A 54,086-nucleotide genomic window follows, 5' to 3' on the forward strand; every position below is an offset into this window, starting at 1 on the left:
TTTACAGACGACCGGGGTTAAGCGTTCGCGTCCCTCGGTGAAAGTGAAACGGCCCCGCCGGGCCGATATTTTACATTCTCTGATACAGAATAGCACTCGTATGTCATGCGGACACACGACAGTGGGGGTACCGCAGTCGACCCGATCCGGAGGGGATACGGATGGCTGAACCGCTCTCGACCGACGACCTCGCAGTGACGACCAGCGACGACGGCCTCGTGGTCCGGGCGACCATCGACCGCCCGGACCAGCGCAACGCCCTGGGCGAAACCGTCATCCACGGCCTGCGCGACGTGCTCGACGCCGCCGACGAGGGCGAGCAACGGGTGGTCGTCATCCGCGGCGCGGAGGGAACCTTCTGCTCCGGCGGGGACATGACGGAGTTCCCAATCGGCCAGGGGACACAGGCCTACCGGGAGAACTTCGGCTCGCTCGCCGGACTGATCGAGAAGATGCACGCGACGGACGCGCTCACCGTCGCGGCCGTCGAGGGGTACTGTCTCGCCGGCGGTCTCGGGCTGGCCAGCGCCTGTGAATTCGTCCTCGCCAGCGCCGACGCCGAGTTCGGGACGCCCGAGGTCGAGGTCGGTCTCTTTCCGGCCCAGGCGATGGCTCCAATCGCCCGTGCGGGCAGCGAGAAGGCGGTGCTCGATCTGCTCTTTACCGGCAAGCGGATCGACGCCGAGCGAGCCAGAGAGATCGGACTCGTGACCGACGTGGTTCCGGCCGCGGCCCTCGACGAGGAACTCGACGACCTGGTCGACACGCTCGCGGCGAACTCGCCCGTCCTGATCGCGATGGGCAAGGAGGCGTACTACGAGCACCGAGACATGGGATTCGGGGAGGCGCTGGCCTACCTCAAGGAGATGATCACACTGATCGCGATGAGCGACGAGACGGAGGAGGGGATCGACGCCTTCCTGACCGACAGCGAACCGGACTGGCGGGGGCGGTAAGATGTCGATCTACGAGCGACAGGACTCCACGAAGGGAAACGACCCCGAGAAAGTCGTCATCTCGGCGGCGCTGACCGGCGCGTTGACGACCCGCGACCAGTGCGGGGCGATTCCGTATACCCCCGAGGAGATTGCCGAGGAGGCCGCCGCGGCGCGGGAGGCCGGTGCTGCCGTCGCCCACATCCACGCCCGGACGCCCGACGGCTCTCCGACCTTCGAGACGGAAACGTACCAGCAGATCCACGACGAGGTACGCGAGCAGACCGACATCGTCGTCAACTTCTCGACCGGTGCGGTCGGGACGCCGGTCGAGCAACGACTCGAATACGTCGAAGAGGTTGAGCCGGAGATTGCGGCGCTGAACATGGGGTCGATGAACTACGCGAAGTACTCCGAAGACCGCGAGGATTTCGTCTTCGATATGGTCTTCGACAACCCCTTCTCGGAGATCACGACCCTCCTGGAGGGGATGAACGACGCCGGCGTCACCCCCGAACTGGAGTGTTTCGACACCGGACACATCGGCAACACCCGCCCGCTGCTGCGGGAAGGGGTGCTCGACCGACCGTTCCACGTCAGTCTCATCATGGGCGTACTCGGCGGGATTCCGGCGACCGTCGAGAACCTCGCCCACCAGGTCCGGCAACTGCCCGAGGACTCGACGTGGCAGGTAATCGGTATCAGCCGCGACCAGTGGCCGCTCGTCAGCGCCGCCCTGTCGATGGGCGGCAACGTCCGCGTGGGACTGGAGGACAATTTCTACCTGCCCGACGGCGAGATGGCCGAGAGCAACGCCGATCTGGTCGCGGCGGCGGCGGAGATGGCACGACAGGTCGACCGCGAGCCCGCAACGCCGGAGGAGGCACGCGAGATTCTGGGGGTCGACGATGACGGGTGAGGGCACCGACCGGTTCCCAGAGACGCCGCCCAGCACCGACATCTTCACAGAGGATTTGCTCGCCGGCGAGACGGCGCTAATCACCGGCGGCGGCACCGGCATCGGCGAACAGATCGCGCTGGCGTTTGCCGATCACGGCGCGGACGTGGCGATTGCCAGCCGATCGATGGACCACCTCGAACCGACCGCCGACGCCATCGAGCAGCGCGGCGTCGACGCCTGCGCGACGACTGTCGACGTGCGGGATCCGGACCGCGTCGCAGAGATGGTCGACACCGTCGAGGCGGAACTCGGCCCCGTCTCAGTGTTGCTCAACAACGCCGGGGCGAACTTCCTCACGCCCTCCGAACAGCTCTCGACCAACGGCTGGCGCTCCGTCGTGGGCACGATTCTCGACGGCACTGCCTACTGCACGTTCGAGGTCGGCGAGCGGATGATCGACCGCGGCGGCGGCGTCATCCTCTCGATGGGCGCGACCAACTCCGTCCGCGGCGCGCCCTACTACGCCCACTCCGGGGCCGGCAAAGCCGGCGTCCACAACCTGATGCAGTCGGTCGCGGCGGAGTGGGCGCGGTACGGGATCCGGGCCAACACCATCGCGCCGGGCGTCATCAGGACGGATGGCGTGATGGAGGTGATGGACGAGGCCACCGCCGACCAACTCGTCGAGGAGGACCTCGCGGCGGATCGACTCGGAACACCGGCGGACTGCGTGCCGATGGCGGTCTTTCTCGCCAGCCCGGCGGCCGCCTACGTAACGGGATCGTACTTCGTCGTCGACGGCGGGCAGTTGCTCTCGCCGGTGCCGGGCTAACCTCTATTTTTTGGTTCGGAAAGATTTAAATTTGTTTGATTTCACTTCAAATCACATGGGGTCCGATGAGCGGATCGAACCGACGCGAGAGTCGACAGGCGTCGTCGTCGAACGGGGCGTCGCGCAGTTCATCGACGGGCTCGTGATCCTCGCTATCGCGGTTGCGCTGGGGGTGGCCCTCCGAATTCAGTCCCAGGCCGCGGCGTTGATCGTGACTGCCGTACTCGTGTTCACCTACAACACGACTCTGGAAGGGTTCTTGAACGGACAGACGCTCGGAAAACGCCTCGTGGACATCCGGGTGGTCGACCGAAGCGGCGCTCCGCCTTCCCCCGCGCAAGCGGCGGCCCGAAACGTCCCAGGACTGATCCCAGTCGCAGGGATTGTCCTGCTCGTCGCGGCGCTGGTCGCCATCGCCTCGACCGATCGACGGCAGCGAGTCTTCGATACGGCCGCCGACACGTTCGTCGTCGGGACCAACTCCCGCCGCCGGGCGTCTTCGTCCTAACCCGCCCGTATCGCACCGTACGGACAGCCGGGTCGATAGTCGGCTCCGAAATGCCCTTGACGGCTCCCGTCGTATCACGGCTGTGGAGTTCATCGCAGACCGGAGCCGGAACCCCTTCGACATGGATCCACCCTGTGAGCGGTTCGTCCCCGGCTACGGCGTCACAGACGCCGACTTCCACGTCATCGGCGACCATCCGGGCGTCCACGGCGGCCTCGCGACGGGCATCCCCTTCACCGACATGCCGTGGTCCGAGCGGTTCTTCGACGCGCTCCGCGAGGGAGGTCTCCTGCCGGCCGCCGACGGCGACGGCCGGTTCGACTCCGTCCAGACGTACTTCTCGTATCTGCACATGTGCGAGTTGGACGGCGAACGTCCCGACGACGCCTCGTACGCCGATCTCGAACCGTACTTCGACGCCGAACTCCGTGCGATCACCGCACACGTCCTGCTTCCGGTCGGCAAACGGGCGACAGCACACGTCTTCCGGGAGTACACCGCCATCGACGCCGCGACCGTCGAGACGGCTGACCTGCACGCGACGGAACAACACGGTTCTGGGTGGCTGATCGTCCCGATCAAGGAGCCGGCGACGTGGACCGACGAGGACGAGCGAGCGCTCGTCGATCGGCTCCGGGGTCTGCTCGCGTCGGATTACAGGCAGATCTCGGATCTCGGTCGGTTCCAGCCCGACGGAGATCCGTACTTCGTCCGCTGAGTATGTCCCACATTCTCGCTCCCCGAATCACGCAGACGGACCGGAGCAGACGGCTCGCGGCGGCGATTGCGCTGGCCGCCTGGGCCGCCCTCTGCGTGTCTCTGCTCCGCTCGCTGCTGCCGGCGGACGGCGACCTCCTGTGGGAACTGGTGGTGTTCAGCGGCTTTTTCACCTACTGGACGAACGCCGCAGTCGCGCTCGCCGTGACGCTCCCGCTTCTGGCCCCCGAATCGAAGCCGGGACGGTTCTTCCGCCGGGCGAGCGTCGTCACCGGCGTCGCGGTGAGCATCACGCTGGTCGCCGTCGTCTACGAACTGCTGTTGCGGAGCGGGTGGGGGCCGCTCGGAATCGATCTTCTGCTCGATCTCCTGTTGCACTACCTGATTCCGGCCGCATTCGTGGCGTACTGGTGGCTGGTAACGCCGGTCGGCCGGCTCTCCTGGCGCGGGCCGCTGTCGTGGCTGGCTTACCCCGCCGGATACGCCGGGTTCGTCCTCGTCCGCGGGGCACTCACCGGCACCTATCCGTATCCCTTTCTGGATGTCGGAGCGCGCGGCTATCTGACGGTCCTCTCGAACGTCGGTGCGATCGGGGTGGCTTTTCTCCTTCTCGGCTCAGTGTTCGTCGGTCTCGGGCGACTGACCGGGCGCTGAGTCGGCCGTCGGGGCGATATCGTCGGCCGTGGTCTCCGCTGGCTCGTCGATGTACGCCTCCTTCCAGCCCCCCCGGAGCAGCCACGGCACCGCGACCGCGGCGCCGATGATGTTGCCGACGGCCATCCCGATCCAGATGCCGGTCTCGTCCCAGCCGAGTCCGAACACGAGCAGACAGACGGTCCCGACCCGGCCCACCCACAGCGTGATGATCGAGATGACCATTGCGGTCTTCGTGTTGCCGGCCCCTCGGAACGCCCCGAGGATGACCTGCGTGACCCCGATAAAGGCGAACTCGACCGAGCGGGTCCGGACGTACTCCACGCCGCTGGCCACCGTCGCGGGGGCGTCGGGCACGTCTCCGAGGAAGACGCCGACGATCGGTTCGGTGGCGACGACGGCGACGACGGCGACCACCAGCATGACGCCGGCGGCCGTCGTGACGGCGAGATAGATCGACCGGGTCGCCCTGTCGGGGCGGTTCGCCCCGAGGTTCTGTCCGACCATCGTGTCGATTGCCCGGCCGAGACCCATCGCCGGCAGAAACACCAGCGAGACGATCCGGTTACCCAGCCCGTAGGCGGCGACGACCGCGGGTGAGAAGCCGACGACGATGGCGACGAGCGTGATCTGCGCCAGCGCGTTCATGGAGTTTTCGACCATGCTCGGGACGCCGAGCCTGACGATATCCTCGATGAACCCGAGGTTCGGCCGCAGGTGCGCGAGCCGCACTGTGGGTCCGATTCCCGTCCAGAACAGCAGATAGAGCCCGATCGCACTCGCGGCACCGCGGGCGATGATCGTCGCCAGCGCCGCCCCCTCGATGCCGAACCCGGTGAAGCCGGTCGCCGCGAACAGCGCCGATTCGACTCCGCCGAGCGCGACGAGGCCCAACAGCGGGTTCCCCTGGAATCCGAAGATGAGGAAGGGGTTGATGAGGACGTTCGCGACGACGGAGAGCACCATCACGTACATCGGCGTTCGGGTGTCGCCGTAGCCGCGCAGGATCGCCGTGAAGACGAAAAAGCCGAACAGGAAGGGGATGCCGAGGAAGAACACCTCCATGTAATCGGCCGCCAGCGGGATGATCCGGTCGCTGGTCTCCTGTGCCGACGGGAGCAGTTCCAGCCCCGGCCTCGTCAGGAGGTAGCCGACGGCGGCGATGACCACCGAGAGGGCGCTGACGAAGGAGACGGTCTGTCCGGCGACCAGCCCGGCGGACCGCTCTCCCCCCGCGCCCGTGTACTGGGCGACGAGGATCGCACCCGCGGTGGTGAAACCGGCAGCGATGGAGATCAGCAGGAAAATGAGCGGAAAGGCGAGGCTGATCGCAGCGACGGCGTCCGCAGAGAGCCGACCGAGATACAGCGTGTCGACGACGTTGTAGGTGACCTGCAACAGTTGGATGATGACGACCGGCCAGGCGAGGTGAAACAGCGGGCGCAGGAGACTCCCCTCCGTGATCGACTCCCGGCGTTCGTCCGCGTCGTCGGCCTCGGACCGCTGTTCGTCCGTCTCGGAGGGCGGGCCGTTGGCCTCGGTCGACTCGTCGCTCACTACAGCCCCCCTCGGCCGGGAGGAACCTCAACGTTCTGATCCGTCGAATCGCTACGCTCAAACGGCTCGGGACACGCAACTCGTGTATGATCAGGCTCGTCTGGGGAACCGGCCACGCCGCGACCGGCAAGGCCTCCTTCGACGCGGCGCTCGCCGACGCCGGTCTCCACCAGTACAACCTCCGGACGCTCTCCTCGGTCATCCCCGCCGGGGCCTCCCTGGAACTCGCCGAGACCGCGCCGGATCTCGGTCCGACCGGCAACGCGCTCGACGTCGTCCTGGCGCGACAGACGAGTCCGCCGGGTGCCCGCGCCGCGGCCGGATTGGCGTGGGTCCGCGGCGAGGACGGTGCGGGGATCTTCTACGAAGCCGCCGATACCGACCCCGAGACGGTAGGCGAACTGCTCCGTGTCGGCATCGAGCGGGGCTGTTACATCCGGGACCTGGACTACGGCGGCGTCGAGACGAAAATCGTGACGGCGGACTCCGCCCCGGACGAGTACACGACCGCCGTCGTCGTCGCGGCCTACGGCGACAGCGAGCCGCTGCTGTGAGCTACTCGACGCGCTCGACGCGGTGGCGGACCACGTCGGTGTCGTCGTCCCACTCGAAGTCGCCGCCGTGTGCGCGGACCATCCGCTGCTTGTAGGCGTCCAGATCCTCCGACCCCTCGCGGCGGGCGTCCTCGTCGGTCATATCGCCCAACTTCCGCTCGGTCACGTCGACGACCTCGAACGTGTCGCCGTCGAGTTCGAAGGTATCGCCCTCGTCGGCGTACTGCTGGCCGCGGTGGATCTGCGTCATCTCGCCGGCCGCGACCGCTTCGAGCGTCTTCTCGTTCGGGAACAGGGACTCGGGATCGATCGTTGCCATCTCGTCCTGTCGTTGGACTGTGGACACAAGAAAGCATCCGCTGTCGCCGCTTCACCCCGTCTCGGTCGCGGCAAACCACACAATTTAGTACGCCCAGTCTCGTGGTGGCCTGTATGGACATCTCCTACGACGACAAACTGGCGGTGCTCGGCCTCGTCGCCGGCGGCTACGTCTTGGTCACGGTCATCGGGACGCTTCTCGGCCAACCCTGGGCGACGGCGGCGGAGGGCATCGTCGGCCTCGTTCAGGTTGTCGGCATCCTGCTTTCTATCCTCGTCGCGGCGATTCTGGTTCTCGTCACCCAGGATTACGATGTCGGCGAACTGCTCTCGCTCGGCTAACGGTCCTCGTCGATCGGCAACTCCGGCTCGTATCCGACCGCCTCGATCATCGCATCGAGCACTTCTTCGACGTTCTCTCCGGTCGTGACACTCATCGTGTACTCCGCCTCCGCCGGCGGGTCGCCGTCGAACCGGTCCCGCTTGTTCGCGACGGTAATCACCGGCACGTCGAACCGCGCGACGATGTCGGCGCGCAGGTCAAGTTGCACGTCCAGCGGGTAGCCGCAGTCGCCGCTGGGATCGAGCACGACCATGACGGCGTCACCGGCGTGTTCGAGCGCGCTGACCGCCTGCGATTCGGAGTCGTTGCGCTCCTCTGGGGGTCGGTCGAGCAGCCCCGGCGTGTCGATCAGTTGATACCGGATGTGGTTCGCTTCGACGTGGCCGACCTGGATGTCTGTCGTCGTAAACGGATACGAGGCCTCCTCGTTGCTCGCCCGGGTCACCTCGTTGACGAAAGAGGACTTGCCGACGTTCGGGTAGCCGGCGACGACGATGGTCGGTTCGTCCGGGCGGATATCGGGGAGTCCCCGCAACTGCTCGCGGGCGTCGGCAACGGCGAGGAGGTCGTCTTCGACCTCCTCGACCACGTCGGCAATCCGGGCAAACGCCTGTTTGCGGAACTTCGTCGCCGTCTCCAGATCACCAGACAGCCGGGGTTCGTACTCGTATCTGATCTCGGTGGCCTTGTTGCTCGCCCAACTCAGCTCGTTGAGGTGCTGGCGCAGGGCGTCGGCGTCGACGATCGCGTCTGCAAGCTCGTAGTAGAACGGATCGAGACGATCGAAATCCGGCCAGTCGGTCACGACGTTTTCGAGGTTGTCGGAGACGATGTTCGCCGCCGTCAGCAACATCGACTGCTGGGCGTCGGTGCCGGCTTTCGCTCGGCCCGCCCGGGCGGCCCGGGAAAACGCCTTGTCCAGGAGCTCGTCGCTCCGGGGCGTCGTCGGCAGATTCTCGAATGGGTGGCTCATTGTCCGTCTCTACCGGGTGCGGACTGAAAAGACCGTCTGTTCCGCGGACTCGCCGTTTCAACTGTCGGTGTCGGCGCCGTGGATTGTCATAGGCGGTACCTAACTGGTTTGTTGTTTATCGTCTGTCGAACACTAACTAGTTATCCTGAGCGCTACTATGGCCGGGTCTCGTAGTAGCGTTCGATATGACTGGTGAGGAGTCTGCGAGTGTTCTCATTGTCGACGACGAGCGACCGTTGCTCGAATCGTATGCGGCGATGCTCGAACGATCCTACGAGGTGCAGACGGCCGCGACGGGTGCGGAAGCGCTCGAAGCCGTCGACGAACAGACGGACGTCGTCCTGCTCGACCGCCGCATGCAGGAGTACGAGGGCGAGGAACTGCTCGCACGGATCCGCGACCGTGGCCTCGACTGTCAGGTCGTGTTCTGCTCTGCCGTCGTTCCGGACGTGGAGATTCTCTCCGTCGAACCGGACGGCTATCTCCACAAGCCGGTCGGGACCGACGAACTGATCGAGACCGTCGAACGGCAACTCGAACAGGCCGACGAGCCCGAATCGGTCCGGGAGTATCTCCGTCTCGAAGGCCTCAAATCCACCCTCGAGGAGGCACAACCGCTGTCCCGGCTGCAGTCGACGGCGGCCTATCAGGACCTGCTCGACCGCGTCGAGCGAAAGAAACAGTGTCTCGATAACTCACACCACTCCGCGCCGGCCGCGTAACCGTTCTCAGCGCCGGTCCGCGAGTTCCTCCCGGAGATCGGCCAATTCCATGTCGTGTATCGAGAGCACGACCAGCAGGTGATAGACGATATCGGCGGCCTCGTGGGCCATCTCCTCGGTGTCCTCGTCTTTGGCCGCGAGCAGGAACTCCGTCGTCTCCTCGCCGAGCTTCTCCAGCGCGGCGTTTTGCCCCTTCTCGTGGGTGAACAGCGAGGCGGTGTAGGAGTCTTCCGGGAGTCGTTCCTTGCGGTCTTCGATCACGTCGAACAGTTCGTCGAGAATCTCCTCCGTGGAGTCGCTCATACCGTCATCTTGACGCCGACGGGTTTCAGCGCGTCGGAACTGAGACCGATCAGGCCCCGGCGAGCACTGTCTCGAAGAAGGCGAGGTCGTGGATCCGGGAGTCGTCGGTCAGTTCGGGGTGAAAGGAGAGTCCGACGACTGGCCCCTGTCTGACCGCGACGGGGTCGTCCTCCCACTCCGCGAGCACCTCGACATCGTCGCCGACGCTGTCGATGACGGGCGCGCGGATGAAGACGGCGGGAAACGGCTCGTCGAGTCCCGTCACCGAAAGCGGTGCCTCGAAACTGTCCCGCTGTCGGCCGAAGGCGTTTCGCTCGACGGTCACGTCGAGCAGATCTAACGTGTCGACGCGGTCGTCGTTGGCGTCGGTACTGACGAGGATCAGCCCCGCGCAGGTGGCGAGAATCGGTTTGCCGGCCTCGGCGTGGGCGGTGATCTCCTCGGCGATCCCTTCCCGGTGGACGAGCCGCGAAATCGTCGTCGACTCCCCGCCCGGAAGCAGGAGCACGTCACACTCGGGGACAGTCCCGGACTGGCGGATCTCGACGACTTCCGCGTCCTCGCCGTGGGCGTCTGCGGCCCGGCGGATCGCCGCCGCGTGTTCGCTCACGTCGCCTTGTACTGCCACGACACCCGCTCGTACCGTCATACGCCATCGTAGGGGACTCCCGAGAAAAAGCCGTTCGGTCCCGTGCGCGCGCAGCGTCAGGGTTAACACTCCGGGACACGCTACGATAGCGTATGAGCACGACCGACGACAGTCCCCAGCACTCCGGTATCTCGGTCACGGAGGCCGCCGCCTCCGAGGCGATTTCGCTGCTCGAAAGCGAGGACATGGACACCGACATCGCCGGACTTCGGCTATACGTCCAGCAGGGCGGTTGTGCCGGACTCTCCTACGGGATGCGGTTCGACCACGAACCGGAAGAGGACGACACGGTCTACGAACACCACGGGCTGCGCGTGTTCGTCGACCCCGCGAGTATGAACTACATCGAGGGTTCGGTCCTCGATTACGAAGGCGGTCTGCAGGGCGAGGGGTTCCACGTCGAAAACCCCAACGTCGTCAGCGAATGTGGCTGCGGCGAGAGTTTCCGAACCTAATCCTCTAGCTCGAAGGCGACCTCGACCTCCGCCTGATACTCCCGACCGTCGGCGCTCGCTATCTCGACGCCCATCTCCTCGACCTCGACCCAGTGGACCTTGTCCAGGGTGTCGCGGGCCCGATCGATCGCGTCGTCGACGGCGTCGTCGAACGATTCCGAACTCGATCCGATCAGCGTGACTTTCTTGAATACCATTGGTGTCCCCCGTGGCAACTGGCTCACAGCACGAAATACTGTGGTGCTGTGTACCATCCCACACGAACGGATTTGGTACGCTATCACATAAAGGTCGACCCGACGAGCGTCGCGGGCCGAGAACGGCCGTCGGGCCGACGCTCCTGTTCGGTCGCAACACTCCCGTTTGCCGGTCCTCACGGCAGCGTACGGTCACCGAGAGCGGTCGTCGCGGCTGCGCTCCCGCGTGGTTGTGGTGTCCCCACAAGGCTATGTGGGTCGAAAGCAAAGGGTATCGCAGATGGCCCCATCGGACCCAGTCGTGTTGATCGTCGAAGACGAGCCGGACGTCGCCGAGACCTATCGCCTGTGGCTCGAAGACAGCTACACTGTCGAGACGGCCCGCAACGGCGACGAGGGGCTCGACAAACTGGACGAGTCGGTCGACGTCGTCCTGCTCGACCGGATGATGCCCGGCCTCTCCGGGGACGAGGTGCTCGAACACATCCGCGAGCAGGGGATCGACTGCCGGGTCGCGATGGTAACAGCGGTCGAGCCGGATTTCGACATCCTGGAGATGGGGTTCGACGCCTACCTCTCGAAGCCGGTCAAAAGCGACGCACTCGACGAAACCGTCGAGAATCTGCTCGAACGCTCGACGTACGACAGCCTCTTACAGGAGTACTACGCCCTCGTCGAGAAGCGCGCGACGCTGGAAGCGAGCAAGAACGCGGCCGAACTCGACGACAACGAGGAGTACGAACGACTGAAAGAACGGCTCGGGGAACTCCGGGAAGACCTGTCAGAGACACTCGGCGGGATCGAAGACGACGAGGAGTTCATCGCGACGATCCGCAACATCGACGACAACTGATGTACGACCTCTCTGCTGTCCTCGGGTTCGATTGGGCCGTGACGCTGGGTCCCGGTACGACGCTCTGTCTCGCCGACACGGACGGAACCGACCCGACTCGCTGGGTCGACGCGGTGCTTGCGGACGGACTCCGCAACGGTGAAGCCGCGGTTCTCGTCTCGATGGACCGACCGGCGACGGCCGCGCTCGACGACCTCGGCGCAGACGTTGCGCCCCGGTCCGTCTGCGTGATCGACTGTCAGGGCACGGAACGGACACGCCGGACGCTCGACGACGGGACGTTCGTCTACAGCGTCCCCGACGCCGACGATCTTACGGGAATCGGAATCGGACTCACGGCCTGTCTCGATCGGCTCGCGGCCGCGGGTCACGACCGCGGCCGAGTCGGCTTTCACTCGTTTGGAGTGATCCTCGACCGGGTCGGCCAGCAGGCGGCGTTCAAATTTGCTCACGTCGTCTCCTCGCGGCTGGAGTCGGCCGGGTTTCTCGGCGCCTTCGGGCTCGAACAGCCACACAGTCCGAAGTCGAGGCGGATTCTCGGGGAGGCGTTCGACCGGACACTCGAACTCAGGCAGGGCGCACAGGGCCCCGAGGGACGGACTCTGGGACGGCGGGGCGACTCGGGTCCGTGGAGAGCCGTCCCGGCGGCCGAGTCAGATCGGTAGATCGATCCGCTCGCTGGTGAACTTCCGGAGGCGTTCGACGCCGGCCCGGGCGAACCGGTCGATCGGCTCCCGAAGCCGACGGCCGACGGTCCCGACTCGCCCGTCGAGGTTCGACGGGTCGGTCAGCCAGGCCGCCGCCCGGACGCTGATACACGCGAGGACGGCCCCGGCGACAACGTCGGTCAGCCAGTGGATCCCGAGATACATCGTCGAGACGATGACCGACAGCGCCAGCACGACCGATATCGGAAGCCAGGCGGGATACTCCTCGCGGGTCCGGTAGGCCAGCAGGGCAACGGTGACCGCCAGAGAGGTGTGCAGCGAAGGGAAGACGTTGACGTTCGCGTTCACCTCGGTCGTGAGGAGATTGGCCTCCGGCCAGTAGACGTACAGCAGTTGGTCGACGATATCCGGCATGACGTTGCGCGGTCCGTACGCGATAAACAGCAGGTAGCAGAACACGCCGATCACGTAGTTGAGCGCGTACGAGATGATCGTCTCCCGGACCGGCCGGTCGTCACGCATCACGAGATACGCGACGACGGGGAACACGAGCAGGAAGACGTAGCCGTAGATGTAGGTGTAGGAGAAATACACCGTCGCGGCGGGGGTGGCGTAGCTCTGCAGGACCGCGACGAACTCCCCTTCCAGCGCGAATATCTCGTCGGTGATCTGCCAGTTGAGCAGCCACGACAGCCGCGGGCCGACCGCGCGAAGCACCGAGTTGACGATCAGAACGCAGACGAGCAGCAGAATGTACGGGAACAGGTAGAACAACCGGTCCGACGCCTCGGTTCGGAACTCCCAGATCCGGTCGAGGCCGACGATAGTGACGGCTCCCGCGACGATCAACACGGTTACGACGACGCTGATATCGGGGAGTAGCGGGATCATCGGAGGATGAGCGTATCGTTTTCGTCGAATGCGAAGCCGCGCTCGCGAAACGCCGCCCGGGCCGCCTCGACGTCGACATCACCGCCGGAGCCGATGAACGGGACGACGGGGTCCTCGCCGTCGAAGGATAACTCCTCGGGATTCCACCTCGTGCCGTCGAACGGATGTGCCACCGGTCGCCCGTACCCCTCGAAAATCTCGTCGGCGACGTAGTTCTTGTCGACGAGCCGAGCCACCAGTCGGCGGAAATACGGGTTACTGAACGGTGCGACTCCGGTGTTGTATCCGATCTGGTACGGCGAGTGTGACTGTTCGGTGAACTGCGATACCCCTGACGCGCTGATAATCCGCTCGATGACGGCTCCTCGGGGGTCGACGCTGGTCGCGGTCGCGTCGATCTCGCCGTCGGCGACCAAACTGACCGCCGCCTCGTTCGACGGCACGACCGTGAACTCTACCCTGTCGAAGGCCGGTTCACCGATGAACGCATCGGGAATCTCTTCGAGAATCCCCGCGCCGCGCTGGAGGAAATGGTCGTTGAACGGCCGGAGTACGACCGATTCGTCCGTCGTGACCTGTTCGACGGTGAGCGGTCCGCTCCCGACGGCTTCGATGTTCGAACTGACAATCGCGTTGGTGATGTTGTCCGATCCCTCGATTCCCTGGATGTCGGCAACGTCGCTCATCTCGCGCCAGATGTGCTCCGGAAACACCGGTACCGTCAGCGCGTGGACGCCGACCTCGCGGCTCGTCTCGACCATCGAGAGTTCGACGGTCGTGTCGTCGACGGCGTAGGCGTCGGAGACGAGGTCGCTCCAGGCCCGAAACCGCGGCGCCGGGACGGTCTGTGCGACCGTGCCCAGCGACGTGTCCGCGAGAAACTGGTAGGTGAAGGCAACGTCGCTGGCGGTGAGACTGGTGCCGTCGTGCCAGCGCTGTCCCGGCCGGAGCGAGACGCGGAGCCGACCCGAGTCCCAGCTGTACTCGGAGGCCAGCCAGGGGACGAACTCCCCCTCGATCAGCCGCACCGGTGGGTCGTACAGCAGGTCCGTCACGGGGTTCATCCGGCGGTACTCGGCGGACAGCGGGTTGAGGTTCTGCGACATCCGGGCGTCAGCGGAGCCCAGCCGCAGGACGAGTTCCTCGGAGGCCGAGACGCCGGTCGCCCGGTCGAGGGTGAGATAGGACAGCGGATTCTGCAGCGGGTATCGCTCCCAGCCGGTGAAGTTGTCGGTCCGGGCGGCCCGGATCTCGTCGGGGAACGCGACGGTCGTGAACGGCTGTTCGCGACAGAGCAACTCCAGGGCCTCCCCGACCGCCTCCCGGCGCTGTGTACCTGCCGTCGCGCGCTGGCGTTCGAGCGCGTCGTCGAGCGAGAGGCTCGCGTATCTGTACGGGTTCTGCCAGCCCGGCTCGGTCGCGTACACCGAGTGCAACAGCCCGTACAGCGCCTGTGGATCGTCCATCGGTGGGATCTGGGCGATGAACAGATCGAAGTTCCCGTTCAGGAGCACCTCGCGGTAGAGTTCGGTCTCGGGCAACACGTTCAGCGTCGCGTTGATCCCGACCGCTTCGAGATTCTCGACGAGGTGGCGCGCGAGCAGCGTCGCCATCCGATCCGAGTCCGCCGGCGGCGCGGTCACCGACAGCGACACCGCGGAGGGCGAGTCGCGGTTGAGAATGCTCCTGATCCGCTGGATACAGCCGCTGGTGGAGGCGAGCGTGAGCCCCGCCGCTCCGCCCAGAAGCTCCCGCCTGCTGATTGTCGGCCCGTCTGCCGCGGCTGTTTCCATCGGTAGTCTATCTGTATTTAATTCGCCGTCGCATACATAAGCGTGCTGATTGGTGTCTCGCCCGCGAACGGTCCCCTGCGTTTACAACACGGCGTCGAGCACGGCCGCCGCGCCGTCCCGCACGGGGTCGGTCACCGGCGCGTCGAGCGCCTGTTCGTACGCGTCGAGACGCTGGTCGGCTTCGTCTCTGTCGAGGGCAGCGGTGTTGAGAAAGCCGGCGTCGACGGTCGCACCGGAGACCGGCGCGGCCATCGACTCGTACAGTTGCGCGTACGACCCCGGGTCCGGCAACTCGAAGCGCTCGTAGCCGCCGACGCGTTGGCGACCGGCGACGTGACAGAGCACCAGCGAGTCCGGCTGTGCCCCGTGGAGGATGGCCGTCGTGACTCCCGAGTAGGCCGGGTGAGCGAGCGCTCCCTGCCCCTCGACGAAGAGCACGTCGTGATCGGCGGCCGCTGTGACGAGTCGTTCGGTCGCACCGGCGGCGAAGTCGGAGATGACCCGGTCGATGGCGATGCCCCGCCCCGAGATCATGATGCCCGTCTGACCTGTCGGGACCACGGCGGCGTCGAGCCCTCGCTCGCGGGCCGCCGCCCGTAGCTCGTAGGCGCCGGTCATCTTCCCCGACGAGCAGTCCGTCCCGACGGTCAGTACGACGCGAGCGTCCACGTCTCCCGCGGTCCCCGAGGCGACCGTGAGATCCTCCGGCGGCCGGCGCACGTCCCGTATCTCCCCGGCGTGTTCCTCGGCCAGCGCACGGAACTGTTCGTCCTCGCCGAGCAGGTAGTGGAGTCCGGCGACGACATCACAGCCCCGTCGTAGCGCGGCCGCCACGTCGGGCCGCCAACTCTCCTCGAAGCCGCCGCCGATCGGTGCGATGCCGATCAACAGAGCGTCACACTCGGGGGCATCGTCCATCTCCGCGACGATGGGTGCGTCCTGTACATCGGGGAGGTGATCCCGGACGCGCTGGCCGGCCCGCTCGCGGTCGAGTACCGCGACCGCGTCGTGGTCGCTGTACCGGAGCACCCCGACGGCCGTCTTGGCGTCGTCCGGAAACTGCTCGTGGGCGAGAATCGCAACCCGCATAGCTGTACACGCGAGTGGGCAACGGGTAAATCTGATCCCTCGGGCCGACACCGACAGCGCCGAGACGCGCCGCCAACTCACAGGGTGCGAACCGGCACGGACCAGAACTGCTCGGCGGCCTCGCCAAGCGCCTCCTCGGGCGGTCCGGTGGCGCCGACGGCGCTGGTCACGTCGGCGCTGTCGTCGAGTTCACCGAGAACGGACCGCTCGCCGACGAGATACAGTCGCTCCGCGTCGCGTTCTTCGAGGGCCGCCCGACACCGGTCGAGATGGGTGTCGATCTGCTCGTCGCGCAGTCGCTCGAAGCGACCCTGTGAGAACCCGCCCTTGGAATGTTGGCTCTTGAGATCGCTGTCGAAGCCGTGGAAGCCGACACGCTCGTCGCCCTCGTAGGTGCCCATCGCGAACAGATCGGACCGAACCAGCGCGAGCGTGTACCGGCCGCGGGGCTGGAACCACTCCCGCTCGAACCCGAACCGCTCACCCCACTCGGCAAACGGCTCCGGGCTGACGGGTGGGCGCAGACACGCTCCGATCAGTCCGGCGTCGTCCCCGACGACCAGACAGGGTGCCGCTCGGGCGACCAGCGGGGTTCGCTCCCCGAAGGCCTCGCGGACCTGCTCCGGGAGGTCGTGTTCGTCCGCGACGTAGGCGGTCAGCGCCCCCTCGGGACCGGTCTCGTACGATTCGAGGCGGTCGAGCAGTTCGTCGAGCCGCCGCCCGCGGAGGGTCGTTTCGGTGCGGAAGTCGACGCTTTGCTCTTCGCCGTCGAGCCGCTCGACCCGGTCTTCGAGTTCCTCGACGCGGTCTTCGAGCCTGTTGGCTCGTCGCTGTGCCTGCTGGCGGTCGGTGACGGCGTCGGCGCGGCGGCGCTGTTCGGCCTCCAGTTGGGCTTCGAGGCTCTCGATCTCGGCTTCGAGTTCCTCGATGCGCTCTTTGAGTTCGGTCCGACCGAGCAGATCGTCCAGCATCGTCGGATCGGTTGGCTGGCAGCTATTAAAATCCGGTGGCTGTCGGTGTCGCGCCTACCGGAGCAGCATCGCCACGGCGACGACGCTGGCGAGAAAGAGGCCGACCGCCAGCAGCGACGCGGTCCCGGCCGTCGACCGGAACACCAGGTAGCTCCCGCCGCCGCCGGCCCCGGCGACGGTCACCGTCGCGACCGCGTGGACGAGTTCGACACGGAGGGTCTTCCCGCCCCGGCCGACCTGTCGGCCGAGCCTGATCGCGTTGCTGGCGAGTACCCAGGCGAGGACCACTAACCCGGCCGCCGTGACCAGCCACACCGTCTCACCGATCCTCTCGAACAGCACCGCGACCAGCACCACGCCGGCACCCAGGGTCACGACCTGCTGGCTGGCGCGCCACAGTCCGATTCCGACAGCGGCCGTCCCGACGAACGCGATGGCCCCGCCGAACACCGTCTCGGCGGCGACCGCTCCCGCGAGCACGGCCGCTACGAACGCCCCGACGGTTCCGAACAGCGGCGGCCTCGGGTCGTGTTCTGCGACGGAGACACGCTCACCCTCCATCCTGCTCACCCAGTTTCGGTGCTGGCTGCGGCTCCCCGAGTTCGACCGGAATCCCCGCCGAACGTAGCGTCGACCGGCGACGCCACCGTTGGAGGCGCGCGTACGCCGCGCCGGTCGTCTCGCTGTCGGCGTCCGCCGGGCTGAGGACACACACCCCCCGGCCGGTCGCCTGTAGACGCCGACACAGTTCGACACTCCCGTCGTCGGCCAGCGGCGAGACGACGACCACCTGAACGCTTCGGGCTGTCCGCGCGGACAGCCACGCGACGGTCTCCTCGATCGAGCGACAACCGTCGGGAGCGGTCCACCCGACGCAGTCGGGATCCGCGAGCGCCCGCCGGAGCGTCGCGTACTGCTTTTCGCCCGCCCGCGGTGGACGCCACTCCGTCCCGGTTGCCGTCGCCAGACCGACCGGCTGTCCGTCGTCGAGCAACCGTGTCCCGACGCCGAACGCCATCTCCGCGCCGGTCCGTGGAGCAGGGATCGCTCCAGCAGCGGGGGCGACGTACGCCGGCGGCCGATCGTCGACCATCAGGATAGTTCGACTCCGTGCGGGCTCGACGAACTCGATAGTCGCTAACTCGCCGGTTTTTGCCCGCCGCCGCCAGTCGATCCGTGCCGGGGGGTCTCCGTGCCTGTACTCCCGGAGCGTCTCGAATTCGACCCCGGAGCCGGTCTGCGCGCCCGCGTGCCGGCCGGACAGCGCTGTCAGTTCCGATGGTTCCAGTTCCGGCGCTCCCGTTCGCTCGAATCCGCAACTCACGGTTGTCGATTCGGCGACCGATTCGATTCGCTCGGTGACGCCGACGAAATCACTCGCGATTACGACCGCTGGCTCGAACTCGTGATGCCCGTCGACGGCAGTTACGGTGTAGTCGAACGTGGCAGTTTTCCCCGGGCGGAGCGCGCTCGCGAACCGCGGTGAGCCATCGACGACCGTCAACCCGGGAGGAACGCCGTCGATGACGCGGAGATCCGCCAGCGTCCGGTCGCCGTCGTTCTCGACTGTCACCGTTACCGTCATCTCCTCTCCCGGATCCGGTGCGGCTGTCTCGACCGAACGGGTGAGCGTGACAGACGGGTCGGGCTGGCTGTACTTCGCCGTCGCCGCGAGCGCGAGTCCGACCGTCCCGAGTAACACGAACCCGGGGGCGCTCGCGAGCACTCCGACCCCGCTCACCACAAGCGCCGTGACGGTGTACAGCGCCGCCCCGCTCGTCGACCGAGAGACGGGAAGCCGATCTGTCGGCCAGTACGGACCCGCCGCAGTCCGCTTCGAACCGGGCCGTGTCGACTCCCCCGCCGTCTCTGTGAGTCGCGTTTCGAGCGCGGCGACGACCCGACGCGCCCGGCGGACCGTCGGTAACTCGCGGTCGGTCGGAATCGGGAGTCGCTGGCGGAGCGAGAGCGGCGGGGTGAGCCCCTCGGTGAAAAAGGCGGCCGCGCGCTCGTCGTCGGTCCAGCGGCCCTCTTCGAGCCGGGACCGCGCTTCGGATCGACTGCAGCCGGCCGTGTGCTGTATCACCGCAATCGCCTGCGCCGTGAGCCTGTCGAGCAGTTCCTCCCGGGGGGCAGTTCCGTCGACCAGTTCCGACCCCTCGCGCCTGACAGCTCTGCGCCCGACGAGTCCGACGGAGTCGAGCAGTTGCTCGAACTCGCTGCCCGGACTGCGATACTGCGGTCGCCGTTCGGGGTCGGGCAGGTCGAGATTCGGCCGCGACGAGGAGTCCGCCTGGCTGGCGGCGACCAACAGCCCTCCGGAGACGACGACGAGAGCGAACGCCGTGAGCACAACCGTCGGAACGCCGGCACCGGCAACCGGGACGACCATCACGCCGATTCCGAGCGCACAGAGGCCCACTCCCGCGACGACGATCACTCGGTCGTTCATCGTTCCTCCCCGCCGGCGACATCGAGCCGCTCGCCGAGTCGACGCGCGCGCCGTTCGAGCTCGTCGGTCGCCTCCGCGCCGCCGTACCGGACGGCACAGAACGCGGCAGTCAGCTCTTCGACGGCCTGTCGTGGCTGTCCGCGTTCGATCGCGGCCGTCCTGACCTCCGCCGGCGAGACACTCTCCCGATCCGGATAGGCTGATTCCTCCAGCAGCAGCCAGTTCCGGAACAGATCGTTCGACGCCGGTCGGTCTGCAACCGCGTACTGCCGCCGTCTCGGGTCCGTCTCCGTCTCCGAGTCCGGGGTTGCGGTCGTCTCTGTCGACCCGTCGTCCCCCCGTGTCAGCCCGTAGAGGGCGAGACACCCCCCGAGGACGAACAGCACGAGTGCGAGTACCATCTCCGCGACCGAGCGCTGTCCGGCCGTCGACGGATCGGTCGTCTCGCCTGTCTCCGCGAGCTGGTCGGAGCTGTCAGTTCCGCCGCCGTCGCTGCCGCCCTGTCCGCCGGCACGTTCCGGCGGCGGGCGAGGCTGTCCGTCGGTGCCCGACAGATCGGGATCGACCGTCTGCAGTCCGCTCTCGACCGACGCGGCGGTCAGGCCCAGCGCGAGCACGGCCACCACTCCGAGCCCGAGAAACGTGATCCGTCGCATGTCAGCGTCCGGTTTCCGCGGGGCTGGATCCAGCGGCGACCGCCAGCGCCGGTGCTCCGGGCGGTTCTGCTCCAGCGACCTCCCGGGAAACGCGAGCGTTCGCGCTTCTGAAGCGGTCAACAGCGCCGCGATTGCCGATCACTCGACGAGCCCGCACACGGCGGATGCCGTCGCTCGACTCCATGTGTCACGATATGTTCCAACTGAGTTAAAATTCTTGTGTGGCGGCACTCCCGCCCTCGGCGTGAACCCTCGAAGACGGGCTCTCCCGAGCTCAGGCTCGCGGCGTCCGGCACACTCCCGACTCCGCCGCCCGTTCCCGGACAGCACGCTCAGGGGTCGGCGTGAACTCAGGCGGTCAACCCCAGAAGTTGCGCGGCCCTATCGGCCTTCGCAAGCAGCACCTCCTGTAAGGTCGGCGGATTGCGCACCGACGTTTCGGAGAGCACCGATTCGGGCACAGAGAGCGTATCTGCTGGCACCGTCTCGTCGCCGCGGACGGCGAGGTGGTGTGTCCCGACTTTCATGACCAGCGGCCGGTCGAGGCGTTCGATCCCCTCGCCGTCGGCGTACAACTGCTCGTTGACCCGCTCGTGTTGTGCCTGACACATCTGTGCCTGCTCTGCTGTCGTTGGCTCGACGTACAACCGTCCGAGATAGTATCCGTCCGAGAACTGTTCGAACATGCGATCCACTCCCGTGTTATCTGGTGTCATATATAAGCGATTCGCCAAGAATTTATATCGAATCGCAATCAAGCCCGCTGATCCGGGCCGGCGGATCGCCCCGGAGACGGCTCTCGGCCGGGCGGTTGTAATCGGAGTGAACTGATCGACGACAGCCCCCGACAGGGACTCATAAACGCTCTTGGACGGTGACGATCTGTCTGAGCCGAATCTAAACGGACCGAACGAATCTCCGGTTTTATGTGGTGACGTGGCTAACACAGAGATACGTGATGAGACATCGCCAGATTGCAGCCCTCGGGGTCGCCCTGCTCGCAGTGGCTGTTGCAGTCCCCGCTGTTGGCTTTGCGGATCTCGGTTTGGGGGTGGCTGCCCAGGAGACAGCCGAGAACGACACCGAACCGGCCGGGTTCGGGATCCAGGTGACTTCCTTCGCGCAGTCGACCGCGGTGGATGCGAACAGCGGTCTCGATATGGGTCTCTGGGAGATCCGGGCGAACGAGACCTTCGAGCAAAACGACACCGACGACAACGAGACGACCGCGGTGATCACGGACCGGGCGGCGGAACTCGAAAACCGGCTCGAAGCCCTCCAGAACCGGACCGAGCGCCTCGAACGGAACCGTGAGAACCTCTCCGACGCGGCGTACAACGCTCGTGCGAGCGCGCTTCGCTCGCAGATCGCAAACGTCCGGGACGCCATCGAACGGGCCAACCGGACGGCGGCCAGCCAGGGCGTGAACGCCGAGCAACTCCAGCGACTTCGGGACAACGCGGCGAACATGACCGGTCCGGAGGTCGCGGAAATCGCGCGCAACATCACCGACGCGCCCGGTCCGCCGGCCGGGGTGCCCGGTGGCGGACCGCCGGAGTCCCCGCCGGGACAGGCCGGTGACGGCGACCGACCCGGGGCTCCGGGCGCCGGCGACGGGCCCGGAGACGAACCGGGTCCGCCGGAGAACCGAACTGTCGACGGAGGGCCTCCGGCGGATCGGGCCGGTGGCAACGGGACTGACGGCCCCGGCGAGATCGGTGCCGGAAACGAGACCGCCGAACCGCCCGGGGACACGGCTCCGGGGAGCGATGGACCGGCCGACGGCCCGGGAAGCAACACTAGCGATTCCGATCCCGGAGGCGACGCCGCTGGGGGCCCAGATAAGGACGGGACCGACTCAGGTGGCTCCCAACAGGACGCCGGCACAGACTCACCAGCGGAGAACGAGGCTGACGGCACTGATTCTGCGTCCGGTGACACAGACGACACCGACCAGTCCGACAACTCCGGGAGTGACGAGCAAGCGGGCGACGGCGGTCCGCCGGACGACACCGGCCCGTAAGTCGTCGGTAGCTACTGTTTCCTAACGCTTGTTTTCTCCGTCGCGAGCGGTTCGGTCTCTCGTGTTCTCGAAGGCGGGAACTCCCCCGCTCGCGGAGTAAACCAGTCCGTCGCTTGGCGATCTGTGCCGCTCTGACGCCCGCCTTCCGGGCTCGGACAGGGACAGTCTTATTACTTAGAAGGGGTTACGTCGGGTAAATGGACTCCGCCGAGTTTCTCGATATTCTGGGGAATGCGAACAGGCGTCGGATTCTCCGGTTGCTCGCGGAGCGTCCCTGTTACGTCACCGAGATCAGCGACTTCCTGGGCGTCAGCCCGAAGGCGGTCATCGATCATCTCGAAAAGCTCGAAGCCGCCGGGCTGGTCGAGAGCCGAACCGACAGCAAGCGTCGGAAGTACTTCTCGATCGCACGCCACGTCCGGCTGGAGGTGACGGTCTCGCCGTACGAGTTCGGCACGAAAAGCGCCTATCCGGCGAGTTCCCGGCTCGACATCACTTCGTGTCGCCAACTGAGTATCGACCTCGAACACGACCCGGAGACGGCGGACTCGGGGGTCACCGCCTCGGAGGTCGAACCCGACGATGTCGTCTCGCTGACCGAGGCGCTGCACGACGTGGAACAGCTCGAAAACGAACTCTCGCTGGCCCAGCGGTGGGCCCAGGGGAAACTGACCGAACTGCGCGAGCACCTCGAATCGGTGCTCGACGACGAGCAGAGCCGGCTGCTCGCGGACCTGCTGTTGGCCCTTGCCGACGACAGCGCCGATACCGAAACGCTCGGCCGCGAGGTCGGTGCACCGCCGGGCGTGGTCGAGGAGCTACTGGAAAAGCTCGTCGACGAGGGGATCGTTCGCGAAGACGAGGGCACGTACAGGCTGATCGACGCCTAATCGTCGAGATCAGCGGTGAGGCCGGCCCGGAGATCCCGGCCGAAGTAGTGACCGACGACCCCGGCGACCACACCGGCGAGAACGCTGATCGCCAGAAGCGTCGTCCCCGACGCGACGACCGCGGCGATCAGGTTGCCGAACAGCGTCGCCGCGCCGCCGGTGACCGCGCCGGCCAGCGCCATCTCGACGTATCGTCGGGAGTCTGAGCCGAGTCCGTAGGCGAACCCTCCGGCGGCGATTCCGAGCACGGCCTCGCCGAAGGGGAGAAACGGAACGAACCCGAACAGGACGGTCCCGACGACCGCGAGGGCGAGGGCGGTCCCGAGCGAGCGTTTCGTCGCCACCGTACCGAGCCGTGACCGAACCGCGCCGGTCTCCTCTGTCTCGGACTCGCGGCTCGGACCGGCCTCCGTCTCGTCGAGACCGGCCTCGATGTCGACGGTGATATCTCGGTCGACCTGCGACTCCCGTTCCCGCATACCACTGCATTGTTCGGCCAGCAACAATTCAGTTGCGCTCGGTTGCTGCGTGAGAAACAGTCCGCGCTCCCGGAGCCGTCACTCCCAGATGGTCGTCACGACCGCGTCGTCGGTCTCGACGGTGTCGTACTCGTACCCGCGGTCGTCGAGCTTCGGATACAGAAACTGCGGGACGCGGTCGTTGTACTGGACGAGCACGCCCTCGTCCATCTCGACGAGCGTCTCCAGGGTCTGTTTGAGCGGCTGTGGCGGTCCCAACTCACGCACGTCGAGCCGCTCGACCGGCCGTCCCGCCGGCGCGTCGGTCTGTTCGATAGCGCGGTCTTCCGTGAGCATACCCGTACTTCGCACGGCCAGCACACCAGCACTCTGCCGAAGATATTCGGCCCCCTTCACTCCCGCTCGGTGGGGTCGACGCCGGGGGAGGGGTCAGTCTCGCCGCGGGTGTGGTCGCCGGGAACACCCAGGATTCCGACGAGCGTGTGCGGGCTGTGCCGGCGGATCACGAGCAGCATGTTCGCCGTGAACACCGCCGCGCCGATGATCGCGAGCGTTCCCCCAGCGACGAGCAGTATCGTCGGGCCGCCGAAGTATACGCCGGCGAAGACCCCGCCAAGTCCTCCGAGCAGACAGCCGAAATCGACGACAGCGAGCCGGTCGCTGTAGAGGTCGTCGATCATCGGCACCGGCTCGTAGCCGAGCAGGTCGCTGTAGCGATGGACCCAGATGATGAACGGGACGACGTGATACAGCGTTCCGAAGACGACGAACCCGATCACGCCGAACGCGAGCAGGTGGATGGCTCCCGGCGCGGCGAGCAGGCGGTCGAGTGCGAGCGGGTCTGCGAGCCAGGCCGGTGCCGTCAGTCCGGCCCAGGCGACGATTGCGAGCGCGACGACGGCGTACCGCGAGAGCATCGGGGTCCAGTCGACCTGGCTCTCCAGGAGCTTCCGCGCGATCACGACCGCGACCGCCAGCAGGCTTCCGACGATTGCCAGCCCGCCCAGACGGGCGAGGGCCGGGTGTTCGAGCAGTCGACCGCCGGCGAGCGCCACGACGCCCAGCGGGTAGGCGACCGACTCGCCGCGCTGGAGGAGCGTATCGACCCGGCCGAGTTCTGTCTGGGTGAACATCGTTCCGAGCTGGTACAGCGCGCCGACGACCGTCGTCATCACGGCCCCGAAGACCGCCAGCGTCGCGTGAGCGCCGACGACCGCCATCCGGTTCAGCCCCCACTCGTAGAGGATGCCGGTCGTGAAGTCGACGGCGAGGAGTAGTCCGAGCGTCGTTGCGGCGAGAAAGAACCCGAGTGCGAGCGCGAAATGCGCCTCCGTCACGTCGAACTCCCGCAGCGACGGCAGCGTCCGCAGGATGTTGTAGACGAACAGCCAGAAGCCGACGAGCATGACGCCGCCGGCGACTGCGAGCAGCGTGAGGTCGAGGGCGAGCAGCGCCGCGACGAAGCCGACGAGCCCGCCGGCGACCAGCCACAACTGGACCGCGGCGAGTCGACGGGAGTGCAGCGACACCGCGGACCAGACGGGGACGAACTGCGTCATCGCGCCCATGATCGTGAGACAGATCCACCCTGCCAGCAGCGCGTGGAGATGCGCCAGTCTGACGAGTCCGGACAGCCAGCCGACCGCCGACGCCACCCCGAGGCCGACGCCCGCCAGCAGGAAGGCGAGCGCGACGACGAAGTGTCGCAGCGGCAGCGTCATCGGCGGCTGTTTGTCCGTCTCCAGACCCGATGGGATTGCGCTCATACGAGCGAGTACGGCGCTCTCTCCCCTCCGCTTGCTGCCGAAGATGTTCGGAAACCGCGTTCAGTCCCGGGTGCGCGTCGGCGCGAGTGAGTCGTCCAGCCCCATCGCCTCGTCGGTCGTCGCGATGCTCTCGGACTGGGATTTCGTCCCCAGCACCGCCCGGATCGCGTCGACGTTCTCGGGGACCACGTCCGACTCCTGGTGGATCGCCTGGAACAGGTAGAGGTCGTCACCTTCGACGGTGATCGACTCGCCCCAGATGCAGTTCTCCCAGATGTCCGCCCGCGGGCGGCCGGCGTCCTGCGCGAGTTCCTTGATCGCGCCGGCGCCGTCCAGTCCGAGCCACTCGGGGATGACGAAGGTCCGGCGCTCGTCGTCGAGCAGTTCCCGGACCGCCTCGGCGTCGGGGTTGCTCTGTAGCGTGACGTTGATGCTGTGTGTGTGCATCAGCGTCGCCGGGACTTTCAGCCCGAGCGTGTCGATTTCGAGGTCGGGGAAGATGGTGTTCACGTCCGGGCCGTGGTGGGAGGGCAGTTCGACCGGGTTCGGGAGGATGTCGTTGATCGGGCCGCGGCCGCTCTGGGCGGGGTCGCCGCCGCGCCGGACCAGCGTCGCGCGGACCTTCTCGATCCCGTACTCCTCCTGTAGCGGCGCGACGAGCCGTGAGAGGCCGGTCGTGTTACAGGAGACCACGCGAACCAGATCCATCCCCTCGACGGTGTCGAAGTTCGACCGGGCGTTGAAGCTCCCGTCGACGACTTCCGCGTCCTCTCCGCCCTGCAGGAGCGCCGGGGTGTCGTACTCCTCGTACATCTCGGCGTTGTCGGCCCCGATCCCGGAGGGGCAGGCGTCGACGACGATGTCGCTCTGTTCGACGAGTTCCTCGACGTCGCCGGCGAGGTCGATGCCGGCCTCGGCGAAACGTGGCTTGCGCTCCTCGACGGCCGCGTACAGGTCGAACCCCTTCTCGACGGCGCTGCTGGCCTCGAAGTTCGGCCGGGTCTTCGCGACGCCGACGACCTCCATGTCCGGCTGTTTTCGGACGGCGTCGGCGACCCGTTTCCCGATCGTTCCGTATCCGTTGATTCCGACGTGGATCATTGTGTGACGATGCGTACGGTCGGTGTATATCCTTTCCGGACTGACACAGACGCCGCCGTTTCTCCGGCTGAAACGCGGCGAGGGCGTTATCGGACTGCCGCATCGATCGTGAGCATGGTCGTAAACCAACTCGTGATCGTCGCAGTTGCGGCCCTGATCGGGGCGTTTCCGATCTCTCACGCGCGACGACAGCGCGAGCGCGCACGGAGGCTGTCTGGACTGGTGGCCAGCGGGAGCGACGGGGCGACGGCGGCCGGCGAACGGACCGTTGCTGGCCCGGTCGAGGTCGAGCGACCGGCGGAACCGGAGCGGTCCCCGCCGGATCGATGCGAACTCGACCGGAGCGACGCCGACCCCGCGGTGTGGGCCTGGCGTGTCCAGACGGAGCGAAACCGAGACGAGGGGTCGAACGATTGGAAGACGATCGATTCCGGCCTCGCCGTCGGCGAGTTCGCGGTCCGCGACGACTGGGAGCGGGTTCGGATCGACGCCGAAAGCGTCCGTCCCGGAGAGATCGACGACCCCTTCGAGGCCGACCGACTCTTTCTCGGCACGCCAGACATCGATCTCTACGTCGAGGAGCACAGCGGCTCTCTCGGGGATATCGGCCCCGTCGAAGACGTCGAGGTCAGTCTCGGCATCGGCAGCGAGACGACGACCCCGAACAAGTACCAGGCGACGGTGATTCGGGAGGGTGACGAACTGCTCGCGCGCGGCCGAATCGACGACGCCGGTGACGGCGCGGTGCTTCGTGACGACTCGGGAATCGAACTCGGGTTCGGCGACCTCTCGGACCGCGTCGAACGGTTACACAGCTCCGCCCGACGGTGGGCGGCCGTCGGCGGCGGCATACTCGCTCTCGGCGTCGCTGGTGCCGTTGCGGGCCTCGTTCTCTGAGGCGTCGACACGAAGGGAAATCCCTTTGCCCCAACCCGACACAGTAGCAACCATGAGCGACGGCGAGGACACAGACAGCGCGGAGGAACCGCCCGAAGACGCGGGCGAGGAGCCGCCGGCCGAGGAGCTGACGGACCCCGAAGAGTTTGAGCAACGGCTCGACGAGGCCGCCGATCTGGTCGAGGCCGCCGAAACCGAGGACGACCTCGACGAGGCCGACGAAACCATCGACGGGATCGAGGCGGATCTCGACGCCGCGACCCTGCCGACGCCCGAACCGGAGGTCGACGAGGACGAAGACGAGGAGGATGTCGAGCCTCCGGACCCGAAAGAACCGCTCGAAGATCGGATCTCGGACCTGCGAGCGGACATCGAGGAGCAGCGCGGCCCCTACGTCGAGGACATCACGGACGTGCTCGACTCGGCGACGACGACGATCACGACCAGCGAGTGGACCCACGAGGGCGAGGACGAGGTCGCGAAGGCGGTCTCGCTGTTCTGCTCGGAGGCCGGTGAGACCCTCGGGGAGTCCTTCGAGGTGACCGCCGAGGACCCCGAGGGCATCGCCGAGGAGTTGGGTGAGGTGACCGAGACGATTGGCGAGACGCCGCTGGACCCGGACGACGACGCCGGGACGATCGCCGCGCTACTCGACCAGGCCGAGACGCTGACCGACGACCTCGACGACGCGATGGTCTGGAGCGACCTGGAAGTCCGCGAACAGCTCCGCCGCCAGGGCTTTTACGACGTGCTCGATCCGAACGTGACGAAGGACTTCCCGCCGGAGTTGAGCGCGATCAACGTCTACGAGGCCGAAGGCGAGGTCGAACCGCTGCTGGAAGCGCTCGACTCCTTCGATTCGGATTTCATGGAGGAGAACGTCCTCGACGCGTTGGAACACCTCGCTCCCGAGGAGGCGTTCGATCCCGTCCACGCGCTGGCCCAGCGCCGCAACAAACAACCGGTCCGGATCCTCGGCCGGATCGGCGACGAGGCCGCCTGTGACACGCTGGAGGACTTCCTCGGCGGCGGCGACGTCGAACTCGAGAAGATCACGCTTCGCTCGCTGGGGATGATCGGCGCAGAGCGCTCGACCGACCCCGTCGCGCAGCGACTGGCGGCCGACAACCGCGAGATCCGTTCGGCGGCGGCCCGCTCGCTCGGCCTGATCGGCGACACCCGCGCGGTCGAACCGCTCGGCGACGTGTTGGCCGACGACGAGGCCGACGAGGTCCGGGCGAGCGCGGCGTGGGCGCTCAACCAGATCGGCACCGAACGCGCCCTGGAGACGGCCGCCGAGTACGCCGACGACCGCTCGTATCTCGTCCAGGCCGAGGCCGAGAAAGCCCAGGGCGTCTGATCGTTCCCGCTATTCTGCGGACAACTATTTCACATCCCCGTCCAACTACGGGGTATGGTCGCATACGATTACGTGATCGTCGGCGCAGGCTCGGCGGGGTGTGTGCTGGCGAACAGACTCGCAACGGAGACGGAGGGGGACGTTCTCATCCTGGAGGCCGGCAAACCCGACGAGAAAGACGAGATCGAGATTCCGGCGGCTTTCCCGGAGACGTTCAAATCCGACGTGGACTGGGAGTACTACACCGAACCGCAAGAGGAACTCGCCGGCCGGGAACTGTACTGGCCGCGGGGGAAGACCCTCGGCGGATCGAGTTCGATCAACGCGATGATCTACATCCGGGGCCAGCCCGCGGATTACGACGGCTGGGCCGAGGACAGCGAGGGCTGGAGCTACGAGGAGCTACTGCCGCGGTTCAGGAAGGCCGAACACAACGAACGGTTCGACGACGACCATCACGGCCGGAACGGACCGCTCAACGTGGCCGACCAGCAGGCACCGAACGAACTCACGGAGGCCTTCGTCGAAGCCGGCAGTGCCGTCGGCCATCCGGTGAATGCGGACTTCAACGACGGGGAGCAGGAAGGCGTCGGACAGTACCAGGTCACCCAGAAGGACGGACAGCGGTTCAGCGTCGCCGACGGCTACCTCAAGCCGGTGTTAGACCGCGAGAACGTCACCGCGCTCACGGGCGCACACGTGACCGACATCCAGATCGAGAACGGTCGGGCCGTCGGCGTAGAGTACGAACGCGCGGGCGGAACCGGATCGGTCGAGGCCGGCGAGGAGGTGATCGTCTCCGCGGGGGCGATCAACTCGCCGCAACTGCTGCTGCTGTCGGGGATCGGTCCGGCCGAACACCTCGAAGCACACGACATCGACGTGGTGGCGGATCTGCCCGGCGTCGGCCGGAACCTACAGGATCACCTCTACGTCCCGGTCGTCTGTGACTGCGCCGAGCCGGTTACCCTCGACGACGCCGAGACGCTCGCCAACTTCGGGAAGTACAAGGCCCTCGGTGACGGCCCGCTCACCTCGAACGTCGGCGAAGCGGGCGGGTTCGTCCGGACGCCGCTGGCCGAGGATCGACCGGACGTGCAGTTTCACTTCGCGCCGGCGTATTTCATCGAACACGGCTTTCGCGACCCGGATCACGAGTACGGCTTCTCGCTCACCAGCCTCCAACTCCGCCCGGAGAGTCGCGGTTTCGTCGAACTCGACTCGACGGACCCGCGCGATCACCCACGGATCGACCCCCAGTATCTCAGCGCCGAGGGCGACCTCGACGTGCAGGTCGAGGGGCTGAAGATGGCCCGCGAGATCATGCACGCCGAGCCGTTCGATCAGTACCGAATCGAGGAACGCCTGCCCGGACCGGAGGTCCAGACAGACGGGGAACTGGCCGAGCACGTCCGCCAGTACGGCGAGACGCTGTATCACCCGGTCGGGACCTGCAAGATGGGGAGCGACGAACAGGCGGTCGTTAACGAACGGCTCCGGGTCCACGGGATCGACGGCCTCCGCGTGGTCGACGCCTCGGTGATGCCGACGATCACCAGCGGCAACACGAACGCGCCGGTGGTCGCCATCGCGGAGAAAGCGGCGGAGATGATTATCGAGGGTTGATCACTCCTCGAGTCGGCCCTGGCGCTGGTCAATCTCGTCGAGCAGATCGAGGGTCTTGCGGATCGACGCCCGGACGGCCTCGCTTCGGTTGACGAACTTGCCGTCCTCGCCGACGTGCTCGTCGAGGTCGTCGAGCAGTTCCTGTGGGACTTCGACGCTGATCTTGGGCATATCACTCACACTCCCGGCTCGCCGACCGCCGCGAGCCCGTTAGTACTGCCCAACACCGCCGGGTGGAAAATCCTGTGGGTCTCGGTGAGAACCGATGCCAACCTCTAACACGGTGGCCGCCGATGGGCGGGTATGGCAGACTCAGAGCCAGCGATGACGCGGTTTCCGGTCCCGGATCTCGAAGACGTGCCCGAGGACATCCGCGAACACATCGAGGAAGAGACCGAACAGGCGGGCTTCATGCCCAACGTGATGCAGGCGTTCGCCTACCGGCCCCACCAGTACCGGGCGTTTTTCGACTACCACGACGCCATCGTCGAGCACTCGCCGCTGTCCCGCGGCGAAATTGAGATGATCATCGTCGCCGTCAGCGGCGCGAACAACTGCCTGTACTGCGTCGTCGCTCACGGCGCCCTGCTCCGCGTCTACGGCGAGGATCCGCACCTGGCCGAGCAGTTGGCCACCGACTACCGGACGGCAGATATCAGTGAAGCCCACGCCGCGATGCTCGATGTCGCGGTGACACTGACCGAATCACCCAACGCGGTCGACGAATCGGATCTCGAACGCCTCCGCGAGCACGGCTTCTCCGACGAGGAGATCTGGGACATCGGCAGTCTCACGGCGCTGTTCAACCTCTCGAACCGGATGGCGACGTTCGCGGACATGCGGCCGAACGAGGAGTTTTACGAATTGGGACGCGACCAGGCATAGAATCAGCAACGATCACCCTCTAATTCGTTCGTTTTGCTCAGTCGTTATACCCTCGATCGAGCCGCCGCCGTACGCACCGACACGGGCGGTGGGATGACTCATTCCGTCGGACTCTGACTTGCTAATGCCGTCGGCATTGTCAGCGACCCACTCAGCCGCCTCTTCCACCACCGCTCCCGCGGGCCCAGTCGCATCTGCCACCTTATCCGCGACATCTATTGAAGGGTTCTCACCTGTACTACGGTCATAATCGCCCTCCGGTGTCGATACCGACCGGGGCGAGTCATCGTCCTCGCCGCACTCCTCGGGGACCGGTGTCGTGGCAGACTGGGTCGAGTCGTCGTCCTCGTCACAGTCTGGAGTTGCAGCAGCGGACGTCGCTCCCGCGGTAACGAACCCGAGAACGAGCATAGCAGTCAAGACGACTCGCAGCACTGTACGCGTCTTCTGCCGGGGGGTGTTACGGTTTGTCACGCCGTACATGACACCAGATTGATCGGAGGATGCCGGGAAAAAAGCTTTTATATCCTAATTATCCGGCAATGAAACGAACCGCGACGCGTTCGAGTCTGCGCAGTAGCGGTCTGGTTACGATGTGCAGGAACCGGCCTCCAATGCTGGCAAAGACTCCACAGCAGATGCTTATTCGCTCTGTTGGAGAGCGGTCTCTGTCTCCCGTACCGGCTTTTGTCGCATCTATTGTAACATTTCACGCCCGGATGTACCCCAGTCAGCATATCGTGTCCTTCTTCAGGTTTACACGGTGAACTAACCTCAGTCCGGATCCGGGCGCTGACGGCGGCGCTGTCGGTCGAGTACCCGCGTGAGTCCCTTCCCCGGCCCGCCCTCGATTGGCCAGCCACGCTGTCGCCACGCCGGCGGTTCCGGCTCGAACGCCTCGCAGGAGGAACTGCACTGTCGCGGCGTCTGTTGGCAGTCTTTCGCCCGGCAGGTCGGCCTCGCGACGGCCTCGGTCGGGTCCATCTCGAAGTGTCGACAGTCCGACCGCATCGAGTCCACGTACGAGCGCCAGCCCCGCTCGTAGGCCCGCTCCGCAATCTCGCGGCGTTTGTGGGCCTTCCACTCCGGATCGGCGTACTCGAACCGACAGGCAGAGGCGTCGTGCCCGCTGGCGTCGGGACGGTCGAGAATCCGCGTTCCGGCGGTGTCGGTCGGAAGCGTCTGCGGGTTCCATCGGACCGAGACCGCCTCGGGGCCGCGGCGCTGCGGGTCGACGCCGAGGATGCCGGCCTCGACGGGCAGGTCTTCGAGTAACACCGGCGCGACGGCGTCGTCGGTCCTGTTCGTCGCGACCCACACCTCGTCGCCGAGCGCCAGCGCCACGTCGCTGTGCAGTTGGTCGGCGAGGTGTCGCGCCGCGCTGGCGTCGAGGTCCGGCTTGTTCTCGATGGCGACGATCCGCTCGATCCAGTCGGGGTATCGAAACCGCCGCCGGAGTTCGATCCGGTTGCCGCTGGTTCGCTCCTCGATCAGGTCCCGGTCGGCGGCGCGGTGGACGGCCTCGCGGACGTACCGCCACGGATACCCAGGATCCGGCAGACAGTCGCGGTACCACTCCCACTCGGCGGGGGCGTTCCGGACGACGTGCAGTAGGTCGCTGTCCAGACGCCGGGAGCCGAAGTCGGCGCGCTGGCGGAGTCCCTCGGCGTTGCACTCGATGACGAGCGTGTCCCAGCGCCGCCGCCTTGTCCCCAGTTGGCGTGCGACGAGCACCGGCCGCTCTCGCTCCCGACCCGGGGGCCAGCACTCCTCGGCCCACTGGCAGACGCTCAACTCGAAGCCGAACTCGCTGTCCACACCGACTGCCAGCAGTCCCGTGGAATTGAACGTATCGGCCGCGAGCAGTCACGCCGTCTCCCGACCGTCTCACCGACACCGCCGAGGCCTGTCGCCGGGTTGAGGATTTATACGAATCCCTGCCCTACCGACGGACGTGAGTGATCGCACGGCAGCCCTGGACGCGGTCGTGTTCGGCGTCGATATCCAAAGCGGCGACGTCCGCGGTGACGCCCCCTCGTACGCCCTCGTCGTCTTCGACGGGGAGGACATCGAGCGCGATGTCGTCAGCTACCGGAAACTCCGCCGGCGCATCGACGACGAGCGCCCCGCGATGGTCGCCACCGACAACATGTACGAACTGGCCGAGGACAAGGACGCGCTCGTCCACTTTCTCGGCTCGCTCCCGCCGGAGACCTCCCTCGTCCAGGTGACCGGCGGCACGGAGCCCGAACCGCTGTCCCGGGTTGCCTCCCGCCACGGGGTCCCGTACGGCAAACAGCCGATGAAAGAGGCCGAGGCCGCCGCCCGGTTGGCCGCCGCAAACGTCGGTCAGGAGGTCTCCGCGTTCACCGACACGACCGAGATCAAGGTCGCCCGTGGCCGCTCGACCGGCAGCGGCGGCTGGAGCGAGGACCGGTACACCCGCCGGATCCACGGCTCGGTCAAACGCCGCGCCCGCGAGGTCGAGTCCGAACTCGACGACGCGGGCCTGGAGTACGAGCGCGACGTGACCGAGAAGTACGGCGGCTTCTCGAACGCTATCTTCACCGTCGACGCCCGGCCCCAGGACCTGCCGGTCTCGACGGAACGGTCCGGAGACGTCCGAATCGAAATCGAACGCAAGCGACGGGACGGCATCGAGTTCGAGCCGCTGGTCAAGCGCCGTGACCGCGTGATCGTCGGCATCGATCCCGGCACGACGACGGCCGTGGCCGTGGTCAGCACCGACGGCTCCGTCCTCGACGTAATCAGCACCCGCACCGCCGACACTGCCGCTGTCATCGAGTGGATCATCGAGCGCGGCCGCCCGGTGATCGTCGCCGCCGACGTGACGCCCATGCCCGAGACCGTCGAGAAGATCCGCCGGAGTTTCGACGCCGCGGGCTGGGTGCCCGACCGCGACCTGCCGGTCGACGTGAAACAGCACCGCACCCGCGAAGAGGGGTACGACAACGACCACGAGCGCGACGCCATCGCCGCGGCCTTCGGCGCGTACGACGCCCACAAGGCGCAGTTCGAGCGGATCGCCCGGGAGACGCCGCCGCGGTTGGATCTCGGGACGGTCATCGAGCGGGTCGTCGCCGGCGAGGAACCGCTGTCGGAGGTGCTCGCGGACCTCCAGACCGACGACAGCGAAGACAGCGAGGAGACCGAACACGTCGAGCGAGAACTGACCGCCGAGGAGCGCCGGATCAACCGCCTCGAAACACAGGTCGAACGGCTGCAGGATCACGTCGACACCTTGGAGGAGACGATCAAGCAGAAAGACGATCGCATCGACGAGTACGAGCGAAAGCTAGAGGAGGCCCGCAGCGAACAGCGCCGCGAGGCCCGCGAGAGCCGCGAGGTGACGCGACTGGAGCGGCGGAACAGCCAACTGCAGCGGGAACTCGACGAGGAGCGCGAGCGCGTCGCGGAACTCGAGGACAAACTCGAACGGCTGAAGGCGCTGTGGAAACTGGATCACTCGAATTTCGCCGACGTGGCGGAGAAGAAATCCGGGCTGGTGCCGGTGAAAGTCATCGAGCAGTTCACCCGCGACGCCATCGAGACGGCCGACGAGCAGTTCGGACTCGCCGAGGACGACGTGATCTTCCTGCGAGACGCCAGCGGGGCCGGCCGGTCGACCGCCGAACTGCTCGCCGATGTCGAACCGAAGGTCGTCCTGCGAAACGGCCAGCTCTCCGACATGGCCGATCAGATCCTCTTCGAGCGCGAGATTCCCGTCGCGCCGGCCGATCTCGTGACGATCCAGGAGGTCGACGAACTCGCGGTCGCACGCGAATCGGAGGTCGAGGACGCGATTGCGGACTGGGAGGACCGCGCCGAGGAACGCGAGCGCCAGCAGAGCGCGGAGATGGTCGACCGCCTGATCAGCGAACACCGCGCGGACCGGCCGGAGGGTTAGGCCATCCCCATCGACTTCAGAAAGCGCGTGGCCGCGCCGTCAGCGACCAGCCCGACTCCCGCGACGATCAACGCGAGTCCGACCGCGAGTTTCGGTCGGTCCCGCCCGATCACCGCGAGTCCAGCGGCGACGGCTCCGATCCCGTATTTTCCCTCTGTGCCGGCCATCTTCTCGATCTCGTCGCTGGCTTCCTGAATCCGGTTTCGCATGTCTTTCGCTCTCTGAGGGCTGATAATAAAGTCGGTGACTTCCGACGCCGGCGGTTCTCGCAGAAGTTATACGTCTCCCTCGCAAATCGTGACGTATGAGCGACAACGAAGGGCGCAAGGACCTTCGAATGCCCGACGACGACGAGGTGTTCGCCGTCGTCGTCGATATGCTCGGAGCCAACCGCGTCCGCGTCAGGTGCATGGACGGCGTCGAACGAACGGCCCGGATCCCGGGCAAGATGCAGAAACGGATCTGGATCCGCGAAGACGACGTCGTCCTCGTCGAACCGTGGGACTGGCAGGACGAGAAAGCCGATATCACCTGGCGGTACGACAAACAGGAAGCCGACCAACTGCGAGAGGAAGGGCACATCCAGGAGTAACTGTTCTCTCACTCCGAGGTGGGCGTCAGATCGAACTGCTCGGCGGCCGAGCGCATGTCCTTGTCACCGCGCCCGCAGAGATTGACGAGAATCGTGTCGTGTTCGTCTTCTTCGGCCAGTTGAATCGCCAGCGCGATGGCGTGGCTCGGCTCGAAGGCCGGGATGATCCCCTCGCTCTCGGAGAGTTCGCGGAAGGCCGCCAGCGCCTCCTCGTCGGTGATCGCGCGGTACTCCGCTCGACCGGTCTCCTGCAGTGCCGCGTGCTCCGGCCCGACGCCGGGGTAGTCGAGTCCGGCGCTGACCGAGTGGTTCTCGGTGTCGTCGTCGATGACCTTCGTCTTCGCGCCCTGGTAGATCTCGCCTTCGCTGTCCTCGTTTTCCGACAGCGGCGCGGAGTGTTTCCCGGAACTGAGGCCTTTCCCGCCGGGCTCGGCGCCGTACAGCGCCACGTCCTCGTCGTCGCGGAAGGCGTCGAACAGGCCGATAGAGTTCGATCCGCCGCCGACGCAGGCGACACAGGCGTCGGGCAGGTCGCCGTGTAGCTCCTGGATCTGCTCGCGGGCCTCCTTGCCGATGACCGACTGGAACTCCCGGACCATCCGCGGGAACGGGTCCGGGCCGACCGCGCTGCCGACGAGGTAGTGGGTGTCGTCGACGTTCTCGACGAGGTCCTCCAGGGCGGCGTCGACCGCCTCGGCCAGCCCCTCGTTGCCGCGGGTCACTGACCTGACTTCCGCGCCCAGCAGCCGCATCCGGAAGACGTTCATCTCCTGGCGCTGGATGTCCTTCCGACCCATGTAGACCGTCGTGTCGAGATCCAGCAGCGCCCCGACCATCGCCGTCGCGGTGCCGTGCTGGCCGGCCCCGGTCTCGGCGATCAGCCGCTCCTTGCCGGCCTGTTTGGCGAGCAGGCCCTGCCCCAGCGTGTTGTTGAGCTTGTGCGCGCCGCCGTGGAGCAGATCCTCGTGTTTGAAGTAGATGTCCGCGTCGTACCGCTCCGAGAGGGTTTCGGCGTAGAAGACCGGTGTCGGCCGGCCGCCGTAGTGTTCGAGCAGGTGCTCGAACTCCTCCCAGAACTGTTCGGACTCGATTGCCTCCTCGAATCCGGCCGCGAGCTGTGCGAGCGGTTCTTCGAGCGGTTCCGGAACGTGCCGACCGCCGTAGCCGGCGTAGGTGCCGTCTGATGCCATACTCGTCTCACGGGTGCGGGCGAACAAAAGCGCTCCCCCAGCCGGACCGCTCGCAGGCCCGTCCGACAATATATGGGATTAAGTGTAGGCAACACATCGGTTGACCCAACATGGTTGATCCGACGTCTGATCTCAACGAAGACATCTCGGCGGACGAAGCCCCGGCGTGTGAAACCTGCGGCGAGACGATTCTCGACAGTAACAGCCACCGTGTGATAACCTGGATCGACGACGGCAGCGTCGAGTCCGCCCACTTCTGTGACGACGACTGCCGGATGGCGTGGGACGGCGACTCCTGAGCGCCCGTTTTATTAACTTCTGTCCCGTCGTTACCAGATTCTTCTATTACAACCGCATCTGGTAACAGCCGAGTTAATAACACCCCGGCACGTACTGTCGGGTAATGACCGAGACGGCATCACAGCAGGTGCGATTTACCGTCCCCGAGATGGACTGTTCGTCGTGTGCATCTACAGTCTCGGATGCGCTCGCCGGGGCCGCTGGTGTCGTCGCCGTCGACCCCGCACCGACCACCGGCCGCGTGACCGTCGAGTACGATCCCTCGGCCACCGACGCCGAGACGCTGGCGGCGGCTATCGAGGCGGCCGGCTACGAGGTGACGGCGACCGGCGGCCAGCGACTCGAAGACCAGTCCGTCTGGACCGGTCCGCGCGGACTGAAAACGGCCGCCAGCGGGGCGGCGCTGTTGGCTGGGTTGATTATCCTCGCCGTCCCGGGTCTCGACCGGGAACTGATTACGGTGCTCGGGACGGCCCACGGCCTGTCGGATCTCGCCTTTATCACGGCCACGGCCGTCGGCGGTGAGATCATCCTCCGCAACGGCCTCGTCTCCGTGCGCCAGCGCTCGCTGGATATCGACTTCCTGATGAGCGCCGCCATCCTCGGTGCCGTCGCCGCGAGCCTCGGCTTCGGCGAGGGGCTGTACTTCGAGGCCGCGACGCTCGCGGTGCTGTTCAACATCGCGGAACTGCTGGAAGCGGCGTCGATGGACCGCGCTCGCAACTCCCTCCGGGAACTGATGGATCTCTCGCCGGACGAGGCGCGTGTCTCCCGCGACGGTGAGACCGTGACCGTCCCGGCCGACGACGTTGCCGTCGGCGAGCGCGTTTACGTCCGTCCGGGCGAGAAGATTCCGGTCGACGGGACCGTCGTCGACGGCGAGAGCGCGGTCGACCAGTCGCCGGTGACCGGCGAGAGCGTCCCCGTCGAGAAGACCGTCGGGGAGGAAGTCTACGCCGGGACCGTCACCGAGACGGGCTATCTCGAAGTCGAAACGACCGCCGCGGCCGGCGAACACACCCTCGCACGGATCATCGACCTCGTCGAGGACGCACAGGCAAACAAGACAGACCGCGAGCAGTTCGTCGACCGCTTCGCCGGCTACTACACGCCCGCCGTCGTCGGACTGGCGCTGCTCGCGATGCTCGTGCCACCGCTTCTCGGCGGCGCGTGGGGCACGTGGTTCGTCTACGGGCTGACGCTTCTGGTGCTGGCCTGTCCGTGTGCGTTCGTCATCTCGACGCCGGTCTCGGTCGTCTCGGGGCTGACGAGCGCGGCCCGCAACGGCGTGCTCATCAAGGGCGGCGACCACCTCGAAGCGATGGGTGAGGTCGACGCGGTTGCCCTCGACAAGACGGGGACGCTGACGAAAGGCGAACTGACCGTGACCGACGTGATCGGTCTCGACGGGACGACCGAGACGGACCTGTTGGCCTGCGCGGCCGGCGTCGAACGGCGCAGCGAACACCCGATTGCGGAGGCAATCGTCGAGTACGCCGACGAACGGGGGGTCGAGCCCAACCCGGTCTCCTCCTTCGAGGCGATTCCGGGCAAGGGCGTCCGTGCGGAGGTCGACGACCGCACCCACTACGCCGGCAAACCGGGGCTGTTCGAGGACCTCGGGTTCGACCTCTCGCACGTCCACCTGGCGACCGACGGCGGTGTTGCGGCCTCCGCCCCTCCGTCCGGCGGTGGACCGGCCGACCCGGACGACTGCCCCCGGGATGACTGCGTGGATCTGCTCGCCGAGACGATTCCCGACCTCCAGCAGGCGGGGAAGACGGTCGTCCTCGTCGGGACCGGCGAGCGTCTCGAAGGTGTGATCGCCGTCGCCGACGAGATCCGTCCGGGTGCGGCGTCGATGGTCGAGCGCCTGCACGACCTCGGCGTCGAGCGGGTCGTGATGCTCACCGGCGACAACGACCGCACCGCCCGGGCAATCGCGGCGGAGGTCGGCGTCGACGAGTACCGGGCCGAGTTGCTGCCCGAGGAGAAGGTCGCGGCGGTCGAGGAGTTGGCCCGCGCGTACGGCGACGTGGCCATGGTGGGCGACGGGATCAACGACGCACCCGCGCTGGCGACGGCCACCGTCGGCGTGGCGATGGGCGCGGCCGGGACGGACACCGCTCTGGAGACCGCCGACATCGCCCTGATGGGTGACGACATCTCGAAGCTTCCGTATCTCCGCGAGTTGGCGATGCGAGCCAACGGCGTCATCCGCCAGAACATCTGGGCGAGTCTGGGCGTCAAGGCCGCACTCGTCGTCCTGGTACCGTTCGGGCTGGTTCCGATCTGGGTCGCAGTGCTGCTCGGTGACGCGGGCATGACCGTCGGCGTGACCGGCAACGCGATGCGACTCTCCCGCGTCCGGGCCGACTGACCGGGACCAGATTCAAGTCGGTCCCCGTCTACCTCCCGACAGATGACGTGGACGCGGCGGGGTCTGCTCGCGGCGGGCGTCACGGCGCTTGCAGGCTGTGTCGGCGGCGAGCCCGGGACCCGGATCGGCTTCGTGGGCGACGTGATGCTCGGTCGAAGCGTGAACGACCACTGGATTGGCCGCGACCCCGACGGCGTCTGGGGGTCGACGCTGAACCGACTCCGACGGCTCGACGGTCTCGTCCTGAATCTGGAGTGTTGCATCTCCGAGCGCGGCCGCAAGTGGCCCGACAAGGTCTATTACTTCCGGTCCGACCCGGATTTCGCCGTCCCGGCCCTCGAATCCGCAAACGCCGCTCTCGCCTCGCTTGCGAACAACCACAGCCTCGACTTCCGGGCACCGGCGCTCGCAGACACGCGTGGGTATCTCGACGACGCAGACATCGCCCATGCCGGTGCCGGTCCGAGTCGAGAGGCGGCGCTCACCCCGGCGGTCACCGACATCGGCGGGCTGACGGTCGCGGTGGTCGCGCTGACAGACCGGTACCCGGAGTACGCCGCGGGCGACGGGACGGCCGGTACCGCGTATCTGCCGCTCGATCCGTCCGTTCCCGAGAGCCGTCAGACCGTCGAAGCGACGCTCCGGCGGGCGCGCGACGCGGATCCCGACCTCCTCGCGGTCTCGCTGCACTGGGGGCCGAACTGGGAGACGGCACCCAGCGAGACACAGCGGCGGTTCGCTCGCTGGCTGATCGACCGCGGCGTCGACGTCGTCCACGGCCACAGCGCCCACGTGCTCCAGGGCGTCGAGGTCTACCGGGGTCGGCCGATCGTCTACGACGCCGGCGATTTCGTCGACGACTACATCGACAAGGAGAGCGTTCAGAACAAGCGAAGCGCGCTGTTCGAACTCACCGTCGAGGACGGCTCGGTCGACAGCCTCCGGATCGTCCCGACCGAGATCGCAGACGAGACCGCGACGATGGCCGACGAACAGGCGTCGGCGTGGGTCTGCGAGGCGATCCGCGAGCGCTCGGCGGCGTTCGGGACGCGTGTCGACCGCACCGACGCAGGCCTGTCTGTTTCACTCGGGGAGCCGTGATCGCCCTCAGCCGCGCCCGACGAGTCTGTATGCGCCGCCGTCTCTCTCCCCGTCCTCCGGATCGGGCGCTCGCTCGGCGTAGTAGATCGCTCCGTCGTGGACTCGCGGCGTGCTCGTCACGACGCCGTCGCTGTCGACGTGCCAGACCTCCTCGGCTGTCTCGATCTCGACGGCGTACAGCCTGCGGTCCTTCGAACCGAAGACGATCCGGTCCGAACAGACGGTCGGGCAACCAGTCAGGGCCGCACCGGTCTCGAACTGCCACCGCATCTCGCCGGTGCCGCCGTCGAGCGCGTAGAGGTTCCCGTCGTGACTGCCCGCGTAGATCTCGTCCCGCCTCGGATCGACTCCCGGTCCGACCATCGAGAGCCCCCCGGTCTCGAACGACCAGTCCATGGTGCCGGTTTCGAGGTCGACCCGGTAGATGTGCTGGTCCCACGATCCGAAGAAGGCCGCCCCGTCGTAGACCGTGATCGGCTCCTTTATCTCGCCGTCCGTCCCGTTCTGCGGGTCGGTCTCGAACGTCCACTTGAACTCGAGGGAGGGATACTCCCAGGCGTACAGCAGTCCGTCGTTCGAGCCGAGCACCATCGTTCCGGTGTCGCGGTCGATTGCCGGCGTCGAGTGGGGGTGATCCGTCGGTCGGTGTTCTGGGTCCTCCCAGACGACTTCCCCCGAGGCCGGGTCGACGGCGAACGTGCTCCCCTCGGGGTCGGCGTACTCGACTGCGACGTAGAGCAGGTCGCCGTCGTACGTCGGACTGCCGCCGATCGAGTCCCCGAGTTCGGTCTCCCACAGGCGCTCGCCGGTGGCGGCGTCGAAGGCGTAAAAAATCCCGTCGTAGGCACCGATGTAGACGGCTCCGTCGGCGACGACCGGCGTCCCGTGGATGCCGTTGCCCTCCATGTCGGTCTCCTGTTGCCAGCGGATCTCACCGTCCGGAGTGAGAGCGGTCAGATAGCCGGTGTCGCCGGGAAAGACGACGCCCCCCTCGGGCAGCGGTACCGCGCTGGCTTTCGCCGCGCTGTGGTCGTCGGTGTTGTGTTCGGGGATCCGCCAGTCGACCTCGACGGCGTCGGGAACCGTCTGCTCGGGGTAGTACCCCCAGTTCTCCAGCGAGTGCCGAAACTGGTTGGCTCCCTCGACGACGGTCTGTTCCTCGGGGTTCGCGACCCGCTCCGCGGGTTCGGGCAGCGCGCCCGGCGCCTGACAGCCGGCGACGGCGGCGGTGGCGGCGGCCGTCCCGGTCGCCAGCAGCGCCCGGCGTGATACGCTCCGTGTCATCTGAGTACTGAGTCTGCCGACTATCGCTCTCGAACCGCCTAATACTTTCTGGACGACCGACCGACACGTTTTGGGGGGCGGCGCGGCGATTCGGACACGCCTCCGGCCAACGACAGAAAACATATACGGTTGCTTCTCGACTCACCAACAGATTCCGGATATGTTTCCCTCCGACAGATCACGGCTGTTCGCGCGACTCTCCGAGGCTGTCGGACGGCGGTGTGCCATCGACCTCCGCGGACTCGCCGTCTTCCGGATGGCTGTCGGGTTCGTCGTCGTCGCTGATCTTCTCGCGCGGTCGCGGGATCTGGTCGCCTTCTACACCGACTCGGGCGTGTTGCTCCGGCGTGCCCTCGCCTCGGACTACTCGGGCATCTACTCGATTCACACGCTCTCGGGGGACGCGTGGTTTCAGGCGCTGTTGTTCGTCGTTGCCGGTATGTTCGCGCTCATGCTGATCGTCGGCTATCGAACCCGGACGGCGACGGTGGTCTCCTGGCTGTTGTTGCTCTCGCTTCGGGCGCGCAATCCGATGATCTTCAACTCCGGGGACGACCTCCTTGGACTGCTGCTGTTCTGGGGGATATTCCTCCCCCTCGGTGAACGCTGGTCCGTCGACGCCCGCCGGATCGACCGTGATCGGTCGACCGTCGTCTCGCTGGCGTCGCTCGGTATCCTGGTCCAGGTTCTGTTGGTCTACGTGACGAACGCGGTGCACAAGAGTCGTAGCGAGGAGTGGATGAGCGGCGAGGCGCTGGCGATGGTCTACCAGGCCGATCAGTACACCGTCCGCCTCGGCGATTTCTTCGCGTCGTATCCCGCGTTACTCGAGTGGCTGACCGCGGCGTGGCTCTGGCTGCTGGTGCTCTCGCCGCTTCTGTTGTTGCTGACCGGCGCGCGCCGGGCGATGCTGACGACGATGTTCGTCGGCGTCCACCTCGGCATCGCGCTCACGATGAACATCGCGACGTTTCCGCTCGTCTCGATTGCCGCGATGCTCGTCTATTATCCGCCCTCCGTCTGGGAGTGGCTGACCCGCCTGCTCACACGAACGGGCGTCCTCGACCGCACCCGGAGCCTCCGCGACCGTCTCCCGACGCTCGGGTCGGCGGTCACGCTCCCGACGGACGCGACTGCCCGTCTCGACGGGGTCGGGGCCGCACTCGACCGCGGACGGGCCGCCGTCTCGCTCGTCGTCCCCTATCTGTTTCTCGTGCTCGTGCTCACGTCGGCGGCCGCAGACGTGGGCTACGCCTCCGTCCCGGAACCGGGCGAGGAAGTCCTGGAGGTGACCGAGACGGATCAGGACTGGGCGATGTTCGCCCCGGACCCGGTACGGACTACCCGCTGGTACGCCGCGCCGGGCCGACTCGAAGACGGTCGGATGGTCGATACTCTCCACGAGTCGGACGTGATCTTCGATCCCGGAGCGGGGACGAACGACTCCTTCCGCCGACCGGACGATGTCGAGGGAACCTACCCCTCCGCACGGTTTCACAAGTATCTGGTGAACGTCCAGTTCGCCGACAACGACAACCACCGGTCGTACCTGGCGAACTACCTCTGCGACCGGTGGAACCGCCGCCACGACACGACCGTCGAGACGGTTTCGATCTGGGCGCTGTCCGAACGGACCGACCCGTACAACGGTACCGTCATCTCCGAGCGAAAGAGCCGACTCATCGAGTACGACTGCTCCGGACCGCTCGTCCAGGAGTGACTCTCGACGGACCGTCCCCGGCGCTTTCATTATATTTCCTTCAATACCTTGATTAACCGGCCGGCTGTATCGCTACGTCCAACCAATGAGTGATCCCACCTGTGCCGCTGAGACACCGACGCCGCTTCCCGACGGGTCGACCCGGTGTCGCGCGACCGACGCCGGAATCACTTCCGTGCAAACCGCCACTGGCGACGTTCGCCGGAGGACTCATGAGTTCTGATACGCACTCCGGGGGGAGCGAGGGCTCGGGCTCGTCGGCCGAGGCGGAGTCGGCCGTCGAGACAGCCCGCCGCCAACTCGCTCACGCCGCCGACCAGCTCGATATCGACCCGAACGTCGTCGAGCGGCTCAGACACCCCAAAAAGGTTCAGGAGGTCACGGTTCCGGTCGAACGCGACGACGGCACCGTCGAGGTGTTCACCGGCTATCGGGCACAGCACGACAGCGTCCGCGGTCCGCACAAGGGCGGGCTCCGGTTCCACCCCGAGGTGACCCGCGACGAGTGTGTCGGGCTCGGGATGTGGATGACCTGGAAGTGCGCCGTGATGGATCTGCCATTCGGCGGCGCGAAAGGCGGTATCGCGGTCGATCCGAAATCTCTCAGCACAGACGAGAAGGAGCGGCTCACCCGCCGTCTCGCCGAGGAGATCCGCGACATTATCGGCCCGACGCAGGACATCCCGGCCCCCGATATGGGGACGGACCCACAGACGATGGCGTGGTTGATGGACGCCTACTCGATGCAGGAGGGCGAGACGATCCCGGGGGTCGTCACCGGGAAGCCGCCGGTCATCGGCGGCAGCAAGGGCCGCGAGGAGGCCCCGGGCCGCAGCGTCGCCATCGTCACCCGCGAACTGCTGGAGTACTACGACCGCGACATCGAGGAGACGACCGTCGCGATCCAGGGGTTCGGCAGCGTCGCCGCCAACGCCGCCCGCCTGCTGGACGACTGGGGCGGAACCGTCGTCGCCGTCAGCGACGTTACCGGCGGCGTCTACGATCCGGACGGGCTCGACCCACACGCGATTCCCTCCCACGACGAAGAGCCGGAAGCGGTAACCCGCCAAGGGGTCGGCGAGCGAGTCAGCAACGACGAACTGCTCGAACTCGACGTGGACGTGTTGATCCCCGCCGCCGTCGGCAACGTCCTCACCGCCGACAACGCCGACGACATCGCGGCGTCGTTCGTCGTCGAAGGGGCGAACGGGCCGACGACCAGCAAGGCCGACGAGATATTCGCACAGCGGGAGATTCCGGTTATCCCGGACATCCTGGCTAACGCCGGCGGTGTCACCGTCTCGTACTTCGAGTGGCTGCAGGACATCAACCGCCGGGCGTGGTCGCTCGAACGCGTCAACGACGAACTCGAAACGGAGATGGTCGACGCCTGGACGGACGTTCGCTCGGAGTACGAACGCCGGGACGTGACCTGGCGGGACGCGGCCTACGTCGTCGCGCTCTCGCGGATTGCCGACGCTCACGAGGCCCGCGGACTCTGGCCCTGACTCCGGTCACGACGCTCCGGCGCACCGACTGCAAAAAAGCCCGATCCCCGACCCGCTCGTCTACGCAGGCTCGGGCTGGAAGATGTCGGGTTCGGGACTGCCCCCGACGTTGATGATGCCGAGTAGCCCTTTTCTGGCGACGCGGGTCAGCGCGTGGTCGACCAGTTTGATCGGACCGGGCACCGGCGTGTCGATCTCCGCGATGGCGACACTCCCCGGCACCACGGGCGCGGTCTCAATGTAGTGGTCGGGGTCGGACGCAACTGCGCCGTCGCGGTAGAACGTCTCCCAGACGTTGCCGATGGCGTGCCAGGAGCTGGTGAGGTTGGGCCCGCCGTTGGCGTGGAAGATCCGCACTCCCCGTTCCTCAGTAATCGGTCGGAAGAATCCCTCCTCCCAGATGTGGATATAACTGTATTCACTCTCTAAAAACGGATTTGTGGGTCCGTCGTATGTGATCCCTCCGTTGGCGTGGATAGCTCGCTCGAGAATACAGGCTCGGCTCCAGTCATCGTCGCCAAAACACCCCACATCGGAATCGAGAGGGATCGGATGGGCTGCGTGCGAGTAGGTTCCGTTTTCCGAGAACGAAACCTCGGTGGCCTCGTATCGATACCTGTCCGGATCTCCGATATCGAGCGTGCCAACGACGGCCGGGTTGAGGAGCAAGAGAAACCCGACGACGATTGCGACCTCACCGCGAAACTGGCTGACGAGGGACCAATCCATGTTTGATCCTCTCTTCTTAAGGAAATAAAAACAGTTTCGCTGGAAAATGTCTTGTGCCCATCACGAATGGCACTCCGAACGCTTTCCGGAACCTGTGCGGACGCTATGGCTCGGTATGCGGGGTACTGGGCAGTTGCGAGCCAGCACCCGCGCGAGCCAAGAGAGACGCGAGCGAAGCGAGCGTCTCAACAGGCGAACGGCGGAGCCGTGAGCCAAGCGAGCGCGGTTCACAGGAAGACGCTCCGCGTCTTCCAAGCCCTCAGTCGTTCGCGGTGCTCGCTCCTGAGGACACCGGAACTGAGCGAAGCGAAGTTCCGGGACTTTTTCATCGACGTTTTTCAAGGAGTGGTTCGCCGAAGGCGAACCCGACGCAGAAAAAGGTCGTGTCGAAGGAGTCAAATAGATCCGGAAAGCTAGTGACGGATATGAACACGCCGACAGATCTGAGTTCGTACACGCGAGTGCTGAAACTCGCAAGTACGCCCTCCCGCGAGGAGTTCTGGCAGGTCGCGAAGATCGCCGGCGCGGGGATCGCGCTGGTCGGTCTCATCGGGTTCCTGATCTTCGTCTTCATGAGTTTCGTCCCGGGTGGTCCGTGATGGGCATCTACGCCGTCAAGACGACCGCCAGCCAGGAGCAGACCGTCGCCGACATGATCATCAACCGCGAGGAGCCGTCGATCCACGCCGCCCTGGCGCCGGACTCGGTCACCTCCTACGTGATGGTCGAGGCCGACGACAACTCCGTGTTCGACCGGATTCTCGACGAGATTCCCCACGCTAACGGGGTCGTCCAGGGCCAGACCTCGATGGCGGAGGTCGAACACTTCCTCTCGCCGACGCCGGACGTCGAGGGGATCGCCGAGGGCGACATCGTCGAACTCATCGCCGGCCCGTTCAAAGGCGAGAAGGCGCAGGTCCAGCGCATCGACGAGGGCAAAGACCAGGTGACCGTCGAGCTGTACGAGGCGACGGTCCCGATCCCCGTGACGGTCCGCGGCGACCAAATCCGCGTGCTCGACTCCGAAGAGCGGTAATTCAGCGCCGGACAGCACTCCGACCGAGCGGTCTTTTCATGGTACCCAGCGCACCCGAACGGAAGCGATGACAGCGTGACTGTACGAGGTGGGGGCTCCCGATTTTGACGATCCGTATCTCGAACAGCGACAGTCTGGAACCAGCGTTTCGGGGATTGCCGTCGACCTCTCTACACGCGTTTTGACCCCCTCACACGAGAGTACCTAACTCGTTAGTATTGCTGGTGCAGAAAACTCCTAACAGGGTAGGTATAGCCGATAGCTTAGTGGGGTGCATTGTATCGTGTATGACCGAAACACACCACGCAGATCACGAAAGCGACGACAGCTACACAGCGTTCGAGCAGGCGGTCACGCGTCTGCAGGAGTCGATGCACGGTCTGAGCGACGACATGACGGGACTCGAACGAGCGACGAAGAAACTCGAATCCTCGACGCGGGATCTCAGCGAGAAACAGCGGAATATCTCGGAGCAGATGGCCCGAACCGCCGACGAGATCCGTAGCGCAAACCGGTCGAGTGCCCGAATCAACACGTCACCGACAGCCGCTCCGGCGGACGACTAATTCGCTGGCGTCGTCTTTAGTTACCGTTCCAGGTCGTCGACGCGCCGGTCGGTACTAAGCCGACGGACGGTGTCGTGGATCTCGTCGGCCCGTTCGGCCTGGTCGCGGCTGATATCCGCGACGTGTGCGACCTCGTCGGAGACGTCCTCCGCCCGCTCGACGACCTCGTTGAGCATGCTGGCGATTTCTTCGGTGCTCGTCGCCTGTTCGTCGGTCGCCGCCGAGACCTGCTCGATGCCGCGGGCGGTCTCCTCGACGGCTTCGACGACAGTCGTCAGTTCGTCCGTCGTCGATTCGACCTGTTCGATTCCTTCCTCGACCTGATCGTTCGTCTCCTGGAGGCTCTGGATCGTCTCCTCGGTGTCGGCTTTGATCTGATCGACCATCGCTTCGATCTCGGCGGCCTGCTGCTGTGACTCCTCGGCCAGTGACTTCACCTCGTCGGCGACGACGGCGAACCCCTCGCCGGCCTCGCCCGCCCGGGCGGCCTCGATGGAGGCGTTCAACGCGAGCATGTTCGTCTGCTCGGCGATGTCGTCGATCACGTCGACGATCTTGTCGATCTCCTCCGTCCGGTCTCGGAGTTGCTGTACGTCCTCGGCCACGGTGTCGGCCGACGCGGCGACGTCGTTCATGACCGACTCGGTCGTCTCGGTCGCCTCCTTGATCTGCTCGGTGGCGTCTTCGGCATCCGTCGCCTGCGAGGCGACCTGGTCGCTGGTCGAGGCGATCTCCTCGATCGTGGCCGACAGCGAACTCACCTCGTCGCTGACCTCCGCCAACGCCTCGGACTGCTCGGAAGAGAGCGTCGAGATCCGTTCGCTGCTGTCGGCCACCTCGTCGACGGAGTCGTTGAGACTGCCCGTCTGCTCGGCGACATCGGCGACGATGCCTTTGAGCCGACTCGCCATCTGGTTCAGCGAGTCGACGATCCCGAGCAGTTCGTCGTCGATGTACTCCGTCTCGGTGACGCTCGCCCTGGCGTCGAGGTTTCCGGACTCGATCTCGTTCATCGTCGACTGTAGCTCTTCGACCATCCCTCGCAGTTGCTGCTGCTGGAGCGCGTCTTCGGTCCGGTCGTGAATCATCTCGACGACGCCGACGAGTTCACCGTCCTCGTACATCGGGGCGGCGCTGAACTCGATGTGGCGACTCTCGCCGTTTGCATCCTGCATCACGCTCTGGTCGGCGTACAGCGTGTATTCGACATCGTCGACCCGCGGGACGCCGTACTCCTCGTCCGCCGTCTCCGGCGCTTCGACGACTTTCTCCGCCAGCGTCATCGACCGTCTCCCGTCGTGATAGAAGGCGGGACCGACGTATCCGGTCTCTCTGTCTTTCCGCATCGCTTCTTCCATCGAGTCGCCGGTCAGTCTGGCGCACGCGCGGTTCCAGTGAGTCAGTCGCCCCTCCGCATCGACGATAAAAAGCGGCGTGTCGATGTGGTCGAGAATCGCGTGATAATCCAGCGGCACTTCCGGTCGGTCGGTTCCGTCTGTCCCCCCGTCGACGGTGCTGTCCTGTTCTGTTCCCATCGTCCGGACCAATCGGACGCGAGAGTATAAACTCCGCGTTATATACCAGTCGTTTATTTACATCTGCGACCGTTTCGCGGTTCTTTTGACCGCTCTCAGCGACTTTCGTCGAGACGGTTGACGACTTCTCGGATGTCGGCGGCCTCTTCGATTTCCTCTTTGATCTCCTCGCGGCGACGGACTTCCGCGGCGGAGGCCTCGTACGCGCGGACGTACTCTGCCCGGGAGTGTTCCTCGAATGCGTGTTTGATCGCGAAGTAGCCGTCCGGGACGACGGTTCCGCACACCTTGCACTCGATTCGGTCGTGTTCGGCGGCCTGGTGGGTCATCAGATCTTCGACGCGGTCGAAGGTCGCGGTGTCCCCGTCGATACCACACATCCAGCGGGTCATAGAGCCATCTCCTCGGCCGGCGTACTAAAGCGTTCGCTCCCGAATCTCATTGGTTGAACACTCACAGCAGATCCGTCGCCTGGCTCATCGTCTCCGCGAGCGGTTGTCGCCGGTCGCGATGGCCGGCCAGCACGCCCTCGATTGCAGCGCAGGCGTCCTCTATCGGATCGTGAGTCTCGACGTAGGCCGCGAGTCCGAACTCCGCCTCTCCGAGTTGTGTCAGTTCCAGCGCTTCGGTCCGCGAGAGGTCTCCCGCGATCCAGTCTTGGACGATCTCCTTTCCCATCGGTCCGACCGGCGAGACGGACTCGCCGAGCAGGTGTAGCGTCTTCGCCGCCGTCACTGGAGCGACGCCGGCGGCCCTCCCCGCACCATCGACGGCCTTTCCCTCGCTGTACCGTTCGAGGACTGTCGCCGCCTCCGCCGGCGTACACGGCAGATCATCCGCGAACGGTTCGAGTCGCTCGGTCAGCGTCGCGTCCGTCGTGTCGACCGTCGAAATTCCGCGTTCGTCCTGCTCGTCTGTGACCTCGATTCCATCGGCAATCTCCGACAACCCCATTGGCTGTCTCTCACCTCAGCATCCGTATTAAATTATTGGCCTCATCGCCGGAGGGAACAGCCTTTGCCGGAACCACCTACCGGTTACCGGTCGGTTCGACTTCGCCGTGCAAGCAACTTTTGCCGCTTCGTACTCTCGTTTAAATACTCCCTCGGCGCCAAGTTGCTGGTGATGACAACCACGGTACCCCGGAGTTGTCCCGAATGCGAGGGTCGCCTGCGAGCCGACGATTGCGAGACGATCTGCACCCAGTGCGGGCTGGTCGTCGACGAACACGCCATCGATCCGGGTCCGGAGTGGCGCTCGTTCGACGACGACGATGCCAACCCCGAGCGGACCGGCGCGCCCCTGACCCGCTCTCGACACGACAAGGGACTGTCGACGGAGATCGGTCACTCGAACCGGCTGACCGGGCGCAAGCGCCGCCGGGTCGCGCGGATGCGCCGCCAGCACAAGCGCACCCAGATTCGCAGCAAGGCCGAGCGCAACCGCGTCTACGCGTTCACGGAGATTCGACGGCTTATCAGCCGGCTCGATCTCCCCGAACACGTCCGCGAGCAGTCCTGCGCTCTGTTCGAGTCCGCGCAGAAGGAGAACCTGCTGCAGGGCCGTTCGATCGAGGGGTTCGCCGCCGCGGTCGTCTACGCGACTTGCCGGACGGCCTCTGTCTCGCGGACAGTCACGGAGATCACCGACGCGGCGAAATCGACCCGGGCGGAACTCGACGCCGCCTACGACGCGATGAACCGCGAACTCGGCCTCCCGACGGGGCCGATCGATCCCCGGGAGTTTCTGGCCCGCTTCGCGAGCAAACTCGATCTCCCGCAGGAGATCGAACAGCGCGCCCGCGAGTTCGCGACAGCGCTACGCGAACGTGGTGAGGACACCGGTCGCAACCCCGGCGGGGTCGCCGCTGCCTGCCTGTACACTGCCGCAAAACACGGCGGTCACGACCTCACCCAGCGCGAGGCTGCCGACGTTGCGGACGTAACGCCGGTGACGCTGCGGAACACGTACAAGCGGCTCGAACGCCACGCCTCCGGCTGAGCCGGCTCAGAACAGCACCGTACCGTGATACCGGTCGCGCTCGGTGCGGCGCTTGTCCCGTAGCGTCTCCAGTCGCGCGGCCAACTGCTCGCGCAGATCACCGGCCGGCAGCAGTTCGTCGACCTGCATCTTCGCCGCCTGCGCGCGGATGTCGATGTGGTCGTCGTACTCGGCGCGCATCATCTCCACGAACTCCGCTCGCTCGTCGCCGTCCATCCCCTCTAGTTGCTCGGCAAACAGCGCCTGGATCGCGGCGTCCGGGCCCATCACCGCGATTTCGGCGCTCGGGAGCGCCAGCGTCGCGTCCGGCCCGAACGAGGGGCCGGCCATCGCGTAGATCCCGGCCCCGTAGGCCTTGCGCGTGATGACACAGATCTGCGGGACCTGCGCGTTCGAGGTCGCGTAGATGAACTTCCGCCCCTTCTGGAGCACCCCCTCGCGCTCGACGGCGCTGCCGACCATGAATCCGGGCGTGTCACAGAGGTAGACCAGCGGGATGCCGAAGGCATCACAACTCCAGACGAAGCCAGCCCCCTTCTCGGCGGAGTCGGGGAAGATCGCCCCGCTCCTCGCGGCGGGTTGGTTGGCGACGAACCCCACCGGCCGGCCGTCGATCCGCCCCAGTCCGGTCACGAGTTCCGGCGCGAACTCCGGCTTCAACTCGAAGAACGAACCGGCGTCGACCAGCCGCTCGATCACGCTGTGTACGTCGTATGCCTCGTCGGGGTCCTCGGGAATCTCCGTGTCGAGTCCTTTCGGGTTGACTGTCGGAGTCTCCGGCGACCGGGTCGGTAACTCGGCGTCGTGGCGCTGTGGCAGATAGCCGAGTAGCTCCCGAACCGCCTCGGCGGCGGCCGCTTCGTCTTCGACGACCAGATCCGCACTGCCGGACTCGCGGGCGTGGACCCGCGGCCCACCCAACTCCTGCATCGTCGTCTGTTCGCCGGTGACCGCCTCGACGACCCGGGGGCTGGCGATGGCCATGCCCGCGATTTCCTCGACCATGATGAGATAATCACAAAAGACCGGCGTGTACGCCGAGCCGGCGATATCCGGGCCGTAGAGCACCCCGATCTGTGGCACCTGCCCGGAGTGGATACACTGGTTGTAGAACATCCGTCCACCGCGGTAGCGGTCCATGTGCGTGTCGCCTTTCTCGCGTTCGTCGAGGTTCAACCGCGCCCCGGTCGAATCGATCAGCCGCAGGATCGGCGCCCCCGCCTCGACCGCCCGCTCGGCCAGCCGGATCTCCTTCTCGACGCCCATCTGCCCGAGCGATCCCGCTTTGACGGTGTAATCGTGGGCGGCGAAGAAGACCGTTCGGCCGTCGATCTTCCCGACGCCGGTGATTAGCCCGTCGGCCGGCAACTTCTCGTCGGCGGTGTGTCTGGCGAAGGTGCCGTCCTCGTAGCTGATCTCGTCGAAGATCCGGTCGAGGCGGTCTCGGACGAACAACTTCCCTAACTCCTCGATCTTCTCGTGGCCGCGCTCCGGTCCGCCCGAGAGGATCTCCTCGATCTCGTCCCGTAGCTTCCGCTCGCGGTCGGTGATAACCGGGTCGTCGTACTCGCTGCCGCCAGCGCTGGCGACCGGCGTCCCGTCGACGACGAGATCGACCTCCTGGCCGAGGTGCTCTGCGAGCGCGCTCGCGATCGCGCGTGCGCTCTGTTCGTCCGGCGGTGCGTCGATGCTGATCTTCATCTCCCCCACCTCTGGTGTGCCCCTGGATACACCATATCACGGGCCTCGAACGCGAGTACCAAAATAGTAGCCCGCCGAACGGATCGCTCGACCCCGACTGTCCGGAGGCGTGAGTTAGAACCACCGGCGACTTACGATCCTTCCCAGAAAAAAGGGTTCGGGTGGGTTCGATTAGCTCTCGATCTCGATCTCCCGGCCGGAAACGACGGCCTCCTCGACCGGGAGCCGAACTTCGAGAATGCCGTTCGTGTACTCGGCGGTGATCTCCTCGTCAGCGACGGATTTCGGGAACCGGAACCGACGGTGGTACGTGCGGCGCTCCCCCCGCTGCTGGTCGTCGTGTTCCGCCGCGATGTCCAACACACCGTCGTCCCAAGAGGCGGTGATCTCCTCGGGATCGAATCCCGGCAGCTCGACACTGAGGACGAACTCGTCGTCTTCCTCGTACAGTTCGTAGTCGGTGCTACCGGTTTCGAATAGCTGGCTCGGGAGGTCGAGGCTCTGCATCCAGGAGCTCGGTGCTGTTCGTGGCAGCGCCATTACTGAACACCTCGCTTCAGTAAGAAATTGTTGGCGGTTCTAAATAAATGTTTCGCCGGCCGCGTCGACAGGGGTCCGTTCGGAGCTGTTTTCGGTGTACATTCCGGTTCGCTTCGCTCCGCTCACCGAGTTGATCACGACAGAGACACGCCGTTATCAGACTACGTCTGACGAGCCGAGAAATTCCGAAGGAATTTCACGCCGCCGCCAGGGCTCGAACCTGGGACAACCACGTTAACAGCGTGGTGCTCTACCAGCTGAGCTACGGCGGCTCGCACTCCATGGTAGACGGATCGTTTTGATAGGCGTTTCGCTTCCGTCCCGCACCGACACGCTTTCACGCACCTGTCGGCAACCGACTGGTATGAGCGACGAGTTCGACGCAGTTGTCGACCGCGTCCGCCAGCGGGTCGAACCGGATGACGCCGAGCGCGAGGCACTCGAAGCGACGACGGAGACGTTGATCGCCCGCGCGAACGAGGCCATCGCCGACCTTCCCGTCGAAGCGGAGATGCTGCGCGTCGGCTCGACTGCCCGGGACACCTGGCTGGCCGGCGACCGCGATATCGACCTGTTCGTCCGGTTTCCGGCCGACCTCGACCGCGACGAACTGGAGTCCTACGGGCTGGATGTCGGCCACGCGGCCCTGCCCGACGGCCGCGAGGAGTACGCCGAACACCCCTACGTCGTCGGCGAGTGCGACGGCTTCGAGGTCGATCTCGTCCCGTGTTACGACGTTGCCGACGCGACCGCGATCAAATCCGCCGTCGACCGGACCCCCTTTCACACGGAGTACGTCCGCGACAGACTCACGCCCGAGTTGGCGAGTGACGTTCGCGTCTGCAAGCAGTTTTTCACCGGGATCGGCGTCTACGGCAGCGACCTCCGGACCCGCGGCTTCTCGGGCGTTCTGACCGAACTGCTGGTCATCGAACACGGCGGCTTCCGGCCGCTGAT

General features: G+C 66.2%; 60 protein-coding genes and 1 tRNA gene (1 of these 61 running past the window's edge). 30 read left to right on the forward strand and 31 right to left on the reverse strand.

Annotation, left to right across the window (positions count from 1 at the left end; genetic code table 11):
• Positions 1–161: 161 nt before the first annotated feature.
• The 6 genes from GRX03_RS14055 to GRX03_RS14080 all read left to right on the forward strand — a co-directional run bounded on the left by GRX03_RS14055 (position 162) and on the right by GRX03_RS14080 (position 4,547).
• Positions 162–956, forward strand: coding sequence for an enoyl-CoA hydratase/isomerase family protein (locus GRX03_RS14055; protein ID WP_159764864.1), 795 nt, complete (start codon positions 162–164; stop codon positions 954–956).
• 1 nt (position 957) lies between these two features.
• Entirely contained in the window at positions 958–1,854 is an 897-nt protein-coding gene (locus GRX03_RS14060) for a BKACE family enzyme (protein ID WP_159764865.1), read from the forward strand.
• A complete protein-coding gene (locus GRX03_RS14065) occupies positions 1,844–2,668 on the forward strand; it encodes an SDR family oxidoreductase (protein WP_159764866.1) in 825 nt (274 codons plus the stop codon). The genes GRX03_RS14060 and GRX03_RS14065 overlap by 11 nt, the downstream gene beginning before the upstream one ends.
• A gap of 55 nt (positions 2,669–2,723) precedes the next feature.
• Positions 2,724–3,176, forward strand: a complete 453-nt coding sequence (locus GRX03_RS14070) for an RDD family protein (RefSeq protein ID WP_159764867.1) — start codon at positions 2,724–2,726, stop codon at positions 3,174–3,176.
• An 82-nt stretch (positions 3,177–3,258) separates the two neighbouring features.
• The gene (locus tag GRX03_RS14075) at positions 3,259–3,894 is read left to right on the forward strand and encodes a uracil-DNA glycosylase family protein (protein WP_368278497.1); all 636 of its coding nucleotides are present in this window, start codon (positions 3,259–3,261) and stop codon (positions 3,892–3,894) included.
• 2 nt (positions 3,895–3,896) lie between these two features.
• Complete coding sequence (locus tag GRX03_RS14080) at positions 3,897–4,547, forward strand: Pr6Pr family membrane protein (RefSeq protein ID WP_159764868.1); 651 nt, start codon at positions 3,897–3,899, stop codon at positions 4,545–4,547.
• Here GRX03_RS14080 and GRX03_RS14085 read toward each other — a convergent pair.
• A complete protein-coding gene (locus tag GRX03_RS14085) occupies positions 4,509–6,104 on the reverse strand; it encodes an MATE family efflux transporter (protein WP_368278499.1) in 1,596 nt (531 codons plus the stop codon). The two genes, GRX03_RS14080 and GRX03_RS14085, sit on opposite strands and share 39 nt — an antisense overlap.
• Positions 6,105–6,190: 86 nt before the next feature.
• Between GRX03_RS14085 and GRX03_RS14090 the strand changes: the two genes are divergently transcribed.
• Positions 6,191–6,658 carry a pyruvoyl-dependent arginine decarboxylase gene (locus GRX03_RS14090; RefSeq protein WP_159764869.1) on the forward strand — a complete coding sequence of 156 codons (468 nt, stop codon included), beginning with the start codon at positions 6,191–6,193 and terminating at the stop codon, positions 6,656–6,658.
• Between the two features lies 1 nt (position 6,659).
• Here GRX03_RS14090 and GRX03_RS14095 read toward each other — a convergent pair whose 3' ends face one another.
• Complete coding sequence (locus tag GRX03_RS14095; RefSeq protein ID WP_159764870.1) at positions 6,660–6,977, reverse strand: ASCH domain-containing protein; 318 nt, start codon at positions 6,975–6,977, stop codon at positions 6,660–6,662.
• 113 nt (positions 6,978–7,090) lie between these two features.
• Here GRX03_RS14095 and GRX03_RS14100 point away from each other — a divergent pair, with 113 nt between their 5' ends.
• The gene (locus GRX03_RS14100) at positions 7,091–7,318 is read left to right on the forward strand and encodes a hypothetical protein (protein WP_159764871.1); all 228 of its coding nucleotides are present in this window, start codon (positions 7,091–7,093) and stop codon (positions 7,316–7,318) included.
• On the opposite strand, the gene GRX03_RS14105 is transcribed toward GRX03_RS14100, so the two are convergent.
• On the reverse strand, positions 7,315–8,292 hold the full coding sequence (locus GRX03_RS14105; protein WP_159764872.1) for an NOG1 family protein: 978 nt from the start codon (positions 8,290–8,292) through the stop codon (positions 7,315–7,317). The genes GRX03_RS14100 and GRX03_RS14105 overlap by 4 nt on opposite strands.
• A gap of 185 nt (positions 8,293–8,477) precedes the next feature.
• Between GRX03_RS14105 and GRX03_RS14110 the strand changes: the two genes are divergently transcribed.
• Positions 8,478–9,014 carry a response regulator gene (locus tag GRX03_RS14110; RefSeq protein ID WP_159764873.1) on the forward strand — a complete coding sequence of 179 codons (537 nt, stop codon included), beginning with the start codon at positions 8,478–8,480 and terminating at the stop codon, positions 9,012–9,014.
• A 6-nt stretch (positions 9,015–9,020) separates the two neighbouring features.
• On the opposite strand, the gene hisE is transcribed toward GRX03_RS14110, so the two are convergent.
• Both hisE and pdxT read right to left on the reverse strand, forming a co-directional pair.
• The gene (hisE, locus tag GRX03_RS14115; protein WP_159764874.1) at positions 9,021–9,317 is read right to left on the reverse strand and encodes a phosphoribosyl-ATP diphosphatase; all 297 of its coding nucleotides are present in this window, start codon (positions 9,315–9,317) and stop codon (positions 9,021–9,023) included.
• Positions 9,318–9,366: 49 nt separating this feature from the next.
• Positions 9,367–9,966 carry a pyridoxal 5'-phosphate synthase glutaminase subunit PdxT gene (gene pdxT, locus GRX03_RS14120; RefSeq protein WP_159764875.1) on the reverse strand — a complete coding sequence of 200 codons (600 nt, stop codon included), beginning with the start codon at positions 9,964–9,966 and terminating at the stop codon, positions 9,367–9,369.
• Positions 9,967–10,058: 92 nt separating this feature from the next.
• Between pdxT and GRX03_RS14125 the strand changes: the two genes are divergently transcribed.
• Positions 10,059–10,421, forward strand: coding sequence for a HesB/IscA family protein (locus GRX03_RS14125; protein ID WP_159764876.1), 363 nt, complete (start codon positions 10,059–10,061; stop codon positions 10,419–10,421).
• On the opposite strand, the gene GRX03_RS14130 is transcribed toward GRX03_RS14125, so the two are convergent.
• Complete coding sequence (locus tag GRX03_RS14130) at positions 10,418–10,618, reverse strand: dodecin (RefSeq protein ID WP_159764877.1); 201 nt, start codon at positions 10,616–10,618, stop codon at positions 10,418–10,420. The genes GRX03_RS14125 and GRX03_RS14130 overlap by 4 nt on opposite strands.
• A 280-nt stretch (positions 10,619–10,898) precedes the next feature.
• On the opposite strand from GRX03_RS14130, the gene GRX03_RS14135 reads away from it, so the two are divergent.
• Together GRX03_RS14135 and GRX03_RS14140 are read left to right on the forward strand one after the other, a co-directional pair.
• On the forward strand, positions 10,899–11,471 hold the full coding sequence (locus GRX03_RS14135) for a response regulator transcription factor (RefSeq protein WP_159764878.1): 573 nt from the start codon (positions 10,899–10,901) through the stop codon (positions 11,469–11,471).
• Positions 11,471–12,136 (forward strand): DUF7504 family protein, encoded by a 666-nt coding sequence (locus GRX03_RS14140; RefSeq protein WP_159764879.1) that lies wholly within the window; start codon positions 11,471–11,473, stop codon positions 12,134–12,136. The genes GRX03_RS14135 and GRX03_RS14140 overlap by 1 nt, the downstream gene beginning before the upstream one ends.
• Here the strand turns inward: GRX03_RS14140 and GRX03_RS14145 are convergent.
• The 8 genes from GRX03_RS14145 to GRX03_RS14180 all read right to left on the reverse strand — a co-directional run bounded on the left by GRX03_RS14145 (position 12,125) and on the right by GRX03_RS14180 (position 20,677).
• A complete protein-coding gene (locus GRX03_RS14145) occupies positions 12,125–13,030 on the reverse strand; it encodes a phosphatase PAP2 family protein (RefSeq protein WP_159764880.1) in 906 nt (301 codons plus the stop codon). The genes GRX03_RS14140 and GRX03_RS14145 overlap by 12 nt on opposite strands.
• Complete coding sequence (locus tag GRX03_RS14150; protein ID WP_159764881.1) at positions 13,027–14,823, reverse strand: ABC transporter substrate-binding protein; 1,797 nt, start codon at positions 14,821–14,823, stop codon at positions 13,027–13,029. The genes GRX03_RS14145 and GRX03_RS14150 overlap by 4 nt, the downstream gene beginning before the upstream one ends.
• A gap of 81 nt (positions 14,824–14,904) precedes the next feature.
• Entirely contained in the window at positions 14,905–15,912 is a 1,008-nt protein-coding gene (locus GRX03_RS14155; protein ID WP_159764882.1) for a DUF1611 domain-containing protein, read from the reverse strand.
• 77 nt (positions 15,913–15,989) lie between these two features.
• A complete protein-coding gene (locus GRX03_RS14160) occupies positions 15,990–16,883 on the reverse strand; it encodes a Vms1/Ankzf1 family peptidyl-tRNA hydrolase (protein ID WP_159764883.1) in 894 nt (297 codons plus the stop codon).
• A gap of 54 nt (positions 16,884–16,937) precedes the next feature.
• A complete protein-coding gene (locus GRX03_RS14165; RefSeq protein ID WP_159764884.1) occupies positions 16,938–17,444 on the reverse strand; it encodes a DUF7519 family protein in 507 nt (168 codons plus the stop codon).
• Positions 17,434–19,335 (reverse strand): DUF58 domain-containing protein, encoded by a 1,902-nt coding sequence (locus GRX03_RS14170; RefSeq protein WP_159764885.1) that lies wholly within the window; start codon positions 19,333–19,335, stop codon positions 17,434–17,436. The genes GRX03_RS14165 and GRX03_RS14170 overlap by 11 nt, the downstream gene beginning before the upstream one ends.
• Entirely contained in the window at positions 19,332–19,991 is a 660-nt protein-coding gene (locus tag GRX03_RS14175) for a DUF4129 domain-containing protein (RefSeq protein WP_159764886.1), read from the reverse strand. The genes GRX03_RS14170 and GRX03_RS14175 overlap by 4 nt, the downstream gene beginning before the upstream one ends.
• Positions 19,992–20,341: 350 nt before the next feature.
• A complete protein-coding gene (locus GRX03_RS14180) occupies positions 20,342–20,677 on the reverse strand; it encodes a DUF5802 family protein (RefSeq protein WP_159764887.1) in 336 nt (111 codons plus the stop codon).
• Positions 20,678–20,949: 272 nt separating this feature from the next.
• Here GRX03_RS14180 and GRX03_RS14185 point away from each other — a divergent pair, with 272 nt between their 5' ends.
• Together GRX03_RS14185 and GRX03_RS14190 are read left to right on the forward strand one after the other, a co-directional pair.
• The gene (locus GRX03_RS14185; RefSeq protein ID WP_159764888.1) at positions 20,950–22,014 is read left to right on the forward strand and encodes a hypothetical protein; all 1,065 of its coding nucleotides are present in this window, start codon (positions 20,950–20,952) and stop codon (positions 22,012–22,014) included.
• A 197-nt stretch (positions 22,015–22,211) separates the two neighbouring features.
• The gene (locus GRX03_RS14190) at positions 22,212–22,904 is read left to right on the forward strand and encodes an ArsR/SmtB family transcription factor (protein ID WP_159764889.1); all 693 of its coding nucleotides are present in this window, start codon (positions 22,212–22,214) and stop codon (positions 22,902–22,904) included.
• Here GRX03_RS14190 and GRX03_RS14195 read toward each other — a convergent pair.
• From GRX03_RS14195 to GRX03_RS14210, 4 genes are all read right to left on the reverse strand, one after another.
• Positions 22,901–23,383, reverse strand: coding sequence for a hypothetical protein (locus tag GRX03_RS14195; RefSeq protein WP_159764890.1), 483 nt, complete (start codon positions 23,381–23,383; stop codon positions 22,901–22,903). The two genes, GRX03_RS14190 and GRX03_RS14195, sit on opposite strands and share 4 nt — an antisense overlap.
• A gap of 78 nt (positions 23,384–23,461) precedes the next feature.
• On the reverse strand, positions 23,462–23,719 hold the full coding sequence (locus GRX03_RS14200) for a DUF2249 domain-containing protein (protein WP_159764891.1): 258 nt from the start codon (positions 23,717–23,719) through the stop codon (positions 23,462–23,464).
• Positions 23,720–23,775: 56 nt separating this feature from the next.
• Positions 23,776–25,149: a hypothetical protein gene (locus GRX03_RS14205; protein WP_159764892.1), complete on the reverse strand. Its 1,374-nt coding sequence runs from the start codon at positions 25,147–25,149 to the stop codon at positions 23,776–23,778.
• Positions 25,150–25,209: 60 nt separating this feature from the next.
• Entirely contained in the window at positions 25,210–26,250 is a 1,041-nt protein-coding gene (locus GRX03_RS14210; RefSeq protein WP_159764893.1) for a type II glyceraldehyde-3-phosphate dehydrogenase, read from the reverse strand.
• Between the two features lie 114 nt (positions 26,251–26,364).
• On the opposite strand from GRX03_RS14210, the gene GRX03_RS14215 reads away from it, so the two are divergent.
• The 3 genes from GRX03_RS14215 to GRX03_RS14225 are packed head-to-tail and all read left to right on the forward strand — an operon-like array spanning position 26,365 to position 30,133.
• Positions 26,365–27,147 carry a hypothetical protein gene (locus GRX03_RS14215; protein WP_159764894.1) on the forward strand — a complete coding sequence of 261 codons (783 nt, stop codon included), beginning with the start codon at positions 26,365–26,367 and terminating at the stop codon, positions 27,145–27,147.
• A gap of 52 nt (positions 27,148–27,199) precedes the next feature.
• The gene (locus GRX03_RS14220) at positions 27,200–28,507 is read left to right on the forward strand and encodes a HEAT repeat domain-containing protein (protein ID WP_159764895.1); all 1,308 of its coding nucleotides are present in this window, start codon (positions 27,200–27,202) and stop codon (positions 28,505–28,507) included.
• 54 nt (positions 28,508–28,561) lie between these two features.
• Positions 28,562–30,133 carry a GMC family oxidoreductase gene (locus GRX03_RS14225; protein WP_159764896.1) on the forward strand — a complete coding sequence of 524 codons (1,572 nt, stop codon included), beginning with the start codon at positions 28,562–28,564 and terminating at the stop codon, positions 30,131–30,133.
• Here GRX03_RS14225 and GRX03_RS14230 read toward each other — a convergent pair whose 3' ends face one another.
• Complete coding sequence (locus GRX03_RS14230) at positions 30,134–30,304, reverse strand: ribbon-helix-helix domain-containing protein (RefSeq protein WP_159764897.1); 171 nt, start codon at positions 30,302–30,304, stop codon at positions 30,134–30,136. It lies immediately after the preceding gene.
• Positions 30,305–30,436: 132 nt separating this feature from the next.
• On the opposite strand from GRX03_RS14230, the gene GRX03_RS14235 reads away from it, so the two are divergent.
• The gene (locus tag GRX03_RS14235; RefSeq protein ID WP_159764898.1) at positions 30,437–31,018 is read left to right on the forward strand and encodes a peroxidase-related enzyme; all 582 of its coding nucleotides are present in this window, start codon (positions 30,437–30,439) and stop codon (positions 31,016–31,018) included.
• Positions 31,019–31,030: 12 nt separating this feature from the next.
• On the opposite strand, the gene GRX03_RS14240 is transcribed toward GRX03_RS14235, so the two are convergent.
• On the reverse strand, positions 31,031–31,501 hold the full coding sequence (locus GRX03_RS14240; protein WP_159764899.1) for a hypothetical protein: 471 nt from the start codon (positions 31,499–31,501) through the stop codon (positions 31,031–31,033).
• Between the two features lie 291 nt (positions 31,502–31,792).
• Positions 31,793–32,836, reverse strand: coding sequence for a DUF5787 family protein (locus GRX03_RS14245; RefSeq protein WP_368278509.1), 1,044 nt, complete (start codon positions 32,834–32,836; stop codon positions 31,793–31,795).
• Positions 32,837–32,972: 136 nt separating this feature from the next.
• On the opposite strand from GRX03_RS14245, the gene GRX03_RS14250 reads away from it, so the two are divergent.
• Positions 32,973–34,946: a DUF460 domain-containing protein gene (locus GRX03_RS14250; protein WP_368278511.1), complete on the forward strand. Its 1,974-nt coding sequence runs from the start codon at positions 32,973–32,975 to the stop codon at positions 34,944–34,946.
• Here the strand turns inward: GRX03_RS14250 and GRX03_RS14255 are convergent.
• A complete protein-coding gene (locus tag GRX03_RS14255) occupies positions 34,943–35,155 on the reverse strand; it encodes a DUF7470 family protein (RefSeq protein WP_159764900.1) in 213 nt (70 codons plus the stop codon). The two genes, GRX03_RS14250 and GRX03_RS14255, sit on opposite strands and share 4 nt — an antisense overlap.
• A gap of 95 nt (positions 35,156–35,250) precedes the next feature.
• On the opposite strand from GRX03_RS14255, the gene eif1A reads away from it, so the two are divergent.
• Positions 35,251–35,538, forward strand: a complete 288-nt coding sequence (gene eif1A, locus GRX03_RS14260; RefSeq protein ID WP_159764901.1) for a translation initiation factor eIF-1A — start codon at positions 35,251–35,253, stop codon at positions 35,536–35,538.
• A gap of 8 nt (positions 35,539–35,546) precedes the next feature.
• Here eif1A and trpB read toward each other — a convergent pair whose 3' ends face one another.
• Positions 35,547–36,728, reverse strand: a complete 1,182-nt coding sequence (gene trpB / locus GRX03_RS14265) for a tryptophan synthase subunit beta (RefSeq protein ID WP_159764902.1) — start codon at positions 36,726–36,728, stop codon at positions 35,547–35,549.
• A gap of 110 nt (positions 36,729–36,838) precedes the next feature.
• On the opposite strand from trpB, the gene GRX03_RS14270 reads away from it, so the two are divergent.
• The 3 genes from GRX03_RS14270 to GRX03_RS14280 all read left to right on the forward strand — a co-directional run bounded on the left by GRX03_RS14270 (position 36,839) and on the right by GRX03_RS14280 (position 40,509).
• Positions 36,839–37,027 (forward strand): DUF7576 family protein, encoded by a 189-nt coding sequence (locus GRX03_RS14270; protein WP_159764903.1) that lies wholly within the window; start codon positions 36,839–36,841, stop codon positions 37,025–37,027.
• A 104-nt stretch (positions 37,028–37,131) separates the two neighbouring features.
• Entirely contained in the window at positions 37,132–39,408 is a 2,277-nt protein-coding gene (locus GRX03_RS14275; RefSeq protein WP_159764904.1) for a heavy metal translocating P-type ATPase, read from the forward strand.
• 42 nt (positions 39,409–39,450) lie between these two features.
• Entirely contained in the window at positions 39,451–40,509 is a 1,059-nt protein-coding gene (locus GRX03_RS14280; RefSeq protein ID WP_159764905.1) for a CapA family protein, read from the forward strand.
• A gap of 6 nt (positions 40,510–40,515) precedes the next feature.
• On the opposite strand, the gene GRX03_RS14285 is transcribed toward GRX03_RS14280, so the two are convergent.
• Positions 40,516–41,793 carry an outer membrane protein assembly factor BamB family protein gene (locus tag GRX03_RS14285; RefSeq protein ID WP_159764906.1) on the reverse strand — a complete coding sequence of 426 codons (1,278 nt, stop codon included), beginning with the start codon at positions 41,791–41,793 and terminating at the stop codon, positions 40,516–40,518.
• A 160-nt stretch (positions 41,794–41,953) separates the two neighbouring features.
• Here GRX03_RS14285 and GRX03_RS14290 point away from each other — a divergent pair, with 160 nt between their 5' ends.
• A complete protein-coding gene (locus tag GRX03_RS14290; RefSeq protein WP_159764907.1) occupies positions 41,954–43,513 on the forward strand; it encodes an HTTM domain-containing protein in 1,560 nt (519 codons plus the stop codon).
• 212 nt (positions 43,514–43,725) lie between these two features.
• The gene (gdhB, locus tag GRX03_RS14295) at positions 43,726–45,021 is read left to right on the forward strand and encodes a glutamate dehydrogenase GdhB (RefSeq protein WP_159764908.1); all 1,296 of its coding nucleotides are present in this window, start codon (positions 43,726–43,728) and stop codon (positions 45,019–45,021) included.
• 60 nt (positions 45,022–45,081) lie between these two features.
• Here the strand turns inward: gdhB and GRX03_RS14300 are convergent, their stop codons facing one another.
• Positions 45,082–45,750 carry a hypothetical protein gene (locus tag GRX03_RS14300; RefSeq protein WP_159764909.1) on the reverse strand — a complete coding sequence of 223 codons (669 nt, stop codon included), beginning with the start codon at positions 45,748–45,750 and terminating at the stop codon, positions 45,082–45,084.
• A 425-nt stretch (positions 45,751–46,175) separates the two neighbouring features.
• Between GRX03_RS14300 and GRX03_RS14305 the strand changes: the two genes are divergently transcribed.
• From GRX03_RS14305 to GRX03_RS14315, 3 genes are all read left to right on the forward strand, one after another.
• On the forward strand, positions 46,176–46,349 hold the full coding sequence (locus GRX03_RS14305) for a protein translocase SEC61 complex subunit gamma (protein WP_159764910.1): 174 nt from the start codon (positions 46,176–46,178) through the stop codon (positions 46,347–46,349).
• Positions 46,349–46,786: a transcription elongation factor Spt5 gene (locus tag GRX03_RS14310; protein ID WP_159764911.1), complete on the forward strand. Its 438-nt coding sequence runs from the start codon at positions 46,349–46,351 to the stop codon at positions 46,784–46,786. The genes GRX03_RS14305 and GRX03_RS14310 overlap by 1 nt, the downstream gene beginning before the upstream one ends.
• Before the next feature lie 287 nt (positions 46,787–47,073).
• Positions 47,074–47,352: a hypothetical protein gene (locus GRX03_RS14315; protein WP_159764912.1), complete on the forward strand. Its 279-nt coding sequence runs from the start codon at positions 47,074–47,076 to the stop codon at positions 47,350–47,352.
• 20 nt (positions 47,353–47,372) lie between these two features.
• Here the strand turns inward: GRX03_RS14315 and GRX03_RS14320 are convergent, their stop codons facing one another.
• The 3 genes from GRX03_RS14320 to GRX03_RS14330 form a co-directional block, all read right to left on the reverse strand.
• Entirely contained in the window at positions 47,373–48,887 is a 1,515-nt protein-coding gene (locus GRX03_RS14320) for a methyl-accepting chemotaxis protein (RefSeq protein ID WP_159764913.1), read from the reverse strand.
• 95 nt (positions 48,888–48,982) lie between these two features.
• Positions 48,983–49,279: a DUF7565 family protein gene (locus tag GRX03_RS14325; protein WP_159764914.1), complete on the reverse strand. Its 297-nt coding sequence runs from the start codon at positions 49,277–49,279 to the stop codon at positions 48,983–48,985.
• Positions 49,280–49,340: 61 nt separating this feature from the next.
• Entirely contained in the window at positions 49,341–49,841 is a 501-nt protein-coding gene (locus GRX03_RS14330) for a DUF7858 family protein (protein WP_159764915.1), read from the reverse strand.
• 171 nt (positions 49,842–50,012) lie between these two features.
• Here GRX03_RS14330 and GRX03_RS14335 point away from each other — a divergent pair, with 171 nt between their 5' ends.
• The gene (locus tag GRX03_RS14335) at positions 50,013–50,888 is read left to right on the forward strand and encodes a transcription initiation factor IIB (RefSeq protein WP_159764916.1); all 876 of its coding nucleotides are present in this window, start codon (positions 50,013–50,015) and stop codon (positions 50,886–50,888) included.
• A gap of 6 nt (positions 50,889–50,894) precedes the next feature.
• Here the strand turns inward: GRX03_RS14335 and GRX03_RS14340 are convergent, their stop codons facing one another.
• The 3 genes from GRX03_RS14340 to GRX03_RS14350 form a co-directional block, all read right to left on the reverse strand.
• On the reverse strand, positions 50,895–52,589 hold the full coding sequence (locus tag GRX03_RS14340; protein WP_159764917.1) for an acyl-CoA carboxylase subunit beta: 1,695 nt from the start codon (positions 52,587–52,589) through the stop codon (positions 50,895–50,897).
• Positions 52,590–52,760: 171 nt separating this feature from the next.
• Complete coding sequence (locus GRX03_RS14345; RefSeq protein WP_159764918.1) at positions 52,761–53,129, reverse strand: Hsp20/alpha crystallin family protein; 369 nt, start codon at positions 53,127–53,129, stop codon at positions 52,761–52,763.
• A gap of 199 nt (positions 53,130–53,328) precedes the next feature.
• Positions 53,329–53,401 (reverse strand) — tRNA-Asn (locus GRX03_RS14350).
• A 92-nt stretch (positions 53,402–53,493) separates the two neighbouring features.
• Here GRX03_RS14350 and cca point away from each other — a divergent pair.
• Positions 53,494–54,086, forward strand: partial view of a CCA tRNA nucleotidyltransferase gene (cca, locus tag GRX03_RS14355; RefSeq protein WP_159764919.1) — the start only. It continues 766 nt past the right edge of the window; only the first 593 of its 1,359 coding nucleotides appear in the window; the start codon lies at positions 53,494–53,496; the stop codon falls past the right edge of the window.

Source organism: Halovenus carboxidivorans, assembly GCF_009831575.1.
GTDB lineage: Archaea > Halobacteriota > Halobacteria > Halobacteriales > Haloarculaceae > Halovenus > Halovenus carboxidivorans.

Excerpts from the sequence above, each read along its gene's own strand:
- GRX03_RS14055 (WP_159764864.1), top strand. The coding sequence starts at position 162 with ATGGCTGAACCGCTCTCGACCGACGACCTCGCAGTGACGACCAGCGAC.
- GRX03_RS14060 (WP_159764865.1), top strand. The coding sequence starts at position 958 with ATGTCGATCTACGAGCGACAGGACTCCACGAAGGGAAACGACCCCGAG.
- GRX03_RS14065 (WP_159764866.1), top strand. The coding sequence starts at position 1,844 with ATGACGGGTGAGGGCACCGACCGGTTCCCAGAGACGCCGCCCAGCACC.
- GRX03_RS14070 (WP_159764867.1), top strand. The coding sequence starts at position 2,724 with ATGGGGTCCGATGAGCGGATCGAACCGACGCGAGAGTCGACAGGCGTC.
- GRX03_RS14080 (WP_159764868.1), top strand. The coding sequence starts at position 3,897 with ATGTCCCACATTCTCGCTCCCCGAATCACGCAGACGGACCGGAGCAGA.
- GRX03_RS14090 (WP_159764869.1), top strand. The coding sequence starts at position 6,191 with ATGATCAGGCTCGTCTGGGGAACCGGCCACGCCGCGACCGGCAAGGCC.
- GRX03_RS14095 (WP_159764870.1), bottom strand. The coding sequence starts at position 6,977 with ATGGCAACGATCGATCCCGAGTCCCTGTTCCCGAACGAGAAGACGCTC.
- GRX03_RS14100 (WP_159764871.1), top strand. The coding sequence starts at position 7,091 with ATGGACATCTCCTACGACGACAAACTGGCGGTGCTCGGCCTCGTCGCC.
- GRX03_RS14105 (WP_159764872.1), bottom strand. The coding sequence starts at position 8,292 with ATGAGCCACCCATTCGAGAATCTGCCGACGACGCCCCGGAGCGACGAG.
- GRX03_RS14110 (WP_159764873.1), top strand. The coding sequence starts at position 8,478 with ATGACTGGTGAGGAGTCTGCGAGTGTTCTCATTGTCGACGACGAGCGA.
- hisE (WP_159764874.1), bottom strand. The coding sequence starts at position 9,317 with ATGAGCGACTCCACGGAGGAGATTCTCGACGAACTGTTCGACGTGATC.
- pdxT (WP_159764875.1), bottom strand. The coding sequence starts at position 9,966 with ATGACGGTACGAGCGGGTGTCGTGGCAGTACAAGGCGACGTGAGCGAA.
- GRX03_RS14125 (WP_159764876.1), top strand. The coding sequence starts at position 10,059 with ATGAGCACGACCGACGACAGTCCCCAGCACTCCGGTATCTCGGTCACG.
- GRX03_RS14130 (WP_159764877.1), bottom strand. The coding sequence starts at position 10,618 with ATGGTATTCAAGAAAGTCACGCTGATCGGATCGAGTTCGGAATCGTTC.
- GRX03_RS14135 (WP_159764878.1), top strand. The coding sequence starts at position 10,899 with ATGGCCCCATCGGACCCAGTCGTGTTGATCGTCGAAGACGAGCCGGAC.
- GRX03_RS14140 (WP_159764879.1), top strand. The coding sequence starts at position 11,471 with ATGTACGACCTCTCTGCTGTCCTCGGGTTCGATTGGGCCGTGACGCTG.
- GRX03_RS14145 (WP_159764880.1), bottom strand. The coding sequence starts at position 13,030 with ATGATCCCGCTACTCCCCGATATCAGCGTCGTCGTAACCGTGTTGATC.
- GRX03_RS14150 (WP_159764881.1), bottom strand. The coding sequence starts at position 14,823 with ATGGAAACAGCCGCGGCAGACGGGCCGACAATCAGCAGGCGGGAGCTT.
- GRX03_RS14155 (WP_159764882.1), bottom strand. The coding sequence starts at position 15,912 with ATGCGGGTTGCGATTCTCGCCCACGAGCAGTTTCCGGACGACGCCAAG.
- GRX03_RS14160 (WP_159764883.1), bottom strand. The coding sequence starts at position 16,883 with ATGCTGGACGATCTGCTCGGTCGGACCGAACTCAAAGAGCGCATCGAG.
- GRX03_RS14165 (WP_159764884.1), bottom strand. The coding sequence starts at position 17,444 with ATGGAGGGTGAGCGTGTCTCCGTCGCAGAACACGACCCGAGGCCGCCG.
- GRX03_RS14170 (WP_159764885.1), bottom strand. The coding sequence starts at position 19,335 with ATGAACGACCGAGTGATCGTCGTCGCGGGAGTGGGCCTCTGTGCGCTC.
- GRX03_RS14175 (WP_159764886.1), bottom strand. The coding sequence starts at position 19,991 with ATGCGACGGATCACGTTTCTCGGGCTCGGAGTGGTGGCCGTGCTCGCG.
- GRX03_RS14180 (WP_159764887.1), bottom strand. The coding sequence starts at position 20,677 with ATGTTCGAACAGTTCTCGGACGGATACTATCTCGGACGGTTGTACGTC.
- GRX03_RS14185 (WP_159764888.1), top strand. The coding sequence starts at position 20,950 with ATGAGACATCGCCAGATTGCAGCCCTCGGGGTCGCCCTGCTCGCAGTG.
- GRX03_RS14190 (WP_159764889.1), top strand. The coding sequence starts at position 22,212 with ATGGACTCCGCCGAGTTTCTCGATATTCTGGGGAATGCGAACAGGCGT.
- GRX03_RS14195 (WP_159764890.1), bottom strand. The coding sequence starts at position 23,383 with ATGCGGGAACGGGAGTCGCAGGTCGACCGAGATATCACCGTCGACATC.
- GRX03_RS14200 (WP_159764891.1), bottom strand. The coding sequence starts at position 23,719 with ATGCTCACGGAAGACCGCGCTATCGAACAGACCGACGCGCCGGCGGGA.
- GRX03_RS14205 (WP_159764892.1), bottom strand. The coding sequence starts at position 25,149 with ATGAGCGCAATCCCATCGGGTCTGGAGACGGACAAACAGCCGCCGATG.
- GRX03_RS14210 (WP_159764893.1), bottom strand. The coding sequence starts at position 26,250 with ATGATCCACGTCGGAATCAACGGATACGGAACGATCGGGAAACGGGTC.
- GRX03_RS14215 (WP_159764894.1), top strand. The coding sequence starts at position 26,365 with ATGGTCGTAAACCAACTCGTGATCGTCGCAGTTGCGGCCCTGATCGGG.
- GRX03_RS14220 (WP_159764895.1), top strand. The coding sequence starts at position 27,200 with ATGAGCGACGGCGAGGACACAGACAGCGCGGAGGAACCGCCCGAAGAC.
- GRX03_RS14225 (WP_159764896.1), top strand. The coding sequence starts at position 28,562 with ATGGTCGCATACGATTACGTGATCGTCGGCGCAGGCTCGGCGGGGTGT.
- GRX03_RS14230 (WP_159764897.1), bottom strand. The coding sequence starts at position 30,304 with ATGCCCAAGATCAGCGTCGAAGTCCCACAGGAACTGCTCGACGACCTC.
- GRX03_RS14235 (WP_159764898.1), top strand. The coding sequence starts at position 30,437 with ATGGCAGACTCAGAGCCAGCGATGACGCGGTTTCCGGTCCCGGATCTC.
- GRX03_RS14240 (WP_159764899.1), bottom strand. The coding sequence starts at position 31,501 with ATGTACGGCGTGACAAACCGTAACACCCCCCGGCAGAAGACGCGTACA.
- GRX03_RS14255 (WP_159764900.1), bottom strand. The coding sequence starts at position 35,155 with ATGCGAAACCGGATTCAGGAAGCCAGCGACGAGATCGAGAAGATGGCC.
- eif1A (WP_159764901.1), top strand. The coding sequence starts at position 35,251 with ATGAGCGACAACGAAGGGCGCAAGGACCTTCGAATGCCCGACGACGAC.
- trpB (WP_159764902.1), bottom strand. The coding sequence starts at position 36,728 with ATGGCATCAGACGGCACCTACGCCGGCTACGGCGGTCGGCACGTTCCG.
- GRX03_RS14270 (WP_159764903.1), top strand. The coding sequence starts at position 36,839 with ATGGTTGATCCGACGTCTGATCTCAACGAAGACATCTCGGCGGACGAA.
- GRX03_RS14275 (WP_159764904.1), top strand. The coding sequence starts at position 37,132 with ATGACCGAGACGGCATCACAGCAGGTGCGATTTACCGTCCCCGAGATG.
- GRX03_RS14280 (WP_159764905.1), top strand. The coding sequence starts at position 39,451 with ATGACGTGGACGCGGCGGGGTCTGCTCGCGGCGGGCGTCACGGCGCTT.
- GRX03_RS14285 (WP_159764906.1), bottom strand. The coding sequence starts at position 41,793 with ATGACACGGAGCGTATCACGCCGGGCGCTGCTGGCGACCGGGACGGCC.
- GRX03_RS14290 (WP_159764907.1), top strand. The coding sequence starts at position 41,954 with ATGTTTCCCTCCGACAGATCACGGCTGTTCGCGCGACTCTCCGAGGCT.
- gdhB (WP_159764908.1), top strand. The coding sequence starts at position 43,726 with ATGAGTTCTGATACGCACTCCGGGGGGAGCGAGGGCTCGGGCTCGTCG.
- GRX03_RS14300 (WP_159764909.1), bottom strand. The coding sequence starts at position 45,750 with ATGGATTGGTCCCTCGTCAGCCAGTTTCGCGGTGAGGTCGCAATCGTC.
- GRX03_RS14305 (WP_159764910.1), top strand. The coding sequence starts at position 46,176 with ATGAACACGCCGACAGATCTGAGTTCGTACACGCGAGTGCTGAAACTC.
- GRX03_RS14310 (WP_159764911.1), top strand. The coding sequence starts at position 46,349 with ATGGGCATCTACGCCGTCAAGACGACCGCCAGCCAGGAGCAGACCGTC.
- GRX03_RS14315 (WP_159764912.1), top strand. The coding sequence starts at position 47,074 with ATGACCGAAACACACCACGCAGATCACGAAAGCGACGACAGCTACACA.
- GRX03_RS14320 (WP_159764913.1), bottom strand. The coding sequence starts at position 48,887 with ATGGGAACAGAACAGGACAGCACCGTCGACGGGGGGACAGACGGAACC.
- GRX03_RS14325 (WP_159764914.1), bottom strand. The coding sequence starts at position 49,279 with ATGACCCGCTGGATGTGTGGTATCGACGGGGACACCGCGACCTTCGAC.
- GRX03_RS14330 (WP_159764915.1), bottom strand. The coding sequence starts at position 49,841 with ATGGGGTTGTCGGAGATTGCCGATGGAATCGAGGTCACAGACGAGCAG.
- GRX03_RS14335 (WP_159764916.1), top strand. The coding sequence starts at position 50,013 with ATGACAACCACGGTACCCCGGAGTTGTCCCGAATGCGAGGGTCGCCTG.
- GRX03_RS14340 (WP_159764917.1), bottom strand. The coding sequence starts at position 52,589 with ATGAAGATCAGCATCGACGCACCGCCGGACGAACAGAGCGCACGCGCG.
- GRX03_RS14345 (WP_159764918.1), bottom strand. The coding sequence starts at position 53,129 with ATGGCGCTGCCACGAACAGCACCGAGCTCCTGGATGCAGAGCCTCGAC.